This is a genomic window from Pseudomonas sp. sp1636 (assembly GCF_030376615.1).
Classification (GTDB): Bacteria; Pseudomonadota; Gammaproteobacteria; order Pseudomonadales; family Pseudomonadaceae; genus Aquipseudomonas.
This window is the reverse complement of sequence record NZ_JARRAB010000002.1, coordinates 1-57492: the sequence shown is the minus strand read 5'-3', so window position 1 is coordinate 57492 and position 57492 is coordinate 1. Positions and strand designations below refer to the sequence as shown.

Annotated in this window: 50 protein-coding genes (1 of these 50 only partly in view); 21 read left to right on the top strand and 29 right to left on the bottom strand. The window is 63.3% G+C overall.

Going from position 1 to position 57492, the window contains the following annotated elements; all coding sequences use genetic code 11:
* Positions 1–3151 carry the 5' portion of an indolepyruvate ferredoxin oxidoreductase family protein gene (locus tag P8H27_RS01940; RefSeq protein WP_289634939.1) on the bottom strand. It extends 317 nt beyond the left edge of the window, so the window shows 3151 of its 3468 coding nt (coding positions 1–3151); it begins with the start codon at positions 3149–3151; its stop codon lies beyond the left edge, outside the window.
* A 44-nt stretch (positions 3152–3195) separates the two neighbouring features.
* Positions 3196–3354, bottom strand: coding sequence for a hypothetical protein (locus tag P8H27_RS01935; RefSeq protein ID WP_289634938.1), 159 nt, complete (start codon positions 3352–3354; stop codon positions 3196–3198).
* Between P8H27_RS01935 and P8H27_RS01930 the strand changes: the two genes are divergently transcribed.
* Entirely contained in the window at positions 3353–3820 is a 468-nt protein-coding gene (locus tag P8H27_RS01930; protein WP_289634937.1) for an Lrp/AsnC family transcriptional regulator, read from the top strand. The genes P8H27_RS01935 and P8H27_RS01930 overlap by 2 nt on opposite strands.
* 129 nt (positions 3821–3949) lie before the next feature.
* On the opposite strand, the gene phnN is transcribed toward P8H27_RS01930, so the two are convergent.
* Positions 3950–4516, bottom strand: a complete 567-nt coding sequence (gene phnN / locus P8H27_RS01925) for a phosphonate metabolism protein/1,5-bisphosphokinase (PRPP-forming) PhnN (RefSeq protein WP_289634936.1) — start codon at positions 4514–4516, stop codon at positions 3950–3952.
* Between the two features lie 1059 nt (positions 4517–5575).
* Between phnN and P8H27_RS01920 the strand changes: the two genes are divergently transcribed.
* On the top strand, positions 5576–5902 hold the full coding sequence (locus P8H27_RS01920) for an Arc family DNA-binding protein (RefSeq protein ID WP_289634935.1): 327 nt from the start codon (positions 5576–5578) through the stop codon (positions 5900–5902).
* A gap of 279 nt (positions 5903–6181) precedes the next feature.
* Here the strand turns inward: P8H27_RS01920 and fpr are convergent, their stop codons facing one another.
* Positions 6182–6961, bottom strand: coding sequence for a ferredoxin-NADP reductase (gene fpr, locus P8H27_RS01915; RefSeq protein WP_289634934.1), 780 nt, complete (start codon positions 6959–6961; stop codon positions 6182–6184).
* Between the two features lie 109 nt (positions 6962–7070).
* On the opposite strand from fpr, the gene P8H27_RS01910 reads away from it, so the two are divergent.
* A complete protein-coding gene (locus tag P8H27_RS01910; RefSeq protein WP_289634933.1) occupies positions 7071–7997 on the top strand; it encodes a LysR family transcriptional regulator in 927 nt (308 codons plus the stop codon).
* Positions 7998–8054: 57 nt separating this feature from the next.
* Here P8H27_RS01910 and P8H27_RS01905 read toward each other — a convergent pair whose 3' ends face one another.
* Both P8H27_RS01905 and erdR read right to left on the bottom strand, forming a co-directional pair.
* Positions 8055–8420: a diacylglycerol kinase gene (locus tag P8H27_RS01905; RefSeq protein WP_289634932.1), complete on the bottom strand. Its 366-nt coding sequence runs from the start codon at positions 8418–8420 to the stop codon at positions 8055–8057.
* Positions 8421–8558: 138 nt separating this feature from the next.
* Positions 8559–9209 carry a response regulator transcription factor ErdR gene (gene erdR, locus P8H27_RS01900; RefSeq protein ID WP_289634931.1) on the bottom strand — a complete coding sequence of 217 codons (651 nt, stop codon included), beginning with the start codon at positions 9207–9209 and terminating at the stop codon, positions 8559–8561.
* Positions 9210–9421: 212 nt separating this feature from the next.
* Here erdR and P8H27_RS01895 point away from each other — a divergent pair, with 212 nt between their 5' ends.
* Positions 9422–10387 carry a DMT family transporter gene (locus P8H27_RS01895; RefSeq protein ID WP_289634930.1) on the top strand — a complete coding sequence of 322 codons (966 nt, stop codon included), beginning with the start codon at positions 9422–9424 and terminating at the stop codon, positions 10385–10387.
* On the opposite strand, the gene P8H27_RS01890 is transcribed toward P8H27_RS01895, so the two are convergent.
* The gene (locus P8H27_RS01890; RefSeq protein WP_289634929.1) at positions 10323–11033 is read right to left on the bottom strand and encodes a tRNA-uridine aminocarboxypropyltransferase; all 711 of its coding nucleotides are present in this window, start codon (positions 11031–11033) and stop codon (positions 10323–10325) included. The two genes, P8H27_RS01895 and P8H27_RS01890, sit on opposite strands and share 65 nt — an antisense overlap.
* Positions 11034–11218: 185 nt before the next feature.
* Between P8H27_RS01890 and P8H27_RS01885 the strand changes: the two genes are divergently transcribed.
* Positions 11219–11617, top strand: coding sequence for a quorum-sensing-regulated virulence factor family protein (locus tag P8H27_RS01885; RefSeq protein WP_289635206.1), 399 nt, complete (start codon positions 11219–11221; stop codon positions 11615–11617).
* Positions 11618–11632: 15 nt separating this feature from the next.
* Here P8H27_RS01885 and P8H27_RS01880 read toward each other — a convergent pair whose 3' ends face one another.
* Complete coding sequence (locus P8H27_RS01880) at positions 11633–14038, bottom strand: xylulose 5-phosphate 3-epimerase (RefSeq protein ID WP_289634928.1); 2406 nt, start codon at positions 14036–14038, stop codon at positions 11633–11635.
* A gap of 130 nt (positions 14039–14168) precedes the next feature.
* Between P8H27_RS01880 and P8H27_RS01875 the strand changes: the two genes are divergently transcribed.
* Both P8H27_RS01875 and P8H27_RS01870 read left to right on the top strand, forming a co-directional pair.
* Positions 14169–15572, top strand: a complete 1404-nt coding sequence (locus tag P8H27_RS01875; RefSeq protein WP_289634927.1) for an MBL fold metallo-hydrolase RNA specificity domain-containing protein — start codon at positions 14169–14171, stop codon at positions 15570–15572.
* Between the two features lie 313 nt (positions 15573–15885).
* Entirely contained in the window at positions 15886–16965 is a 1080-nt protein-coding gene (locus P8H27_RS01870) for an LOG family protein (protein ID WP_289634926.1), read from the top strand.
* A gap of 115 nt (positions 16966–17080) precedes the next feature.
* On the opposite strand, the gene recX is transcribed toward P8H27_RS01870, so the two are convergent.
* The 3 genes from recX to P8H27_RS01855 form a co-directional block, all read right to left on the bottom strand.
* Positions 17081–17545 (bottom strand): recombination regulator RecX, encoded by a 465-nt coding sequence (gene recX / locus P8H27_RS01865; protein ID WP_289634925.1) that lies wholly within the window; start codon positions 17543–17545, stop codon positions 17081–17083.
* A gap of 10 nt (positions 17546–17555) precedes the next feature.
* Positions 17556–18593 (bottom strand): recombinase RecA, encoded by a 1038-nt coding sequence (recA, locus tag P8H27_RS01860; RefSeq protein ID WP_289634924.1) that lies wholly within the window; start codon positions 18591–18593, stop codon positions 17556–17558.
* A 90-nt stretch (positions 18594–18683) separates the two neighbouring features.
* Entirely contained in the window at positions 18684–19196 is a 513-nt protein-coding gene (locus P8H27_RS01855) for a CinA family protein (protein WP_289634923.1), read from the bottom strand.
* Between the two features lie 78 nt (positions 19197–19274).
* Between P8H27_RS01855 and mutS the strand changes: the two genes are divergently transcribed.
* Together mutS and fdxA are read left to right on the top strand one after the other, a co-directional pair.
* Positions 19275–21848 (top strand): DNA mismatch repair protein MutS, encoded by a 2574-nt coding sequence (gene mutS, locus P8H27_RS01850; protein WP_289634922.1) that lies wholly within the window; start codon positions 19275–19277, stop codon positions 21846–21848.
* 144 nt (positions 21849–21992) lie between these two features.
* A complete protein-coding gene (gene fdxA / locus P8H27_RS01845; protein ID WP_090500306.1) occupies positions 21993–22316 on the top strand; it encodes a ferredoxin FdxA in 324 nt (107 codons plus the stop codon).
* 71 nt (positions 22317–22387) lie between these two features.
* Here the strand turns inward: fdxA and P8H27_RS01840 are convergent, their stop codons facing one another.
* Positions 22388–23590 (bottom strand): ISL3 family transposase, encoded by a 1203-nt coding sequence (locus P8H27_RS01840; RefSeq protein ID WP_289634921.1) that lies wholly within the window; start codon positions 23588–23590, stop codon positions 22388–22390.
* Between the two features lie 475 nt (positions 23591–24065).
* The gene (locus tag P8H27_RS01835; RefSeq protein WP_289634920.1) at positions 24066–24668 is read right to left on the bottom strand and encodes a peroxiredoxin; all 603 of its coding nucleotides are present in this window, start codon (positions 24666–24668) and stop codon (positions 24066–24068) included.
* Positions 24669–24961: 293 nt separating this feature from the next.
* Between P8H27_RS01835 and P8H27_RS01830 the strand changes: the two genes are divergently transcribed.
* Both P8H27_RS01830 and bfr read left to right on the top strand, forming a co-directional pair.
* A complete protein-coding gene (locus P8H27_RS01830) occupies positions 24962–25180 on the top strand; it encodes a bacterioferritin-associated ferredoxin (RefSeq protein ID WP_289634919.1) in 219 nt (72 codons plus the stop codon).
* 196 nt (positions 25181–25376) lie between these two features.
* Positions 25377–25847, top strand: a complete 471-nt coding sequence (gene bfr, locus P8H27_RS01825) for a bacterioferritin (RefSeq protein WP_289634918.1) — start codon at positions 25377–25379, stop codon at positions 25845–25847.
* A gap of 120 nt (positions 25848–25967) precedes the next feature.
* On the opposite strand, the gene grxD is transcribed toward bfr, so the two are convergent.
* The 3 genes from grxD to P8H27_RS01810 form a co-directional block, all read right to left on the bottom strand.
* Positions 25968–26294, bottom strand: coding sequence for a Grx4 family monothiol glutaredoxin (gene grxD, locus P8H27_RS01820; RefSeq protein ID WP_289634917.1), 327 nt, complete (start codon positions 26292–26294; stop codon positions 25968–25970).
* Positions 26295–26477: 183 nt separating this feature from the next.
* The gene (locus tag P8H27_RS01815; protein WP_289634916.1) at positions 26478–28586 is read right to left on the bottom strand and encodes a molybdopterin oxidoreductase family protein; all 2109 of its coding nucleotides are present in this window, start codon (positions 28584–28586) and stop codon (positions 26478–26480) included.
* 142 nt (positions 28587–28728) lie between these two features.
* Entirely contained in the window at positions 28729–29160 is a 432-nt protein-coding gene (locus tag P8H27_RS01810) for a hypothetical protein (protein WP_289634915.1), read from the bottom strand.
* Positions 29161–29489: 329 nt separating this feature from the next.
* Here P8H27_RS01810 and argF point away from each other — a divergent pair, with 329 nt between their 5' ends.
* The gene (gene argF / locus P8H27_RS01805; RefSeq protein WP_289634914.1) at positions 29490–30410 is read left to right on the top strand and encodes an ornithine carbamoyltransferase; all 921 of its coding nucleotides are present in this window, start codon (positions 29490–29492) and stop codon (positions 30408–30410) included.
* Positions 30407–31516: an ABC transporter ATP-binding protein gene (locus P8H27_RS01800; protein ID WP_289634913.1), complete on the top strand. Its 1110-nt coding sequence runs from the start codon at positions 30407–30409 to the stop codon at positions 31514–31516. Before argF ends, P8H27_RS01800 begins: the two co-directional genes overlap by 4 nt.
* Positions 31517–31590: 74 nt before the next feature.
* Here the strand turns inward: P8H27_RS01800 and P8H27_RS01795 are convergent, their stop codons facing one another.
* On the bottom strand, positions 31591–32397 hold the full coding sequence (locus tag P8H27_RS01795) for a PhzF family phenazine biosynthesis protein (RefSeq protein ID WP_289634912.1): 807 nt from the start codon (positions 32395–32397) through the stop codon (positions 31591–31593).
* A 338-nt stretch (positions 32398–32735) separates the two neighbouring features.
* On the opposite strand from P8H27_RS01795, the gene P8H27_RS01790 reads away from it, so the two are divergent.
* Positions 32736–33119 (top strand): hypothetical protein, encoded by a 384-nt coding sequence (locus tag P8H27_RS01790; protein WP_289634911.1) that lies wholly within the window; start codon positions 32736–32738, stop codon positions 33117–33119.
* Between the two features lie 165 nt (positions 33120–33284).
* Here P8H27_RS01790 and glpK read toward each other — a convergent pair whose 3' ends face one another.
* On the bottom strand, positions 33285–34772 hold the full coding sequence (gene glpK / locus P8H27_RS01785; protein WP_289634910.1) for a glycerol kinase GlpK: 1488 nt from the start codon (positions 34770–34772) through the stop codon (positions 33285–33287).
* A gap of 66 nt (positions 34773–34838) precedes the next feature.
* On the bottom strand, positions 34839–35309 hold the full coding sequence (gene ybaK, locus P8H27_RS01780; protein WP_289634909.1) for a Cys-tRNA(Pro) deacylase: 471 nt from the start codon (positions 35307–35309) through the stop codon (positions 34839–34841).
* 97 nt (positions 35310–35406) lie between these two features.
* Between ybaK and P8H27_RS01775 the strand changes: the two genes are divergently transcribed.
* From P8H27_RS01775 to P8H27_RS01755, 5 genes are all read left to right on the top strand, one after another.
* On the top strand, positions 35407–36165 hold the full coding sequence (locus tag P8H27_RS01775) for a DeoR/GlpR family DNA-binding transcription regulator (protein WP_289634908.1): 759 nt from the start codon (positions 35407–35409) through the stop codon (positions 36163–36165).
* A gap of 121 nt (positions 36166–36286) precedes the next feature.
* Positions 36287–37825: a glycerol-3-phosphate dehydrogenase gene (gene glpD, locus P8H27_RS01770; RefSeq protein WP_289634907.1), complete on the top strand. Its 1539-nt coding sequence runs from the start codon at positions 36287–36289 to the stop codon at positions 37823–37825.
* A 126-nt stretch (positions 37826–37951) separates the two neighbouring features.
* Complete coding sequence (locus P8H27_RS01765) at positions 37952–39358, top strand: hypothetical protein (protein ID WP_289634906.1); 1407 nt, start codon at positions 37952–37954, stop codon at positions 39356–39358.
* Positions 39359–39457: 99 nt separating this feature from the next.
* Positions 39458–40702 carry an autotransporter outer membrane beta-barrel domain-containing protein gene (locus P8H27_RS01760; RefSeq protein WP_289634905.1) on the top strand — a complete coding sequence of 415 codons (1245 nt, stop codon included), beginning with the start codon at positions 39458–39460 and terminating at the stop codon, positions 40700–40702.
* A gap of 55 nt (positions 40703–40757) precedes the next feature.
* The gene (locus tag P8H27_RS01755) at positions 40758–41594 is read left to right on the top strand and encodes an alpha/beta hydrolase (RefSeq protein WP_289634904.1); all 837 of its coding nucleotides are present in this window, start codon (positions 40758–40760) and stop codon (positions 41592–41594) included.
* On the opposite strand, the gene P8H27_RS01750 is transcribed toward P8H27_RS01755, so the two are convergent.
* The 9 genes from P8H27_RS01750 to speB all read right to left on the bottom strand — a co-directional run bounded on the left by P8H27_RS01750 (position 41524) and on the right by speB (position 52815).
* Positions 41524–42543: an alpha/beta fold hydrolase gene (locus tag P8H27_RS01750; RefSeq protein ID WP_289634903.1), complete on the bottom strand. Its 1020-nt coding sequence runs from the start codon at positions 42541–42543 to the stop codon at positions 41524–41526. The genes P8H27_RS01755 and P8H27_RS01750 overlap by 71 nt on opposite strands.
* A 179-nt stretch (positions 42544–42722) precedes the next feature.
* Positions 42723–43991 carry an MFS transporter gene (locus P8H27_RS01745; RefSeq protein ID WP_289634902.1) on the bottom strand — a complete coding sequence of 423 codons (1269 nt, stop codon included), beginning with the start codon at positions 43989–43991 and terminating at the stop codon, positions 42723–42725.
* Between the two features lie 48 nt (positions 43992–44039).
* Positions 44040–45113: a sugar phosphate isomerase/epimerase family protein gene (locus P8H27_RS01740; RefSeq protein ID WP_374761314.1), complete on the bottom strand. Its 1074-nt coding sequence runs from the start codon at positions 45111–45113 to the stop codon at positions 44040–44042.
* Between the two features lie 147 nt (positions 45114–45260).
* Positions 45261–46757 (bottom strand): PLP-dependent aminotransferase family protein, encoded by a 1497-nt coding sequence (locus tag P8H27_RS01735; protein ID WP_289634900.1) that lies wholly within the window; start codon positions 46755–46757, stop codon positions 45261–45263.
* Positions 46758–46904: 147 nt separating this feature from the next.
* On the bottom strand, positions 46905–48590 hold the full coding sequence (betA, locus tag P8H27_RS01730; RefSeq protein WP_289634899.1) for a choline dehydrogenase: 1686 nt from the start codon (positions 48588–48590) through the stop codon (positions 46905–46907).
* Complete coding sequence (locus P8H27_RS01725) at positions 48583–50061, bottom strand: cytosine permease (RefSeq protein WP_289634898.1); 1479 nt, start codon at positions 50059–50061, stop codon at positions 48583–48585. The genes betA and P8H27_RS01725 overlap by 8 nt, the downstream gene beginning before the upstream one ends.
* 3 nt (positions 50062–50064) lie before the next feature.
* Positions 50065–50238: a hypothetical protein gene (locus P8H27_RS01720; protein WP_289634897.1), complete on the bottom strand. Its 174-nt coding sequence runs from the start codon at positions 50236–50238 to the stop codon at positions 50065–50067.
* 79 nt (positions 50239–50317) lie between these two features.
* Positions 50318–51826 carry an aldehyde dehydrogenase gene (locus P8H27_RS01715; RefSeq protein WP_289634896.1) on the bottom strand — a complete coding sequence of 503 codons (1509 nt, stop codon included), beginning with the start codon at positions 51824–51826 and terminating at the stop codon, positions 50318–50320.
* A gap of 2 nt (positions 51827–51828) precedes the next feature.
* Positions 51829–52815, bottom strand: coding sequence for an agmatinase (speB, locus tag P8H27_RS01710; RefSeq protein ID WP_289634895.1), 987 nt, complete (start codon positions 52813–52815; stop codon positions 51829–51831).
* Between the two features lie 152 nt (positions 52816–52967).
* Here speB and P8H27_RS01705 point away from each other — a divergent pair, with 152 nt between their 5' ends.
* Positions 52968–53882 (top strand): LysR family transcriptional regulator, encoded by a 915-nt coding sequence (locus tag P8H27_RS01705; protein WP_289634894.1) that lies wholly within the window; start codon positions 52968–52970, stop codon positions 53880–53882.
* 89 nt (positions 53883–53971) lie between these two features.
* Here the strand turns inward: P8H27_RS01705 and metE are convergent, their stop codons facing one another.
* Positions 53972–56263, bottom strand: a complete 2292-nt coding sequence (metE, locus tag P8H27_RS01700; RefSeq protein WP_289634893.1) for a 5-methyltetrahydropteroyltriglutamate--homocysteine S-methyltransferase — start codon at positions 56261–56263, stop codon at positions 53972–53974.
* Positions 56264–56440: 177 nt separating this feature from the next.
* Here metE and metR point away from each other — a divergent pair, with 177 nt between their 5' ends.
* Complete coding sequence (gene metR, locus P8H27_RS01695; protein WP_289634892.1) at positions 56441–57358, top strand: transcriptional regulator MetR; 918 nt, start codon at positions 56441–56443, stop codon at positions 57356–57358.
* Positions 57359–57492 lie beyond the last annotated feature (134 nt).

Genomic DNA, 57492 nt, shown 5'->3' with positions numbered 1-57492 from the left:
TGAGCATCCAGGGCCCGAATTGGCGCTTGCGCGGCTGGCCGGTAGCGGGGTCGGGCTTGGCCAGCCAGGACGGCGCCAGATGGAACTCCAGGCGGTAGTCGCCCTGGAACTGTGCTTCCAACTGCTGGATAAAGCGGCCGTCGCTGTACAGCCGGGCCACCTCGTACTCGTCCTTGTAGGCCAGCAGCTTGGCGTAGTGGCGCGCGACAGCGCGGCTCAGGGCCTGGTCGGCGCCCTGGTCGGCCTGGCGCACGCGCTGCACCAGCGCACGGTAGCGCTCGGCATAGGCGGCGTTCTGATAGGCGGTAAGGAAATCGACGCGGAACTGCACGATCTCGTCCAGGCTTTCGCACCGCGGTGCCTCGACCACCTTGGGTGCAGCGAGCTTCTCCACTGCGGCGACATCGTGCGCCGCGCGGCGGCCCCAGAGGAACGCCTGCTGGTTGAGCTGCACGGCCACGCCGTTGAGTTCGATGGCCTTGGCGATGGCTTCGGCGGAGACCGGCACCAAGCCCTTCTGATAGGCGAAGCCAAGCATAAACAGGTTGCTGGCGATGCTGTCGCCGAGCAGGCGGGTGGCCAGGCGGGTGGCGTCGACGAAGTGGGTCTTGCCCGCGCCGACCGCCTCGATCAGCGCCTCGCGCATGGCCGCGCCCGGCACCTGGGCATCGGGGTTGCGGGTGAATTCGGCAGTCGCCGCCTCATGGCTGTTGATCACCGCATGGGCGATCTTGTCGTTGAGCTTGGCCAGGGCTTCTTCGCTGGCGGCCACCACCAGATCGCAACCGAGCAGCAGATCGGTCTCGCCGGCGGCGATGCGCACGGCAAAGATATCGTCCTGCTTGGCGGCAACGCGGATATGGGTGATTACCGGGCCGAACTTCTGCGCCAGACCGGCCTGGTCGAGCACGCTGCAGCCCTTGCCTTCCAGGTGCGCGGCCATGCCCAGCAGCGCGCCGACGGTGGTCACGCCGCTGCCGCCGACCCCTGGCAGGAGGATGTTCCAGGGCCGCTGCAGCGACGGCTGGCGCGGCTCCGGCAAGGCGATGAACAGCGCACTCAGGCCCACCGCTTCCGGCTTGCGCAGGCTGCCGCCGTGCACGGTGACGAAGCTCGGACAGAAGCCCTCGACGCAACTGAAATCCTTGTTGCAGGAGTTCTGGTCGATCTCGCGCTTGCGCCCCAGCTCGGTTTCCAGCGGCAGCACCGACAGGCAGTTGGACTTGACGCTGCAATCGCCACAACCCTCGCACACCGCCGGGTTGATGAAGGCGCGCTTGGCCGGGTCGACCAGCTTGCCGCGCTTGCGCCGACGGCGTTTCTCGGTGGCGCAGGTCTGGTCGTAGATCATCACCGACACGCCCTTGAACTCGCGCAGCTCACGCTGCACCGCATCCAGATCGCTGCGGTGGTGGAAAGTGACGATGGGGGCGAAGCCGTCGCGGCTCGGGTACTTGTCCGGCTCGTCGCTGACCAGGGCGATGCGCTTGACGCCCTCGGCGAACACCTGCTGGCTGAGCTGATCGACGCGCAGTTCGCCGTCGATTGGCTGGCCGCCGGTCATGGCCACCGCGTCGTTATAGAGGATCTTGTAGGTGATATTGACCCCGGCGGCCACGGCCGCGCGCAGGGCCAGCTGGCCGGAGTGGAAGTAGGTGCCGTCGCCGAGGTTCTGGAAGATGTGCGCGGTGTCGGTGAACGGCGCCTGGCCGATCCAGGTCGCGCCCTCGCCGCCCATCTGGGTGAAGGTGTCGGTGTTGCGATCCATCCACTGGGTCATGTAGTGGCAGCCGATGCCGCCCTGGGCGCGGCTGCCTTCCGGCAGCTTGGTCGAGGTGTTGTGCGGGCAGCCGGAACAGAAATGCGGGGTGCGTACTGTGCTGTGCTTGGGCGCCGCCAGGGAGGCTTCCTTGGCGGCGAGGAAGGCCAGACGCTCCTCGATAGTCGCGCTGCTGTAGATCGGCGCCAGGCGCTTGGCGATGGCGCGGGCGATCATCGCCGGGGTCAGCTCGGAGAGGTTCGGCAGCAGCGAGTGGCCGCCCTCGTCGAACTCGCCGACCACCCGCGGGCGCTTGCCCACCGGCCAGTTGTACAGCTGGCCGGTCAGTTGATCCTCGATGATGCTGCGTTTCTCCTCGACCACCAGGATCTCGTCCAGGCCCTCGGCGAACTCGTGCACCGAGACCGGCTCCAGCGGCCAGCTCATGCCGACCTTGAGCACGCGCAGGCCGACCTGGGCGCACAGCGCCTCATCCAGGCCGAGGTCTTCCAGGGCCTGGCGCACGTCCAGGTAGGACTTGCCGGTGGTGATGATGCCCAGGCGCGGATTCGGCGAATCGAGCAGCACCTGGTTGAGGTTGTTGGCGCGGGCGAAGGCGCGGGCGGCGTAGATCTTGTAGGTGTTGAGGCGTTTTTCCTGAACCAGGGGCGGATCCGGCCAGCGGATGTACACGCCGTCCTCGGGCAGCTCGAAGTCCTCGGGAATTTTCACCTCGATGCGCAGCGGGTCGACTTCCACCACCGCCGAGGAGTCGACGTTCTCGGCGATGGTCTTCAGCGCCACCCAGCAACCGCTGTAACGCGACAGCTCCCAGCCGAGAATGCCGTAGTCGATGATTTCCTGGACGTTGGCCGGATTGAGCACCGGGATCGAGGCGGCGATAAACGCATGCTCGCTCTGGTTGGCGATGCTCGAGGACTTGCAGCCATGGTCGTCGCCGGCCAGCAGCAGCACGCCGCCATGCTCGGAGACGCCGGCCGAGTTGCCGTGCTTGAACACGTCGCCGCAGCGGTCGACGCCCGGACCCTTGCCGTACCACATGGCGAACACGCCGTCGTAGCGCGCACCGGGGAACAGGTTGGTCTGCTGGCTGCCCCACACCGCGGTGGCGGCCAACTCTTCGTTGACCCCGGGCTGGAAGTGGATGGCGTTCTCTTGCAGGAAGCCCTTGGCCTCCCACAGGCTCTTGTCCAGGTTGCCCAGCGGCGAGCCGCGGTAGCCGGAGATAAAGCAGGCGGTATTCAGGCCATGGGCGGTGTCGCGCTGCTTTTGCAGCATCGGCAGGCGGGTCAGCGCCTGGGTGCCGGTGAGGTAGAGGTGACCAGTGGCAAGGCGATACTTGTCATCCAGGCGGATCTCGGCCAGAGACATGCGGGCGCTCCTTTTATTGTTATGGCGAGCTGCGCGGGCACCGGTTAATGCCTGCGCGGTTCTGTCGCAAGCAGGATCACTGCGTGCAACGACTGGACAAGAATATGACTGAGCGGTATCGCTTTTTTCTTTCTTTTTTCGACCTTAAGCGCCAATATTTCGCATGACTTATCCAATAAAAACAAAATACCGGGATCATTCATGCAAAATCCGCTAAGCCCCATCGATCGCAAGATTTTGCGCCTGCTGCAACACAACGCCGAGCTGTCCGCGGCCGAAGTGGCGGAGAAGGTCGAATTGTCACAATCGCCCTGCTGGCGGCGGATTCACCGCATGCAGGAAGACGGCCTGATCGAGCGCAAGGTCGCCCTGCTCAACCACAAGCTGCTTGGCTTCAGCATCACCGTGTTCGTCGACATCAAACTGTCGGCCCACGGCCGCAGCAACCTGGAGGAATTCGAACAGGCGGTGGTCGGCTACCCGGAAGTGCTGGAGTGCTACACCATGGCCGGCGGCTCGGACTACCTGCTCAAGGTGGTGGCCAAGGACATCGCCGGCTACGAGCGCTTCCTGCGCGACCACCTGCTGCAACGCCCGCACGTGCAGGAAGCGCACTCCAACATCGCCATGAGCGAAGTCAAACGCACCACCGAATTGCCGCTGGATTGAGCCACCGAACGGCCGACTGAAATCGAGCATGTCCGCATGCCTGTACCGCCCTGGTGGGGTCGGCGTGGTCGCAGACCTGCAGGATGCCTGCTCAACGCATGCGGAGGGGGTCGCCCGTGCTCCGCAGGCTCAGGCGCATGCGCGGCGGGTTCCGATCAGGGCCAGCAGACGATCCACCGTGCGTTCGACGTGGCTGGAGTTATCCAGTAGGTGCACGCCATCGGCGGCTGCCGCAGCGCCGCTGTCGAACAACCGATTGCGGGCCAGACGCTGCCCGACCTGCTCCGGCGTTTCACGACCGCGCCTGAGCAAGCGCTCGCGCAGCACCGCAGCGTCCACCACCAACAGCACCCCGATCAGCTCGGGATAACGCTGCCGCGCCTGCGGCAGATAAGCCCGCGAGCCATTGACCAGCACATCCTGCCCCGCTGCCAGCCAGTCGTCGATCTGCCTGGGGATACCGTAGGCCAGGCCGTTGGCACGCCAGCTCAAGGCAAAGGCACCGGCCTGCTCCCGAGCGGCGAACTCGGCCGGAGACACACCAATGGCGTCCTCCCCCACCGCCTCCGCCGAGCGGGTAATCACCCGCCGGACGATCCGGCAATCGCGCTCGGCCAGACGCTCGCGTGCGGCATGCAACAGGCTGTCCTTGCCCGAGCCGGAAGGCCCCATCAAATAGATCAACCTGCCACTCATCAAAACCCCCTGCTCGCTTGTTACCAGAACTGCCGGATCAGCGCCTGGCCATCCTCCACCCGCGGCCTGCAGCAGGCCGGCACGCTGGCGACGCGGCTTGCACCACGACCGTCGGCCCCCACCGCCTTCGCCGGCCTCGGCTGAGCGTGGCGACAGTGCGCGGCAGACCCAGCGGTGCCGCTCGCAACAGGCGCTCTGGAGAGTAGTCGCTGAAAAGAATGCCCAGCACGCCATGCCGCGTCAGTTCGGCGGCGATATTACCTGGACGGGCACGGCCGCGAATGCTGTTTGCCGCGCCCATCAGCACGCTCATAACGAAAGCCACTGCGAGCGGACAAGTTCAGAGGCAACCAAGCATAGGTTTTTGCACTACGCTTAAACAACCAGCCAGATTGAACTGCCGGGAGCTGCGCTCTATGCCTGCGCGCACTCGCGCATGCCGCCACTCAAGCGCCCTTGCGTCGGCACATGGCGCCGTCAGCCGTACGGCCCGCCGAATGGCGCAGCAAGGTTGATTGAGCGGAGCCAGACCAACCAGTTCACCGCACGGCACGAACAAAGCCGGCGCATGGAAAACCGGTTTACCGCTGAATATTTTATTCAGGCTCTCAACCCGGATCGCAGCGCTCATGGAACAGCCCTTCGTTAGCAGGCCGTTTTTAACGCTGCATCGGCAACGCAGGTAGTCTTCAACCACCTGTTAACGGCTTGGCAACTCAGGATCGCCGACCGGGGTAGGACAAGGCAGGCAAGTTCTGCATCAGCCCCGCTCATGAGCCATAACGCTGAAGGGGCTGCTGGTTTAATTTTTACGCCGGCAATTAATGCCTGTCTTTTGCTTAATGACACGCATTTCTGGCAACCAGTGCTGGCGAAAAGCCTTTACAGGCGACACAATGCGACGCGCAATTGGCGTCAAAAAAATGCTTTGACGACCGGATACTCACATCGACACAAATGGCGATTCTGACTGAACAGCTAGTGCTAAAGATGGTCAAACCGGTGACAATCTCGCGGCTCACTGCCAGCATCGCTTCCCTGAACTAACCGGTTAAATGTATGCGCCCTATGAAACAGGCTATTTACTCCAGCCGCACGGCTGACAAGTTCGTCGTTCGCTTGCCCGATGGCATGCGCGAGCGCATCGCTGATGTCGCGCGCAATCATCACCGCAGCATGAACTCGGAAATCATCGCCCGCCTTGAGCAGAGCATGCTTCAGGAAAGCAGTCTGGGTGACGAACTCGATCTGCGCCTGGACAGCCCCGAACTGTCCTTGCACGAGCGCGAGTTACTGCAGCGCTTCCGCCAGTTGTCACGGCGCCAGCAAAATGCCCTGGTGGCATTAATCGCCCATGATGCCGAGATGGCCGCCGAACAAGCGTAAGCTGTATCGATAGAAAACCGGCGCCCAGGCTAACACCTATCAACTACGCCTTAACAAGCTGACGCCGCTGGCGTGAAATCGAAATCCGATGCCCCCGGCATCGGATTTTCTGTTTCTGCGGCTTGCACGCGCACTCGCGCTGCCCCGGCATCACCTCTGCCACCCGCTCTTTCGAGGCGTTCGGAACCTTGCTTTCACGCCGCCTAGAAAAATGCCGCTCACTTGACTTAAGTGAACGGCATTGCGTTTTCGGCCAACGGCCTGCTAACCCCGCGGCGCTTACTTTTCGACGAAGGCGCGCTCGATCAGGTAATCGCCCGGCTCGCCCATGCGCGGGGAAACTCTCAGACCAAAACTCTCCAGCACCGCGCTGGTTTCATCGAGCATGCTCGGGCTGCCACAGATCATGGCGCGGTCGTCCCGCGCATTGATCGGCGGCAAGCCAATATCGCGGAACAGCTTGCCGCTGCGCATCAGGTCGGTCAAACGGCCCTGGTTCTCGAACTCTTCGCGGGTCACGGTCGGGTAGTAGATCAGCTGGTTCTTCAACGATTCGCCGAAGTATTCGTTCTGCGGCAGGTGCTCGGTGATGAATTCGCGATAGGCCACTTCGTTGACGTAACGCACGCCATGCACCAGCACGATTTTTTCGTAACGCTGGTAGGTTTCCGGATCTTGGATCACGCTCATGAAAGGTGCCAGGCCGGTACCGGTGCTGAGCAGGTATAGATGCTTACCCGGTAACAGATCATCGAGCACCAGGGTGCCAGTCGGTTTGCGACTGACCATCAGTTCGTCACCCGGTTGGAGATGCTGCAACTGCGAGGTCAGCGGGCCGTCCTGTACCTTGATGCTGAAGAATTCCAGATGCTCTTCGTAGTTAGGGCTGGCAATCGAGTAGGCACGCATCAACGGACGACCATTGCCCTGCTGTAAACCAATCATCACGAACTGGCCGTTGTCGAAACGCAGACCAGGGTTGCGGGTGGTCTTGAAGCTGAACAGGGTGTCGTTCCAATGGTGGACGCTGAGTACGCGCTCGATGTTCAGATTGCTCATGCTGGTTCCTCAAGAAGCGCTGGCACAGTTAGGATTGCGAGGGATTCTAGGCGGGCGCAGAATATCTGTTAAGCAAATTATCAAGATATAGGTTATCGGTTATATAGATATGCGATTCACTCTTAGGCAACTTCAGGTCTTCGTCGCCGTGGCCCAACAGGAAAGTGTCTCGCGCGCCGCCGAGTCACTGGCACTGTCGCAATCGGCTACCAGTACCTCACTGAGCGAACTGGAACGCCAGTCCGACTGCCAGCTGTTCGACCGCGCCGGCAAACGCCTGAGCCTCAACGCCCTGGGTTCGCAGTTGCTGCCGCAAGCAGTGGCCTTGCTCGACCAGGCCAAGGAGATCGAGCGCCTGCTGGGCGGCAAGAGTGGTTTTGGCTCGCTGAATGTCGGCGCCACCCTGACTGTCGGCAATTACCTGGCGACCCTGCTGATTGGCAGCTTCATGCAGCGCCATCCGGAATGCCGGGTGACATTGCAGGTGCACAACACCGCTTATGTGGTGCAGCAGATCGCCCATTACGAGCTGGATATGGGCTTGATCGAAGGCGACTGCCAGCACCCGGATATCGAGGTGCAACCCTGGGTCAAGGACGAGCTGGTGGTGTTCTGCGCACCGCAGCATGCTCTGGCCCAACGCGGCGAAGCCAGTCTGGAGGAACTGACCCGCGAGGCCTGGATTTTACGCGAACAAGGCTCGGGCACGCGCCTGACCTTCGACCAAGCCATGCGCCATCACCCCGACGCGCTGAATATCCGTCTGGAACTGGAACACACCGAGGCGATCAAGCGCGCGGTGGAGTCGGGCCTGGGCATCGGCTGCATCTCGCGCCTGGCCCTGCGCGATGCCTTCCGCCGCGGCAGCTTGGTGGCCGTGGAAACGCCCGAACTGGATCTGCGTCGACAGTTCTACTTTATCTGGCATAAACAGAAGTACCAGACCGCCGCCATGCGCGAATTCATCGAGCTATGCCGGGCACTGACTGCCGGGGCCAGACGCAGCGATGAGATCGTGCTGCCGAGCATCGCCTGAGCAATCCTGCCGCCAAGGCATTGCGCACGCCACCGCCAGCCCTCCTTGCCCGGCCGCTCAGCCCAGCAGGATCACCGTCCAGACACTGGCGATCAGCGTCAGGGACATGAACTGCGCGGCACTGCCCATGTCCTTGGCGTTTTTTGACAAGGGATGCAGCTCCAGAGAGATACGATCGACCGCCGCCTCCAGCGCCGAGTTGAGCAGTTCGACGATCAACGCCAACAGGCAGACGCCAACCATCAGTGCGCGTTCGCCCCGACTGACGTCGCTGTAGAACGCCAGCGGGATCAACAGCAGATTGAGCAACAGCAGCTGACGGAATGCGGCTTCGCCGGCGATGGCCACGCGCAAGCCGGCCAGCGAATAGCCCGCCGCATTAACGATACGCTTGAGGCCCGTCTGGCCCTTGAATGGCGACATAAGAAAGCTGCCCACGCGATAAAAGACTGGCCGGCTATATCCCTGCACAAACGCACCGGCGCAAATCTGCTGGTTTGGCTGTCAGTGTAGGTGCCTGATGATGCGAGAGGCGAACAACGCGCCTCAATAGTAGTGCGCTCAACTGCTCGGGATTGATTCCATCTGCTGCAACAGCAGCGCCGCCTGGGTGCGGGTACGCACTCCGAGCTTGCGGAAAATCGCGGTGACATGCGCCTTGACCGTGGCCTCTGACACGCTCAATTCGTAGGCGATCTGCTTGTTCAGCAGGCCGTCGCAGACCATGGTCAACACCCGAAACTGCTGCGGAGTCAGGCTGGCCAGGCCTGCGCTGGCAGCTTTGGCCTCAGCCGAGACCTGAGCCGCCTCCTCGGTTTGCTGCGGCCACCAGGTATCGCCATCGAGCACCACTTGTACGGCTTGCTGGATGCTCTCCAGGGAGCTGGATTTGGGAATGAAACCACTCGCGCCGAACTCGCGGGCCCGCACCACCACGGCCGCCTCTTCCTGGGCCGAGACCATCACCACCGGCACCTGCGGGTACTGCCCGCGCAGCAACGCCAAACCGGAAAAACCATAGGCTCCGGGCATGTTGAGGTCGAGCAGCACCAGATCCCAATCGGCCTTGTCCGCCAGGCAGGTTTCCAGCTCGGCGATGCTAGCAGCCTCTACCAATCGTACTTGTGGGCCAAGCCCCAGGGTCAACGCCTGCTGAAGCGCGCTGCGAAATAGCGGATGATCGTCGGCAATCAGGATTTCATAAGCGGCCATGGCAGATCCTGTTCTTGTTATGTGAGTAGCGCATCGCGTTACATGAGCGCGCACTGCGGCGGCCGGTGAAGTGCCGCTCGATTCAGCCCGGCATAGTACACGGCCAAGCACAAATGCGCCTAAGGCGGCGTTCAGCATGCCGAGCGATCACGAAGTGGTCAAGCGCGTTACTTTGCGGCACAGTTTACACCTTTGCCCAACGAGACTCTTTTATGCGAAGCCAAGCCCTGCGCGCCGACCTTTTGATGCTGCTCACGGCCATGATCTGGGGGTCGGCCTTCGTCGCCCAGCGCCTGGGCATGGACTCGATCGGGCCACTGCTCTACAGCGGCCTGCGGTTTACCCTGGCGACATTGATTCTGCTGCCATTGCTCCCGCTACTCGAGCAGCGCTCGCGCAGCACGCCTACCCCACCGCTGAACCGCCAGCTGTTGCTCGGTGGCGGCCTGATGGGCTTGGCGCTGGCACTGGGAATCAACCTGCAGCAAGTCGGCTTGCTCTTCACCAGCGTGACCAACGCCGGGTTCATCACCGGGCTGTACGTGATCATCGTGCCCCTGTTCGGCCTGTTGGTCGGCCAAAAGACCGGCTTGGGCATCTGGCTGGGCGCCTCGTTGGCGGTGCTCGGCATGTTCCTGCTCAGCGTCGGCGAAGGCTTTCAGGTCGCCTCCGGCGACTGGCTGCAATTGGCAGGGGCCGCAGTCTGGGCCGTGCATGTACTGCTGGTGGGGGTATTCGCCAGGCGCCATGACCCTTTGCGGCTGGCCGTGGTGCAATTCGCCACCTGCGCATTGATCAGTCTGCTGCTGGCGCTGCTCTTCGAGGATATCCACCTCGACTCGATCATTGCCGCCGGCCCGGCGATTCTGTATGGCGGCCTGTTCGGCGTGGCCATCGGCTTTACCCTGCAGGTGGTGGCGCAAAAGCATGCGATTGCGGCGCATGCCGCGATCATCCTCTCACTGGAAGCCGTATTTGCCGCCATTGCGGGCGCCTGGCTACTGGGCGAAGCGCTGCAGTTGCGCGGTTATGCCGGCTGTGCGCTGATGCTCGCCGGCATGTTGCTGGCTCAACTGTGGCCGAAGAACCCTGTCGAGTTAGTCCGTCCACGACTCACAGAAACAACTGCAAGCGCTGATGCACCGCGTCATTCAGGTCGACCGCGCGAGGAGCTTTAGCCGCCAGGTAATGCTGGCTGAAAACATCCAGGTAGGCATTCAGCGCCGCGGCGGCACGCTGATCGCCGGCCAGTTCCAGACAGAGCGCCGCCACCTCGGCGGTACACAGATGGTCGTCGCGCGTGGATCGACGCAGACGGTAGCGCGACAACTGCTCCGGCTCCAGGCTGAGCACCGGCAAGCTGTCGAGGTAGGGGCTTTTGCGAAACATCTTGCGCGCCTCGGTCCAGGTCGCATCGAGCAGAATGAACAATGGCCGCTTGCCAGGCGCGGTCTGCACCTGACTAACCACCCGTTCAGGCTCGGCGTATTCACCGGGAAACACCAGATAGGGCTGCCACTGCGAATCGCCCAGCAGCGCCGGCAAAGCAGGCTCGACCGCGGTACGCAACCAGCCGAAGGCCGACGTATCGGCCACCACATCGGCAATCAGCCAACCGGTATTGCTCGGTTTGAGCGCCTCGACATCATGCATCAGCAAGCACATGCCCGACCTGGCCTCCACTTGCGGGCGCCAGGCGCACAGGCAATGGCTCAGGGCGAGCCGGCAGCGCTGGCAACGCATGGCCCTGGAGCCACGGGCCAGAAAAGGTTTTTCACTACGGGCAATGCGCGCGGCACGCAAACGAGCAACGGCGTGGCTCATGGGCAAAGCGCTGCGCGACGAGAAATGGACGGCATGTCGGATCCTGGAACGGCAAGCCGGGCAGTCTAACAAAGCCGGCACGATTGCAGGTGGGGTAAACCGCAGCAGCCACGTAAGATGATGGCCGGCTGAACCTCTGCAGGCCGATGCCTGTCGAAGGGTTCGAACTGACTCCGGAGAACGCCATGCTGCGCCTGATCGCTCTAACCCTCGCCCTTAGCTTACCCGTGCTGGCTCAGGCCGCATCGCTGAACAATTTCGAGCTGGACAAGACCCTCGAACGCGTCGCCCGGGAAAGCAGCGTGGGCACGCCACGGGCGATCAACGCCGACATTCTCGATCGCGGTTATAGCGTCGACGGCAATGAATTGGTCAACCACCTGAGCGTGCGCCCCGAGCATGCCGCGCAGATGCGCGGCAACCCGGATAGCGTACGCGTGCAGTTGGCCAACAGCGTGTGCGGCAACCCTGGCTATCGCCAGTTATTGGCGCGCGGTGCGGTTCTGCGTTACGAGTTCAGCGAGTACAAGACCAATCGCCCGATCGTCAGCGAGCGCTTCAGCAACAGCGACTGCGGCCAATAGGGCACGCCTCGCTCGTCAGCGCAGGCATGCGATATCCCCCTTGCCAGCCAGAGCAGCTCGCTCCTCATTACTCAACAGCTGCTGTGCGCTGATGCCCAATACCTCAGAGACGGCTTGCAGCACATGCGCCCAAGTCGCCTGATTGGCGAACAGCATGCCCGCGGTGTCCAGGGTGCCACCGCGATTGCGGTAGCCCAACACCCGGTTGTAGCGGGCATCCCCGAGGATCGGCCAGAGATGCCCGCGTGCCACTTCCGGGCGCATATGGGTCAGCAGTACACGGCGTGGATACTGCGCAGGGAACAATTCGTTGCACAGTGCGGCAGGCGCCAGCGCCTGTGCTTCCCAGCCATCCCGTGGCTCACGAAAACGCCCTGGCTCCTGCAAGTAGAGCAGACGCCAGGCGCATTTCTTCGCGCTCAGGCGCACAGCCGCGCGGCGCATCTCGCTCAACTGATACGCGCCGGTGGCGATCAGCAGCACCGGATCCGGCCCTTCGTAGCGATCCAGCAGGATGGCGCCATCGCGGGCCAGTTGCTCGGCCTGCGGTTGATCGAACTGGAGCGGACATTCGCGCTTGGGGCTGACAATGCACGCCAGTTGCCCGCGGGCTTGGTAGACCGCCGGCAGCAGCGCCAACAGTGAGTTATGGTCGGCCGGAAACAACACCCGAACCATATCGTTCATCTCGCCGAGCAGCGCCTCGCAAAAGCTGGTGTCCTGGTGCGACTGCTGGTTCTTGCCGTTCTCCCAGGTATGCGAAGTCGCCACCAACGGCCAACCGAGCCAGCCGGCAGGGCGCCCCACCTCTTTCTGCTGCCGGGCGAAGATCAGGCTCTGGCGCACCGCGCCGAGCATCTTCACGCAGAAGGCCTCGTAACTGGCCAGCAGGTTCAGGCCGCCTTGATTGGCCAGGCAGGCGGACACCACCGCCTCCTCATTGAGCACGGTAATAATCGCGCCATCCACGGCTTCCAACTCGCTTTCAGGCGCACAGACCCGGTGCTTGAGGGCGCGCAGAACGCCTTCCAGGCGATTACTGGCCAATTCATCCGGGTTGCCCACCCGCGGGCGCAGCTGCGGGTTGGCCTGCACCAAGTCGACGAAGAAACGATCCAGCGCAGACATCGGCGAGCAGCCTTGCGTCTGGTAGTGCAACTCCGGCAGTTGCAGCGCGGCTGGCTGACGCCGCGCGATCGGATGATCACGCTCCAACGGCCGCTCAGCCCGCCCGCAACGGAACTGCGCACAGGCCTGGAGCAACTCATCGGGCGCCACCCAAAGACCGGCAGCATGCTGGTTGAACAGTGCGCGCGCCGCCTCATCGCGATGCGGATTGGCCGGCAGCGGCAGATTGTGCGCGGCGTTGCTGCCCGCGCCATAGAAGCCGAAGCCTTTTTCGGTTTCGGCGATGGCGTAGGGCATGGGCAACGGGTAATCCAGGATGCCGCTGTGCAATTCGGCAACCCGGTGCTCCAGGCGCTGCTCCATCTGCCACAGGGCGCAGACGAAAGCCGCCGGATCGCGCCCATCGAAGCTGATCGGATCGAAACCGCAGCGGCGCAGGTGCTGACGAAAACCCGCCAGCCCCTCTAAGGTGCCCAACTCTGTACGCTGCTCGATACGTCGGCCGTTGGCGATCATCACCGGCAACGCCACCCCGCAGTCTTGCGCCCGCCACCAGCGCGGCATCCAATCGCTACCACGCTGCTCTTCGGCCGCGCCGTCGGACAAAAAGGCCACCAGCTTCTCGCCCGGCAAAGGCAAGTGGCAGTACTGCAGCTCGGCAAAGCCGAGGTAACCGCCCTCGGCGATGCCGCCAGCGGTATGCGGATTGACGTGGCTGCCCAGCGGAACCCCCGGCGCACCGTCGGGAGTCTGGGCGTAGCTGTAGAAATCGGCCACCAACCGGCTCATTCCGCCTTCATCGCAACGGTAACGCACGCTCTGCTCGGGATGCTGGTTGGCGGTCAGCAGGTTCAGCGCCTCAACCGCCGCCACACAGTGCCCCTGCCCCATCAGCCAGCCACGGGTTTCCCCCGTCAGGGCATTCAATGCCAGGTAGGCGGCGTAGCCGGGCACCATGTTCAAGGCGCCACCAGTGTGCCCCTCGGGCACGGGTTTGAAGTCGTCTCGCTCCAGGGCCATGCCATCCAGACGCACACGCCTGGCGTAGGTCATATGCACCACCAGCCATAAGCCGGCGGCGTTCAGCCGATCCAATGCGCGCAGCAGAGCATAGACGCTGGCCAAGTCAGGCTGCTGACCCGCCTGCACCAGTTGATGGGCCATCCGGAAGACCGCCGCACAGGTCTCGGGACTATGCTGTACAGGGCCGTAGCCTTGCTGCCAAGCGGCGAATCCAGGTTCGATCAAGGCATGTGCGGCCAGCTCGCTGGCACTCGGCAATAGTTGCGGCATGGGCGCTCTCCTGGAAGTTGTGCCCAGTCTAGGACAAACCAAGCAGCCCACACCCTGACCTGCATCAAAGCCGCTGCCCCTCATTCGCGGCACCCTAGGGGTCATTCGCCTTTAAACAAGGATTTCCAACATGGCACTGCTCAGCTTCCTTGGCGCCATCCAGCAAGTCACTGGTTCCTGCTACCTGATCGAAAGCCGCGATGGCGCCAAGGTGCTGCTTGAGTGCGGCATGCGCCAAGGGCGCCGCGAAGAGGACGAAGGCAATCGCGCCCCCTTCGCCTTCGACCCACTGAGCCTGGACGCCGTGGTGATCTCCCATGCCCATATCGACCATAGCGGCCTGCTGCCCAAACTGGTCGGGGCCGGTTATCGCGGGCCGATTTTCGCCACCGATGCCAGTTGCGAACTGATGGAACTGATGCTGCTGGATGCGGCGCAGATCCAGGAGAAGGATACCGAGTGGGAGAACAAGTGGCGTGCACGCCAGGGCAAGCCACCACTCAGCCCGCTGTATACCACTGCGGATGCCGAGCAAGCGCTCAAGCAACGGCGCCCGCTGGCCTATGGCGCAGCAGTCGAAGTGGCCAGGGGGGTGCAGCTGACCTTTCACGATGCCGGCCATATCCTGGGCTCGGCGATCGTCGAACTGCAGGTGCAGGATCACCACCTGACCCGTCACCTGGTATTTTCCGGCGACCTCGGCAACACTTGCTCGCCCCTGATGCACGCCCCGACCACGCTCGAGCGCGCCGACCTGGTGCTGCTCGAGTCCACCTATGGCGATCGCGATCACCGTGACAGCGACGACACCCTGGAGGAGCTGGCCGAGATTCTCCAGCAGGCTCATCGCGACGGCGGCAACGTGCTGATCCCGGCCTTCGCCGTCGGCCGCACCCAGGATCTGATCTATTACCTCGGTCGCTTCTACCAGGAAGGCCGGCTGCCGCAACAGGCGGTATTCCTCGACAGCCCGATGGCCATTCGCGCCAATGCCATCTACTCGCGCTTTCAGCATCTGTTCGACCCGGACGACCATGCGGCCATTGCAGGCAAGCCCGCCAAGCGCATCGAAGACTGGCTGCCGGTCTTGCGCTGCACGCCGACCCCGGAAGAGTCCATGGCGATCAACCGGGTTAAAAGCGGCGCCATCATTATCGCCGGCAGTGGCATGTGTACCGGCGGGCGCATCGCCCATCATTTCAAGCACAACCTCTGGCGCGAAGATTGCCATGTGGTGTTTCCCGGCTTCCAGGCCAGAGGCACCCCGGGACGGGCCATCGTCGATGGCGCCAGCACGGTGAAAATGCTTCACCAACGCATCGCGGTGAAAGCGCAGATCCACACCCTCGGCGGCTTCTCCGCCCACGCCGGGCAGTCGCAACTGCTCGACTGGGTCAGCCATTTCGACCAGCACCCCGAACTGTACTTGGTGCATGGCGAACTGGAAAAAATGCAGGTGCTGCAGCAAACCCTGCGCGAGCGCCTGAACTGGATTGCCAGCATCCCCGAGCCAGGCGAGCAGATCGCCATCTGAGCCCAGAGTGCACAACGGCAGCAGAGCAACCCCGCGCCGCCAGGCATCCTCCATGATTGCGCGCGCGGGCGGCAATGGTTACGCGACCATCTTCGCCAGCAGACTCGTGCCCGCACTGGCCCGAACCCCGCCGCCAACCGGCCCTTAGCGCCGACCAGCCGTAGCTGTCGATGAGGCCAATAAAACTGCAGATTTTCTGCAATCTGATCAGCTATTTAGCCTGCTAAAACGCAAGCTCCAGCCATACTCTGAATATGACCGGACTCTCACAACAGCGCTAGAATCCGGCCGGCATCCAGCAAGGAGAAGTCGAATGCCTTACGAACCGGACGATTATTTATCCCGCCACTTCCAGACCAGCGGTATCGACCTTGCGGAAAAAATCGACGAACTGGTTACCTTGGTCGCCCCTGGCGACAGCCCGAACCTGCCACTGTATCGCGACATGCTGACCACGGTGATTCGCATGGCCCAGGCCGACCGCAATCGCTGGGACGCCAAGATCATGCTGCAAACCTTGCGTGAAATGGAGCACGCCTTCAGCTCATTGGAACAGTTCAAACGGCGGCGCAAAGTCACTGTATTCGGCTCGGCACGCACGCCGCCCGATCACCCGCTGTATGCCTTGGCACGCGAGCTTGGCGCGACCCTGGCGCGCCACGACTTGATGGTGATTACCGGCGCCGGCGGCGGCATCATGGCAGCCGCCCATGAAGGCGCCGGCCTGGGAAACAGCCTGGGTTTCAATATCACCCTGCCCTTCGAACAAGGGGCCAATGCCACCGTGCACGGCACCAGCAACCTGCTGTCGTTCCACTTCTTCTTCCTGCGCAAACTGTTCTTCGTCAAGGAAGCAGACGGTCTGGTGCTTTGCCCTGGCGGCTTCGGCACACTGGATGAAGCATTGGAGGTGCTAACCCTGATTCAAACCGGCAAGAGCCCACTGGTGCCCGTGGTGCTGCTCGATCAACCGGGAGGCAGTTTCTGGAAAGATGCCTTGGCCTTTATCGACAAACAGCTGGTGGGTAACCGCTATATCCTGCCCAGCGACCGGCATCTGGTACGCCTGGCGCACAGCGCGGCGGAGGCAGCCGATGAAATCGCACAGTTCTATCGCAATTACCACTCCAGCCGCTGGCTCAAGGATCGCTATGTAATCCGCCTCAACCACGCACTCAATGAAGCGGCCATGCAGCAGTTGAACCGCGATTTCACCGACCTGTGCAAGAGCGGTGGTTTCCAGCAGCAGGCTTATTGCGAGTCCGAACAGGACGAGCCGGAACTCTGCCATCTGACTCGCCTGGCATTCGCTTTCAATAGCCGCGACCACGGCCGCTTGCGCGAATTGCTGGATCTGATCAACCAGCCGCAACTGTGGGAGCAGCCAAGCTGATTGCCGAGGGCAAGCGAGTTCAGCTATTTATAACCCGCACCATCGGCAAATCAGCGGGGCGCCGCCACTCGGTAACAGAAAAGCCGGTGCGCAGGGGACGGGTTCAAAGGGTGTTTCAGTCCAGATCTAGGCCGCGCAACAAGCGGCCGATCAACTCCGGTGGGTAACCACGGTAACTGAGGAAGCGCCCCTGCTGGGCACGCTCACGCATGTCGCCTGGCAGTTGACCGGCAAACTTGCGCTGCCAGGTTTGTTCCAGCTGTTCGCGCCAATCGATACCACTGTCACGCAATGCCTGCTCGACATCGGCCCGCGACAAGCCGCGCTGAACCAGCTCCTCACGAATGCGCAACGGCCCATAACCGGCGCGCGCACGATAGCCGACAAAGCTTTCCAGATAACGCGCTTCGGATAACAAGCCCTCTTGCGCCAAACAATCGAGGGCAATGTCGATCAGTTCAACCGAGGCGCCACGCTTGGCCAGTTTACGGGTCAACTCGACGCGCCCATGCTCGCGGCGTGCCAGCAGATCCATGGCTGCTCGGCGCACCGCGACGGGGTTATCCAGTTCGCCAGGCATGCTCTACGAATCAGGCCTCGGCCGTGGCCAGATCGTCTGCGCCAGCCTTGACCGGAGCGCTGGCAACCAGCAATTTCTCGCGAATCAGCCCCTCTATGGTGCGTGCCACTTCCGGGTTGTCTTCCAGGTACTTGGCCGAGTTGGCCTTGCCCTGACCGATCTTGCTGCCCTGATAGCTGTACCAGGCACCGGATTTCTCCAGCAGGCCGTGTTGCACGCCGAGGTCGATAACCTCGCCGTTACGGTAGATGCCCTTGCCGTAGAGGATCTGGAACTCGGCCTGACGGAACGGCGGCGCCACCTTGTTCTTCACCACCTTGACCCGGGTTTCGCTACCGACCACTTCGTCACCCTCTTTCACCGCACCGGTACGACGAATGTCCAGACGCACCGAGGCGTAGAACTTCAGGGCGTTACCGCCGGTGGTGGTTTCCGGGCTGCCGAACATCACGCCGATCTTCATGCGGATCTGGTTGATGAAGATCACCAGGCAGTTGGCGTTCTTGATGTTGCCGGTGATCTTGCGCAGCGCCTGGGACATCAGGCGCGCCTGCAGGCCCACGTGCATGTCGCCCATCTCGCCTTCGATTTCCGCCTTCGGCACCAGGGCCGCCACCGAGTCGATGACGATCACGTCGATGGCATTGGAGCGCACCAGCATGTCGGTGATTTCCAGGGCCTGTTCGCCGGTATCCGGCTGCGACACCAGCAGGTCGTCGACATTCACGCCCAGCTTGCCGGCGTATTCGGGATCCAGGGCGTGCTCGGCGTCGACGAAGGCGCAGGTCGCGCCGAGTTTCTGCGCTTCGGCGATCACCGACAGGGTCAGGGTGGTTTTACCGGAGGACTCTGGGCCGTAAATCTCGACGATCCGGCCTTTCGGCAGGCCGCCGATGCCCAGGGCGATGTCCAGACCGAGCGAGCCGGTGGAGATGGCCGGAATCGCCTGGCGCTCATGGTCGCCCATGCGCATCACCGCACCCTTGCCGAATTGCTTTTCGATCTGGCCCAGGGCTGCCGCCAGGGCGCGCTTCTTATTCTCGTCCATTGAAGTCCTCACGTAATAAAGAAGGGCCTGCGAGCGGCCACTAACAACTGTATAAGTAGACAGTATTATTCCACAGGGCAAGTCGCCCGCCTACCCTGCATCTGGATTTTCTTGCCTAATCACGTCCAGCAGCCCTTCCAGCGCGGCCTCGACCGTTTGTCGGCGCACTTCGGCGCGGTCGCCGATAAACTGCCGACGCACGCTGAACAGCCGCTCGCCGTCACCCCAGGCCAACCACACGGTGCCCACCGGTTTCTCCGGCGAACCGCCATCCGGACCGGCCACGCCACTCACCGCCACCGCATAACGCGCCCCGCTCTGCACTTGGGCGCCCCGCACCATGGCCTCGACCACCTCGCGGCTGACCGCACCCACCTGGCCGAACAGCTGCTCCGGCACCGCCAACTGCTTGGTCTTCTGCGTGTTGGAATAGGTAACGTAACCGGCCTCGAACCAGGCCGAGCTGCCGGGAATCCGGGTAATCGCTTCGGCGATGCCGCCGCCGGTGCAGGATTCGGCGGTACTCGCCTGGGCGCCTCGCGCCTGCAACCGCCGCCCCACTTCGGCCGCCAAACGGGTCAGGTTCTGCTCATTCACGCTCATCTGCACTCCGGGGTTAAAGCCTGCCAGGGGGATACCGTACACTAGGCGCTTTTGCGATTCAGCCGGACAGTTAAAACGATGAGCCACAGCGACCTCAGCGCCCACACCCCGATGATGCAACAGTACTGGCGGCTGAAGAATCAGCACCCGGATCAGCTGATGTTCTACCGCATGGGCGATTTCTACGAGATCTTCTACGAGGATGCGAAAAAGGCCGCCAAACTGCTGGATATCACCCTCACCGCCCGCGGCCAATCGGCCGGCCAGGCGATCCCCATGTGCGGGATTCCCTACCACGCGGCCGAAGGCTACCTCGGCAAACTGGTCAAACTCGGCGAGTCGGTGGTCATCTGCGAACAGATCGGCGACCCGGCGACCAGCAAGGGCCCGGTGGAGCGCCAGGTGGTGCGCATCATCACTCCCGGCACGGTCAGCGACGAAGCCTTGCTCGACGAGCGGCGCGACAACCTGCTGGCCGCCGTCCTCGGCGACGAACGGCTGTTCGGCCTGGCGGTGCTCGACATCACCAGCGGCCGTTTCAGCGTGCTGGAGATCAACGGCTGGGAGAGCCTGCTGGCCGAATTGGAACGCCTCAACCCGGTCGAACTGTTGATCCCGGATGACTGGCCACAGGGCCTGCCGGCGGAAAAACGCCGCGGCGCTCGCCGTCGTGCGCCCTGGGATTTCGAGCGTGACACGGCACACAAGAGCCTCTGCCAACAGTTCGCCACCCAGGATCTGAAAGGCTTCGGCTGCGAGAACCTGAGCCTGGCCATAGGCGCCGCCGGCTGCCTGCTGGCCTATGCCAAGGAAACCCAGCGCACCGCCCTGCCGCACCTGCGCAGCCTGCGTCACGAGCGCCTCAACGACACTGTGATTCTCGACGGCGCCAGCCGACGCAACCTGGAGCTGGATATCAACCTCGCCGGCGGCCGCGACAACACCCTGCAATCGGTGGTCGACCGCTGCCAGACCGCCATGGGCAGCCGCCTGCTCAGCCGCTGGCTGAACCGCCCGCTGCGCGACCGCACCATACTGGAGGCGCGCCAGGAATCGATTGCCTGCCTGCTGGAGCGTTATCGCTTCGAGACCCTGCAACCGCAACTCAAGGAAATCGGCGATCTGGAACGGATCCTCGCCCGCATCGGCCTGCGCAATGCGCGGCCGCGCGATCTGGCGCGCCTGCGCGATGCCCTGGCGGCCCTGCCGACGCTGCAAATGGCCATGGCCAACCTCGAGTCGCCGCACCTGGCCGACCTGGCGGGGATAGTCAGCACCTACCCGGAACTGGCCGAGCTGCTGGCGCGCGCCATTATCGACAACCCGCCGGCGGTGATCCGCGACGGTGGCGTGCTCAAGACCGGCTACGACGCCGAGCTGGACGAACTGCAGTCGCTCAGCGAAAACGCCGGCCAGTACCTGATGGATCTGGAGGTGCGCGAGAAAGCCCGCACCGGCCTGGCCAACCTCAAGGTCGGCTACAACCGCGTGCACGGCTACTTTATCGAACTGCCGAGCAAGCAGGCCGAGTCGGCGCCGGCCGACTATATCCGCCGGCAGACCCTCAAAGGCGCGGAACGCTTCATCACCCCCGAACTCAAGGAGTTCGAGGACAAGGCCCTGTCCGCCAAGAGCCGGGCCCTGGCCCGGGAGAAAATCCTCTATGAAGAACTGCTGGAACGCCTGATCGGCCACCTCGGCCCGCTGCAGGACAGCGCCGCCGCCCTGGCCGAGCTGGACGTACTGGGCAACCTGGGCGAGCGCGCCCTGAACCTCGACCTCAACCGCCCACGCTTCGTCGACGAACCCTGCATGCGCATCGAGCAGGGCCGCCATCCGGTGGTCGAGCAGGTGCTGACCACGCCGTTCGTGGCCAACGACCTGAGCCTGGACGATGAGACGCGCATGCTGATCATCACCGGGCCGAACATGGGCGGTAAATCCACCTACATGCGCCAGACCGCACTGATCGTGCTGCTGGCGCATATCGGCAGCTTCGTGCCTGCGGCCAGTTGCGAGCTGTCGCCGGTCGATCGCATCTTCACCCGCATCGGCTCGAGCGACGACCTGGCCGGCGGTCGCTCGACCTTTATGGTGGAGATGAGCGAAACCGCCAATATCCTGCACAACGCCACAGAGCGCAGCCTGGTGTTGATGGACGAAGTCGGCCGCGGCACCAGCACCTTCGACGGCCTGTCGCTGGCCTGGGCAGCCGCCGAACAACTGGCCAAGCTGCGCGCCTACACGCTGTTCGCCACCCACTACTTCGAACTCACGGTACTGCCGGAAAGCGCGCCGCTGGTGGCCAACGTGCACCTCAACGCCACCGAACACAATGAACGCATCGTGTTTTTGCACCACGTACTGCCCGGCCCGGCCAGTCAGAGCTATGGTTTAGCGGTAGCGCAACTGGCCGGCGTACCCGGCGAAGTGATTCTGCGCGCCCGCGAACATCTGGCACGCCTGGAAACCACCAGTCTGCCCCATGATTTGCCACGCAACGAGCCCGGCCAGCAGGCGGCCCCGCTGCAAAGCGATATGTTTGCCAGCCTGCCGCACCCGGTGCTGGAGGAATTGATCAAGATCAACCCGGATGATCTGACCCCGCGCAAAGCGCTGGAGCTGTTATATACATGGAAAGCGCGAGTCTAACGCCCGCGCGCGCAAGCTGTTAGAATCGCGCGCGCTTTGGGGTGTTGCGGCCTACTAGCCTGGCGTCGCAACCATAGTTTCCCGAGCCGAGGGGCTGTTTATGGAAAACAGTCCCCGTGCCGTAGCCTGAGGAGAGAATTAGAAATGACCTTCGTCGTCACCGACAACTGCATCAAGTGCAAGTACACCGACTGCGTGGAAGTCTGTCCGGTGGACTGCTTCTACGAAGGCCCGAACTTCCTGGTGATCCACCCGGACGAGTGCATCGACTGCGCACTCTGCGAGCCGGAGTGCCCGGCCCAAGCGATCTTCTCCGAAGACGAAGTGCCGGAAGATCAACAGGAATATATCGAGCTCAATGCCGACCTGGCCGAAGTCTGGCCAAACATCACCGAGAAGAAAGAAGCGCTGCCCGATGCTGAAGAGTGGGATGGCGTAAAAGACAAGCTGCAGCACCTGGAACGCTAAGCCTTACTCTGCGTTCACTGAAAGACTCGCCTTGCGCGGGTCTTTTGCTTTCTTGCAGGCAAAAAAAGGGTTCATCGCGCTTTCCCGGGGAAGGCGGCCTTGATTTTCAGGAAGAAGTAGTCCGAGTCCCTGAAGCCATAGGCCATGCGTTTGATTACCTTGATACGGTTGTTCACCCCTTCCAGCAGACTGGTATGCATGTGGAAGCGGGCGCTGGCGAGAATGCCTCGGGCGTAGCGCCTGAGGTTCCGGGCAAAGCGCTGTAGCGGTGCCAGATCACTGTCCCGCGCATGGCGTAACCAGGCCCTCCAGCGTTGCCAGCCTTCACGCACGCTGGGGGCATACCAGATCTCTTTCAGGGCATCCTTGAGCACATAAACGGTGGCCAGTGGTTGATTGGCAGTCAGTAATTCCTGCAACTGCACCGCGTGCTCATCCTTGAGGTTCTCCCGGTTACGCAGGAGCAGCCAGCGACTCTGTTTGACCACTTTGCGCGCCGGCTTGTCATGGCTCAGCGCATTGGCTTGGTCGACTCGAATACGGTCAATCACGTCGCGGCCATAACGGGCCACGACATGGAACAGGTCGTACACCACCTCCGCCTGTGGGCAGTGCTGTTTCACTTCCAGGTCGAAGGCGGTGTTCATGTCCATCGCTACCGCTTCGATTTGCCGGCAACGCTCGCCCAGCAGTACGAAGAATGGGCGTATGGCCTCGCGGCTGTTGCCCTTGCCGACCCAAAGCACGCGCGTGCGTTCGGCATCCATGATGACCGTGGCGTAGCGGTGACCCTTGTGCAGAGCGAACTCGTCCATCACCAAACGCCTGACATTGCCTGGGTCGAAGTCCCCCACGCTAGCCTGCAGGCGGCGCTTGTCGATGTCCTTAATCGTGTGCCAGTGCAGTCCAGTGAGTTGGCTGATATGGCTGATCGGCAGCAGCTGCAGCAACGTTTCGACCCACGCACGCAGCCTCTGCGTCAGCCGTGACGCAGGCTCCAGCCAGTCGATTTGCTCAGGAACACGACCGCAGCGAAGGCAGTCCACGCGGCGAACAGGAACCTGCAACTGGACACGTTGATCGAGCAGATCGCGGTCACGAATACGGCGGATACGCCGATCGTGGATCAGGGGACTTGGGCCAAGGCAGCGGCCACAGTGAGGCACTTTAGAAGTGAGCGGTTCCAGGGTAAGCGTCAGGGTGTTTTCGGCACAATGGCGGCTGGCTACGACGGCATAGCCTGGCCAGAAAGCGGCAAGATCAATAGGATGCATGATGACAGCAGGGCTCAGGGGTTGGTGTGTTTGGCGACTGCCAATTTACCTGTGTCCCTGACTGTCAATCCTCTCTTTCCCGCGATAATGCGAAGAACCAAAAAAAGGGGCGGTATTACCCGCCCACTCTTTTGTCCCTACTCCCTGTATTCCCTCTCATCATCCCGATGAAATCGCGTCCCGCGATTGTCCTGACCACTCTCCGTTGCAGCCTGCGCCAGTCCCTCGACACAGGCGTAATACTAGTGTTTTCCCGATCTATCACAAGCCCGCCAAACGCCTTGAAAAGTTAAACGCCCGTCAGTACAGAAATAAATATCGATACAAATCAGCAACTTAAATAAGATAGCCCGATCCAAACAGCGACTTACCTGCTCTTCTTTCCCTTAATCACTTACACGCCGCGTAAGCGATGGCTTACATGGCGCCCAAAAAAACCGGCGCGGAGCCGGTTTCTTTGGGCCACAAACCAGCCTTACAGGCTGTCGGCATTCTCAGCCAAATACTTGGCCACGCCTTCCGGCGAGGCGGTCATGCCTTTGTCGCCTTTCTTCCAGTTGGCCGGGCAAACTTCGCCATGTTCTTCGGTGAACTGCAGGGCATCGACCAGACGCAACAACTCGTCCATGTTACGGCCCAGCGGCAGGTCGTTGACGATCTGCGAGCGCACAACGCCGTTCAGGTCGATCAGGAACGCGCCGCGGAAGGCTACGCCGCCTTCCGACTCAACGTCATAGGCCTTGCAGATTTCGTGATTGAGGTCGGCCGCCAGGGTGTACTTGACCGGGCCGATGCCGCCCTTGTCCACCGGCGTATTGCGCCAGGCGTTGTGGGTGAAGTGGGAGTCGATGGAGACACCGATCACTTCGACGTTGCGCGCCTGGAACTCAGGAATGCGGTGATCCAGAGCGATCAGCTCGGATGGGCAAACGAAGGTGAAGTCCAGCGGATAGAAAAACACCAGACCGTATTTACCCTTGATCGCCGAGGACAGGCTGAAACTGTCGACGATTTCACCGTTGCCCAGTACCGCAGCAACATCAAAATCTGGGGCTTTCTTACCTACGAGTACGCTCATTCGATATCTCCTTGAGTGATGAGTGCAGTGCGAGTGGTCTTGACTATAGGGCTGTCGAACGACAGCACAGCGCCACGGCTCGCTCTACCACGGCCGATAATGATACACCTTGATTTTGAGCAAAGCCCGTCGCTTTTAACCGCCAGTTAACCCGTTAGTGCACCGACCCGCCTCGACCGCTGATCGGCTGCACACGATTTTGGGCGCCAGCCTGGAATGGTGTTTTGACAAGCATTCTCATTAGCATTAATATCGAGCGCAACCAGCCACTGCCATGCGACGAGCCTTATTCCATGTACGTCTGCCTCTGCCAAGGTGTCACCGACAACCAGATCCGCGATGCAATCTTTGAAGGCTGCTGCAGCTACCGTGATGTCCGCACGAGCCTCGGCGTCGCCAGCCAATGCGGCAAATGCGCCTGCCTGGCCAAGCAAGTGGTGCGCGAAACGCTCAGCGAAGTGCAGTGCAGTCAGGCCGCCCTGGCCTATCCCGCGAGCTTTGTTGCCGCCTGAAACGCTAGAGGCGCAAAAACCGGATCTCGAGTCCGGTTTTTTTATGCCAGCAGTTCAAGCACTTAGGGGGCGGATACGGAGGCGAATCACTCTCATTAATATTTATTTCTAATTGAATTTCAAATGCTTAGGTTTGACAGATGGCATTCCCCGGCCCAAAATTTGCCATCAACTCCCCAGCAAGGCAGCTCAGACCATGAAAGGCGACAAGAAAGCCATCCAGCATCTGAACAAGATCCTCGGTAACGAGCTGGTCGCAATCAATCAATACTTCCTGCACGCGCGCATGTACGAAGACTGGGGCCTGAAAAAGCTCGGCGAGCACGAATACCACGAGTCCATCGACGAGATGAAGCATGCGGACAAGCTGATCAAGCGCATCCTCTTCCTCGAAGGCCTGCCGAACGTGCAAGACCTGGGCAAACTCCTGATCGGTGAAAACACCCAGGAAATGCTCGAGTGCGATCTGAAGATCGAGCACAAAGCCCATATCGACCTGAAAGCGGCAATTGCCTACTGCGAAAGCAGCGGCGACTACGCCAGCCGTGAATTGCTGGAAGAAATCCTCTGCTCGGAAGAAGAACATATCGACTGGCTGGAAACCCAGCTGAGCCTGATCGAAAAAGTCGGCCTGCAGAATTTCCTGCAATCGCAGATGGACGATTGAGCATCAATTGCGCTAATCCAGCGGGAGCCGAGCGGCTCCCGTTTTTGTTGGCGCCCGCCAGCGGCCATAGCCATGACACAAAAAACCCCGCCGCAGCGGGGTTTTTAACAAAAAGCCGACTCAGGCGTCGGTTTTCTGCATGGCATTCTTGATCAGGGTCTGCAGCTCGCCCTTCTCGAACATTTCGGCCACGATGTCGCTGCCGCCGACCAGCTCACCGCCGACCCAGAGCTGCGGGAAGGTCGGCCAGTTGGCGTACTTCGGCAGGTTGGCGCGGATTTCCGGATTTTGTAGGATGTCGACATAGGCGAATTTTTCACCACAGGCCATCACGGCCTGCGCGGCTTTGGAGGAAAAGCCGCACTGCGGGGCATTCGGCGAGCCTTTCATGTACAACAGAACGGTATTGTTGGCGATCTGTTCTTTGATGGTTTCGATGATATCCATAGGGCACCTCAGGACTTAACTTCCCGACTCACGGGTCGGCACGGTGGCGGCATTGTAACGAAAAGCCGAGCACAATGCTCGGCCTTAGGTCGACGCTTTATCGCCTGCGCAACAGCCCGCAGAGCCGCCTGAACAGATCGCGCACACCCCTGCCGGAAGCCGCTCGCATAGTTTGTGCCTCACTCAGGCGGCGCAGACTTCGACCGGTACGCCATTGAGCACGGCGTTGCCGGACAAGGCATCGAGTTCGCGCTCGTCGGTCAGGTCGTTGGCACTGGCGCCTGGCTGCGCGCTGGCAATGGCGATCCGCACGCCGGGCCGCGCATGGCCCCAGCCATGGGGCAGGCTGACCACGCCGGCCATCACCTCATCACTGCCGGCAACTTCCACTTCGAGCGCCCCCACCCGCGAGCGTACCCGCACCCGCTGGCCGTCAACCAGGCCACGTCGAGCTAGATCCTCCGGGTTCATCAGCAACTGATGACGCGGCTTGCCTTTGACCAGGCGCTGGTAGTTGTGCATCCAGGAGTTGTTACTGCGGACATGGCGGCGGCCGATCAGCAACAGTTCGTCGGCATCAGGCAGCGGCTGCGCAACAAAACGCGGCAGATCACTCAAGAGCAAGGCGGGGGCGGCCTGAACCTGCTGCCCCGGGGTTAGCAGGCGCTCGGCCAGATTGGGCTTGAGCGCACCCAGGTCGATGCCATGGGGATGTTCCAGCAGCGTGCTCAGGGACAGCTGCTGTTCGGACTTGTCGCCATAACGGCCCCTGCGCAGGCCCGCATCGATTAGCTGCGCTGGCGGCAGGGTCGGCTTCAGCGCCACCCCGATCTTGCCGGCGAAGGCCTTGGCCAGACCGACGAAGATTTCCCAGTCGTGCAGCGCGCCGGCCGATTTCTCCAGTACCGGCTGATTGAAACGGGAGACATTGCGCACGGCGAAGCTGTTGAAGGTCATGTCGTAGTGGTCATGCTCCAGCGGCGCGGTGGGCGGCAGGATCAGGTCGGCATAGCGGGTGGTTTCATTGATATAGAAGTCGATGCTGAGCATGAACTGCAAACCGTCCAGCGCCTGTTCCAACTGGCGACCGTTGGGCGTCGACAGCACCGGGTTGCCGGCCACCGTGACCAGCGCACGGATCTGCCCCTCGCCCTCGCTGAGCATTTCTTCGGCCAGCGCCGCCACCGGCAGCTCGCCGGCGTATTCCGGCAACCCGGAAACGCGACTCTGCCAACGGTTGAAGTGGGTGCCGGAGTTGGACGCCATCAGGTCAATGGCGGCCTCGGTGCACAACGCGCCGCCCTCGCGGTCGAGGTTACCGGTGACCAGATTGATCAACTGGATCAGCCAATGGCAGAGCGTGCCGAAGGCTTGGGTGGATACGCCCATGCGGCCATAGCACACGGCCTTGTCGGCGGCGGCGAAGGCGCGGGCCAACTGGCGGATCTGCTCAGCCGGCACAGCGCAACGCACACTCATGGCCTCGGCGGTGAAGCCGGCGATGGCCTGCCGCGCCTCGTCCAGGCCGACCACCGACAGATGGCTGGCGCGCCCCAGATCTTCCTCGAACAGGGTATTGAGCAGGCCGAACAGCAGCGCCGCATCCTGCCCCGGACGCACGAACACATGCTGATCGGCGATCACCGCCGTCTCGCTGCGCCGTGGATCGACCACGACTACCTTGCCGCCGCGCGCCTGGATCGCCTTGAGGCGTTTCTCCACATCCGGCACGGTCATGATGCTGCCGTTGGAGGCCAGCGGGTTGCCACCGAGAATCAACATGAAGTCGGTGTGATCGATATCGCAGATCGGCAGCAGCATGCCGTGGCCGTACATCTGCAGGCTGACCAGGTGATGGGGCAGCTGATCCACCGAGGTGGCGGAAAAGCGGCTGCGGGTCTTGAGCAGGCCGAAGAAGTAATTGCTATGGGTCATCAAGCCGTAGTTATGCACGCTGGGGTTGCCCTGGTAAGTGGCCACGGCATTGTGTCCATGCCGCGCCTGGATAGCGCTCAGGCGCTCGGCAACCAGGGCAAAGGCTTCCTCCCACTCGATCGCCTGCCACTCGCTACCCACCCGCCGCATCGGTTGGCGCAAGCGGTCGGGGTCATTCTGGATATCTTGCAAGGCCACGGCCTTGGGGCAGATATGGCCGCGACTGAAGCTGTCCTGGGGATCGCCCTTGATAGAGCGGATCTGGGTCGAGCCGTCCAGCTGCATCTCGGTTTCGATGGTCAGGCCACAGATGGCTTCGCAGAGATGGCACGCACGGTGATGGAGGGTCTTGGTCATGGCCTAGCCTCATATTTTTGTTGTGACGAGAGCAACAGCTCGTGGCAACAAGACTATGACGACTGGAAGGAAGGTCTCTAGCAGGGTTCGTCTTATGAATCGACAGGCATCATGCCTGCCGATTCAACACCGCGCTCAATTCTTAGCGAATGGAGGTCACGGTGCCTTTATTACCGGTCACTTTCACGCTCACGGTTTTGTACACGAAGTAGTCCTGCACATTCACTTCGTAACGCGGGGCGACGATCACGTCGGCACCCGAGGCCTTGACGGCTTTGTAAGCAGCTGCGGACTTGGCGGAAGCGACCGGGTCCAGACCCAGGGCAAAACCACCCTCGCCGCCACCATAGGTCACGCCATCGGCGAACTGGGTATCACCGCCCAGCTTGAACACATTGAACAGAATGTTCACCGACGACTCACCGGAGATGGTTTCACCCACTTTCACATCGGCCTTCAGGTTAGTGCCTACGGTACCGTTGAGCGGCACAGCAGGTTGGCTGATGTTCTGGCTGGCACAGCCAGTCAACAGAGCGAAGGCAGAAATAGCGGCGATAGATGCAAGGTGCTTCATATAAAACTCCGTTTCACAACATTCCATGGATACCCCGTTGCGGGGCAATGCATTGCCTCGAAAAGGCGCGGGCATCCTAAGTGCCTACCCTGGGGGGTTCAACAACAGATGTGATTTTTATGACACTCCTCACAAATCAATAAGCGAAGGCGTACAACTCGTTCCGCTAGCGCGACCGACCGGCCGATTTGCGCCTGCTCGGCATTTCCTTATAAGATCGCGCCTTCCCCGTTTCGTCGCACTGTGCGGCTCCCAGCCGCAGGTTCTGCCATTTTCACTGTTAAATCCGGCCGTTGAACCTGCGCCCTGCTGTCAAAAGGTAGTTAACGATGAGCGCAAGACACTTTCTCTCGCTGAAGGACTGCACACCGCAAGAACTGGTGAGCCTGATCCGCCGCGGCATGGAGCTGAAGGACTTGCGCAACCGCGGCGTGCTGTTCGAGCCGTTGAAGAACCGTGTGCTGGGGATGATTTTCGAGAAGGCCTCGACCCGTACCCGCCTGTCGTTCGAGGCCGGCATGATCCAACTGGGTGGCCAGGCGATCTTCCTCTCGCCACGCGACACCCAGCTCGGTCGCGGCGAACCTATCGGCGATGCCGCCATCGTCATGTCGCGCATGCTCGATGCGGTGATGATCCGCACCTTTGCCCACAGCACCCTGACCGAGTTCGCGGCGAATTCGCGGGTGCCGGTGATCAATGGCCTGTCCGACGACCTGCACCCCTGCCAATTGCTGGCCGACATGCAGACCTTCCACGAGCAGCGCGGCAGCATCAAGGGCAAGAGCGTGGCCTGGATCGGCGATGGCAATAACATGTGCAACTCCTATATAGAAGCGGCGCAGCAATTCGACTTCCAACTGCGCGTAGCCTGCCCCGCGGGCTATGAGCCGGATGCCGAACTCCTGGCTCAGGCCGACGATCGAGTGACGATCTTCCGCGACCCGCGCGAGGCGGTGGCGGGTGCGCACCTGGTGAGCACCGATGTATGGGCCTCGATGGGCCAGGAAGAAGAAATCGCCGAGCGCCTCAAGTTGTTCACCCCCTATCAGGTCAACCGCGCCCTGCTCGATGCCGCCGCCGAGGACGTGCTGTTCCTGCACTGCCTACCGGCGCACCGCGGCGAAGAGATCAGCGCGGATCTGCTCGACGACCCGCGCTCGGCAGCCTGGGATCAAGCGGAAAACCGCCTGCACGTGCAAAAAGCCTTGCTCGAGTTTCTGGTCGAGCCGGCGTACCACCACGCATGAGCCACCCCCTGCTACTGAACCTGCGCGACCTGGGCTGCGGGTACAACGAGCACAAGGTGGTGCAGGATCTCAATCTGCACCTCAACGCTGGCGACATCGGCTGCCTGCTTGGTCCGTCCGGCTGTGGCAAGACCACCACCCTGCGCGCCATCGCCGGTTTCGAACCGGTGGCCGAAGGCGAGATCCAGTTGGCCAACGAGGTGATCTCGCGCGCCGGGTTTACCCTGGCGCCGGAGAAGCGCCGAATTGGCATGGTGTTCCAGGATTACGCGCTCTTCCCGCACCTGAGCGTGGCGGAAAACATTGCCTTCGGCATCCGCCAGCAGAGCAACTGCGAACGCATAACCAACGAGTTGCTGGAGCTGGTCAAACTCAGCCACCTGGGCAAGCGCTACCCGCATGAGCTGTCCGGCGGTCAGCAACAACGTGTCGCGCTGGCCCGCGCATTGGCTCCGGAACCACGCCTGCTGCTGCTCGACGAACCCTTTTCCAACCTCGATGGCGAGTTGCGCCGGCGCTTGAGCCATGAGGTTCGCGACATCCTCAAAGCCCGCGGCACCAGTGCGATTCTGGTGACCCACGACCAGGAAGAAGCCTTCGCCGTCAGCGATCATGTCGGCGTCTTTCATGAGGGTCGGCTGCAGCAGTGGGACACGCCCTACAACCTCTACCACGAACCCCTGACCCCCTTCGTCGCCAGCTTCATCGGCCAAGGCTACTTCATTCGCGGCCAGTTGCTCAGCCCGGACACGGTGCAGACCGAGCTGGGCCTGATTCGCGGCAATCGCGCCTATACCTGGGCGAGCGGCAGTGCCGTGGACGTGCTGCTGCGCCCGGACGACATCGTCTATGACCCCGCTAGCGAGCTGAAGGCGCTGATCGTCGGCAAGACCTTCCTCGGCGCCGCCACCCTGTATCGTCTGCAACTCGCTACTGGAAGTCAGCTGGAATCACTCTTTCCCAGCCATGCCGACCACCGCCCCGGCGAAGCCGTCGGCATTCGCGTGGCGGCCGATCACCTGGTGGTCTTCCCTGCTCCCGGCAGCATCGCGGCCCAGGTCAAGCTCGGCGATTCCGGCGTGCGCCGTTGCAGCAGCGCCAACTGAACCCAGCGCGATCATATGCACGGTGCGCCGTGCGCGCCAAGACGCAGGGGGCGAAGCTGCATCCCCCCAGCCTCTCAATCCTCGCTCAAGTACAAACGGCCGCTGGCCAACAGCACCGCCTGACCGGCAATCTTGACGCGCTCACCGTCAAGCCGACAGTGCAGCTCGCCGCCACGGGCCGAACACTGGTAAGCGCTCAGCTCGGTCTTGCCTAAGCGCTCGGCCCAGTAGGGCGTGAGCATGCAATGGGTCGAGCCGGTGACCGGATCTTCATTGATGCCGATCGCCGGGGCGAAGTAGCGCGAAACGAAGTCATACCGCTCGCCCGGCGCACTGATCAGCACGCCCAAACCCGGCAACTCGGCCAGGGCCGGCAAATTCGGCTGAAACGCGCGCACGGCGGCTTCCGACGGCAATATCACCAGCAGCTCCTGGATACCTTGCGCGCCCTGGAGCGCCAATAGCGCCTGCACCGGCATGCCCAAAGCCTGCTCGACCTCAGCGGTCAACCCACAGGGTTCGCCCCTGCGCAGCGGGAAATCCAGCACCAGCCTGCCCGCCTCGCGACTCACCCGCAGGGCGCCGGACTGGCAGATGAAGTCGATCGCCTCGCCCGGCTCGGCGTACCGCTCGAGCAGCACATGGGCACTGGCCAGGGTGGCATGCCCGCACAGCGGCACCTCGGCGAGCGGAGTAAACCAACGGATATGCCAGGCGGCGCCCTCCTTCACCAGGAACGCGGTTTCCGCCAGGTTGTGTTCGGCGGCGATCTGCTGCATCAGCGCATCGCTGAGCCAGCTGTCCAGGCGATAAACCATGGCCGGGTTGCCGGCGAAGGGGCGATCGGTGAAGGCGTCGACCTGGTGGAATTCGAGGTGCATGGGTGAAACTCCTAGCCTGTGATAGGGGCTAGCATGCCGTGGCCGGCAGCATTGCGCCCGCTACAGTCGCCTCGGATAAAGGCATTACAGCTGCACCGTATCAATGCGCAACGAACGACGACGGTGTGCGGCCTAATCACAAACCGTTATTAAAAACGACTAAACCTATGAGAATCATTGACTTGCAAAGCCTGGCACGCCACCTTCCATGTCCAGCCTCGGCCAGCACAACGGCGTGCCTGCCACACATCCGACAACGACGTCACGGCCCCCGCTGATCCTTGAGCCGTGGGCACTGTGACGTTTCTTGCGATTTTGGCCCATATAGGAAGCATGCCATGCGCCCGATAACCCTCTCCTTCCTGTCCCAGGCCAGCGGCACCTGCAGCCACGCCGCTTTCGCTAGCCAACCACTGAGCACGCTGATCACCGAAGGCAAGCCGATCCTCGACCCGCGCCACCGCTACGCACACGTCGACCGGGACAACGCCCTGAACCACGCCAACGCCCAGCCCCTGGGCACCCGCGTCGGCTTCCAGTCCGGCAAGTGGTACGGCCTCTCCGCCCTGATCGAGGCGGACAACCTCAGCCGCATCGGTTTCAATCTGTCCGCCGACTCGCCCTTCGTACCGACCCTGATCGCCACCACCAGGGAAACCCTGCTCTGGCCAATGAATGAGCTGACCAGCCAGTACGAAGGGGTGATGCTGGCGGGATCCTGAGGCGGCCGGCGGCATGGCCTGAGGGAAACCCGCGGGACTCTCGAATGCCAGATACCAATTAGCGATTGCCAGCCGTGCCGGCGCGAGGCGCTTCTCGCAGGAGCGGCTTCGGCCGCGCAATCCGCGGATAAATCCGCGCCCACACAAGCCAGGCGCCAGCCCCGATCAACCCTCGCTGCGCACCCGCTGCACGGCATCCAGCCAGCCATGGTAAAGCTTGCTGCGGTGCTCCTGGCACATGCGCGGCTCGAAACGTTGCTGGCGCTGCCAATGCCCGGCGATCTCGTCGAGGTCGCGGTAGACGCCCGCCTTGAGGCCGGCCAGATAGGCCACGCCCAGGGCCGTGGTTTCGGTCACTTCGGGACGCTCGACCGGCACCCCGAGAATGTCGGCGAGAAACTGCATCACCCAGTTGTTCTCCACCATGCCGCCATCCACCCGCAGCGCGCTCGGCTCGGCGGCGCCGTCCTGGCGCATGGCTTCGAGCAGGTCGCGGGTCTGGTAGCAGACCGATTGCAGGCCGGCGGTGACGATCTCCTTGATTCCGGTATCGCGGGTCAAGCCGAAGATCGCGCCGCGTGCCTTCGGATCCCAATAAGGCGCACCCAGGCCGGTGAACGCCGGCACCAGGTATACCCCGCAGGCATCGCCGGTCTGTTCGGCCAGGGCCTCGCTGTCACGCGCATGGCTGATCAGTTTGATGCCGTCGCGCAGCCACTGCACCGCCGCGCCCGCGACGAAGATACTGCCTTCCACCGCATAGGTGACCTTGCCATCCAGACGATAACCGACGGTGGTGAGCAGGCGATTCTTCGAGGCCACCGGGGCGGCGCCGGTGTTCTGGATCATGAAACAACCGGTGCCGTAGGTGCTCTTGACCATGCCCGGCTGGAAGCAGGCCTGGCCGATCAGCGCGGCCTGCTGATCGCCGGCCATGCCCAGCACCGGAATAGACGCGCCGAGCAGTTCGGCCTCGACGGTGCCGAAGTCGGCGGCGCAATCGAGCACCTCGGGCAGCAGGCTGGGCGGAATCTCCAACAGCTCGAGCAACTCGGCATCCCACTGCTGGGTGTGGATATTGAACAGCAGGGTGCGCGAGGCATTGGTTGCATCGGTCTTGTGCGACTTGCCGCCGGTCAGGCGCCACAACAGGAAGCTGTCCACCGTACCGAAGCGCAGCTCGCCGCGCTCGGCCCGCGCGCGCGCGCCGGCCACGTTATTGAGGATCCAGCGCAACTTGGTACCGGAGAAATACGGATCGATCAGCAGGCCGGTCTTGGCCGCCACCGCGGCCTCATGGCCGGCGGCTTTCAGCTCGGCGCAATAATCGGCGGTGCGCCGGTCTTGCCAGACGATGGCCGGATGGATAGGCGCACCGCTGACGGCGTCCCACACCAGAGTGGTCTCACGCTGATTGGTGATGCCGATGGCGGTGATCTGACTGGCCTCAAGATCGCCCTGAAGCAACGCCGCGCGGCAAACCTGCAAGGTGCTCTGCCAGATCTCCTCCGCGTCGTGCTCGACCCAACCGTCCTGCGGAAAGTACTGCCGGAACTCCTGCTGCGCCCGCGCCACCGGCAAGCCCTGGGCATTGAAGACAATGGCACGGCTGCTGGTGGTGCCTTGGTCGATTGCGAGCAGGTAGTCGGACATGTGGCTTTCCTTGTTGTTATGCGTATGGGTCAGATGACGGAATACCGGGTTGCGTACCGGCGCCGCTCATGGCCGCCCGAGGGCTGCGAATTGCGCCTGGGTCAGTTGCGCCAACACCGCAGCCGCCAGCTCCACCTCCAGCCCGCGCCGCCCGGCGCTGACGAAGATGCTTGGATACTGCTGCGCCGACTCGTCGATAAAGGTGCGCAAACGCTTTTTCTGCCCCAACGGGCTGATGCCACCGAGCAGATAGCCGGTGGCACGCTGCGCGGCATTGGGTTCGGCCATGTCGACCTTCTTCACTCCGGCGGCCTGCGCCAGGGCTTTCAGATCGAGGCTACCGGCAACCGGCACCACGGCGACCAGCAGTTCGGCTTTCTCACTGGCCACCAGCAGCGTCTTGAACACGCGCGCCGGTTGCAAGTTAAGCTTCTCTGCCGCCTCCAAACCATAGGAAGCGGCTTTCGGATCGTGGCTGTAGCTGTGCACCTGATGCGCAGCCTTATGCTTTTTCAAGAGATCGATAGCGGGCGTCATGTTCGTTTGTGAAAATAGTTTGGCCAAGTCCGCGTACCTTAGCCGAAAATTTGCCCAACGACAGCCTATAATGCTGCACAAAACAAGGATCCCGCCCATGACCCTGGCGCCGCGCCAACATGACATCCTCACCCTCGCCCGCGAGCGTGGCTACGTCAGTATCGACGAACTGGCCCAGGCGTTTGCCGTCACCCCCCAAACCATTCGCCGCGACATCAACCAGTTGGCCGAGCAGGGTCTGCTGCGGCGCACCCATGGCGGCGCGGCAAGCGAAGCCTCAAGCACCCAGAACACCGCCTATACCATGCGCGCCGGGCAGATGCGCGAGGAGAAGCAGCGTATCGCCGAGGCCATAGCCGCACACATCCCCGACCACGCCTCGCTGTTCATCAACATCGGCACCACCACCGAGGCGATTGCCCGTGCGCTGCTCAAACGCAAGGGTTTGAAGATCATCACCAACAACCTGCATGTCGCCGCCCAGCTCAGCGCCAAGGCCGATTTCGAGGTTTTGCTGGCAGGCGGCACGGTGCGCAGCGACGGCGGCATCGTCGGCCAGTCGACGGTGGACTTCATCCAGCAGTTCAAGGTCGACTTCGCCCTGGTCGGCATCAGCGGCATCGATGAGGACGGCAGCCTGCTCGACTTCGACTACCAGGAAGTGCGGGTTTCCCAGGCGATCATCCACAACGCCCGGCAAGTCTTTCTCGCCGCCGACTCGAGCAAATTCGGCCGCAACGCCGTGGTGCGCCTGGGCTCGATCACCCTGGTCGACCGGGTGTTCACCGACGCCGCGCCTTCGCCAGCGATCGGCCACCTGCTCGCCACGAACAAGGTGCACCTGGATCTGGCCTGAGACCACTCAACAACCACTCGGCACGAAAGTGCGCTTGGGGCTGGCGTGGCTGGGCATATTCGACTAGCATATTTTCGAAACTGAACATCAACAAGTTCACTTTCGACTTTACGGTGCCGCCATGCCTACTCGCCCAAACTCTGCCGCCCCCCTCGCCGAAGTCTACGACCTGGCGGTCGTGGGTGGCGGCATCAATGGCGTCGGCATCGCTGCCGATGCGGCCGGTCGCGGCCTGTCGGTGTTCCTTTGCGAAAAGGACGACCTGGCCGCGCACACCTCCTCGGCCAGCAGCAAGCTGATCCACGGCGGCCTGCGCTACCTCGAACATTACGAATTCCGCCTGGTGCGCGAAGCCCTGGCCGAGCGCGAAGTGCTGCTGGCCAAGGCCCCGCATATCGTCAAACCCATGCGTTTCATCCTGCCGCACCGGCCGCACCTGCGCCCGGCCTGGATGATTCGCGCCGGCCTGTTCCTCTACGACCACCTGGGCAAGCGCGAGAAGCTGCCGGGCTCGCGCAGCCTGAGCTTCGGCGCGGACAGCCCGCTGAAGGCCGAGATCACCCGCGGTTTCGAATACTCCGACTGCTGGGTCGATGACGCCCGCCTGGTCGTGCTCAACGCCATGGCTGCGCGCGAACAAGGCGCCCATGTGCATACCCGCACCCGCTGCGTCCGCGCCCGGCGCAGCAAAGGCTTGTGGCATATCCACCTGGAGCGCGCCGATGGCAGCCGCTACTCGATCCGCGCCCGCGCCCTGGTCAATGCCGCCGGCCCCTGGGTGGCGCGCTTTATCCGCGAAGACCTGAAGCAGGATGCGCCCTATGGCATTCGCCTGATCCAGGGCAGCCATATCATCGTGCCGAAGCTGTTCGACGGCGAACAGGCCTATATCCTGCAGAACGAGGATCGCCGCATCGTCTTCGCCATCCCCTACCTCGACCGCTTCACCCTGATCGGCACCACCGACCGCGAATACACCGGCGACCCGGACAAGGTGGCGATCAGCGATGAGGAAACCGCCTACCTGCTGCAGGTGGTCAACGCCCACTTCAAACGGCAACTGAGCCGTGCCGACATCCTGCACAGCTTCGCCGGGGTGCGGCCGCTGTGCGACGACGAATCCGACCAACCCTCCGCCGTGACCCGCGACTACACCCTGGCGCTGTCTGGCCAGCCGGGCGAGGCGCCGTTGCTCTCGGTGTTCGGCGGCAAGCTGACCACCTACCGCAAACTGGCGGAGTCGGCGCTGGCGCAATTGGCACCCAACTTCCCGAAGATGAAGCCGAGCTGGACGGCCAGCGCCCCGCTTCCCGGCGCGGAAAACCTGGAAAGCCAAAGCGCCCTGGTCGCAGCCTTGTGCGCCCGCTGCGGCTGGTTGCCGACCGCCCTCGCCCGCCGCTGGGCCAGTTGCTACGGCAGCCGCAGCTGGCTGCTGCTCGAGGGCGTGCAACAGCAGAGCGACCTCGGCGAACACCTCGGTGGCGGACTCTATACCCGTGAAGTGGATTACCTGTGCCGAGAGGAATGGGCCATCGAGGCCGCCGATATCCTCTGGCGGCGGAGCAAGCTGGGCTTGTTCACGACGCCGGCGCAGCAGGCGCGGCTGGAGGCCTATTTGGCCGCCGAGCATCCGCGCAAGCTGGCGGAACATATGGCCTGAGGGGTTGACGCTTGTGTGATGCCCATTAGCCATTAATATACGCGCCAGGCAGGGAAGCCGGGCACCCATTTCTCGGGATCCCCCACAAGCTCCTTGTGCCCCTAAGGCCAACCAAAGGAGTAGACCGTGGCCCATCCGTATTTGCGCAAGACCCTGCTCGCACTGGCGATAGCCACTTCCCAACCGCTGTTCGCCGACGCTGTGAATTTGACTGGATCGCAGACCAGGCTCTATTCAAACGACTACTCGGCCCCCCTGACTATCACCGGCCATGCGTCTGGCGAGGATTATGCGGTTGATCTGAACTCAAGCGGTTACAGCATCTTTCCGAGCACCACCAATCTAGCCACTTTAAATGCCTCCGGCGAACAGGCGAAAACCCTGGCCTTGAGTGGTTCCAGTATTCCTCATCCGCTCTTCGGAATGGAGGTAATGATGGGCGATCTAACTAACGGAGGACAGATCAGCGCGAGCGGTGGAAACTCCAGCGGGATTTTTCTTGGCAACGCAGCCATCCTCTTCTCCGGCGATCTGAATAACTCAGGGGACATCGCCAGCAACGGTACTAACGCCGCCGGTATCCGGCTCAGTAATCTAGCCAGCATTTATTCTGGAGGGATGAACAATACCGGCAACATCCGCGCCAGCGGGATCGGAGCAACCGGAGTCAGTCTTTCCTCAACAGCTCATGTTTCACAAGATTTGACCAATAACGGAAATATTCGAGCCGAGGGTTTGAGTGCCAAGGGTATTGAACTGTCCGCAGCAATAGTCTCCGGATATTTGCAGAACAGCGGTCACATCGAAGCCATTGGCGCATCCAGCACTGCTATCTCACTGGAGAGTGGCAGCTCGGCCCAGGCAGTCGGCAACCTGGAAGGTGGCCTGATCAGCGCCAGGGGTGAAAACAGCCGTGGTCTATCAATCGACATTGGCGGTCTACTCGACGCCCCCACTTCGCTCACTAACCACGGGATCATCGAGAGCGAAGGCCGCGGAAGCGTCGGCGTCCATATCGACCACCCACAGAACCTGTCTATTGTGGCCAACTTCGGCAAAATATCAGCCGCAGGCGAGGACAGTCGCGCCATTAGGCTTGGTAGTGGCTACCCAGATGATCCTGCTGTCTTTTATGGGCTACAGCTGATCAACATCGGCACCCTCCAGGCCGACGGTATTGCAATCGAGGCGCTCACTTCTCCAGCGAACCACGACCCCGCTTTTTCCTGGCTGCAAGTCGATATGTGGACAGGCCTGATTGCAGGTGAAGAGGCCGCCATCAAGGGGGATGGAAATGTCCTGCTGAACTTCGAGGGGGGTGAGATTCGCGGCGATCTGCTAGGGCTTAGCGAAATACATGCCTCAGGCGATGCGCTGTTCAATGGCCGGCTGATCCAAAGCCCTACCCTCTGGGTATCATCGCTTGAGCTAGGACAACCCCATACACGTCTTGAAGGCAATCTGAGCCTGAGTAATAGCAGCCTCGACCTCAACCTTCACAGCCAGACCGACCCACGCCGCGCCATTCTCTAAGTCAGCGGTGACGCACTGTTTGGCTACTTTGGCCCTAACCAAATACGCCTGAAGCCCGCCGCGGAAGACTTCCGCGGCCTGCCGCTACGCGAGTATGTGTTGATCTCTGCCGCCCGGATCGAAGACCAAGGCAGCTCTTACGGCACAAGCCTCCAGGTCACCAGCCCGTCCGACCTGCTACAGATCGAACGCTACGAAGTGACCGACACCCAAGTCACCGCCGTAGTCAAAAGCCTGAGCAACCAGCAGGTCGGCGCCTACCTGAGCGAACACGGCGCCCAGCCTCATCTGCTACCCGCCTTCAGCGCCTTCTACGGCGCCACCCTGGGCAGCTTGAGCAACGACGATCCGCTGTTCGAGGCCACCGTCGGCAGCAACGACGAAGCGCTGGTACGCCTGGCCGAGCAGCTCGCCCCCGAGGTCAACGGCGCTGCCGGCCAGACCGCCGCCAGCAACCAGAACCTGCTCGGCAACGTGCTGCAAGGGCGCAGCGCCAGCCTGCGTCGGGGCCTGTCCTCCGGCGCCGGCCTGAGCCAGACCGGCGCCTGGGTGCAGGCACTGAACAGCGATGCCGACCAGGGCGAACGTAGCGGAATCCCCGGCTATGACGCCGACAGCCGGGGCATCGCCGTCGGTGTGGACGGCAAGCTGAATGGGCAAACCACCCTCGGCCTGGCTTACAGCTACCTGACCAGCGACGTGCACAGCCAGAGCGGCAACAAGACCGCTATCGACGGCCATGCCCTGACCCTCTACGGCGGTTTCGAACAAGGCGCCTGGTTCGCCGACGCCGGCCTGACCTATGGCCGCAGCGACAACGAAAGCAGACGCTATATCGCCGGCACCCGCGCCGAGGGCGACTACGACAGCCAGCTGTTGGGCCTCAACCTGCTCGGCGGCTATGGCTTCGACCTGGGCCAGGGTCTGCTGCTGGAGCCGCGCATGGCGGCGCGCTACAGCAACGTGCAGATCGACGGCTTCCGCGAGCAGGGCTCGGCCGCCGCGCTGGCGGTCGGCGACCAGCGTTACGAGGTGGGCGAGATCGGCGCCGGCGTGCGCCTGGCCGGTAACTTCGCCGCCGGCCAGGGCCGCCTGGAACCGGAAGCCAAGCTGATGGCCTACCACGACCTGATCGCCGATCAGGTCAGCAGCACCAGCGCCTTCGTGGTCGGCGGCACGCCTTTCGTCACCAGCGGCGCCAAGCCCGCCCGCGACAGTTACCAGGCCAGCCTGGGATTGGGCTACCACCTCGGTGCGGTCAGTCTCGGAGTCGGCTACGACTACCTGAGCAAGGCGGATTACTCCGCCGACACCGTGCAGGCCAGGGTTCGCTACGATTTTTAAGCTGTCCGCCCTGTACCCCGGCCCGCGCACGCGGGCCGGGCTTAGCCTTGTTGGCTTGCTCGCAACCCTGAACGGCTGTGCCTCCCCCGCGGCTCGCCTGGAAGAGCTGGCCCGACAACAGGATCATCGACTGGCCAGCCTGCCGACCAGCCAGTTCGATTTGCAAGTTGCCTTGCCCAACGCGCCGCAGCCGGACAGCCGGTTGCGGGTCTATCTGGAGGGCGACGGCCGAGCCTGGATCACCGCCACCCAACCGAGCCTGGATCCGACCCCGGACGATCTACTGCTGGCCCGTCTGGCACTGAGCGACCCACGCCCCAGCGTCTACCTGGCGCGTCCCTGCCAGTTCGTCCGCTCTCCCGGCTGCGCGCCGCAGTATTGGACGCAGCGGCGTTTCTCCCAGGAGATCGTCGCCAGCCTGAGCGAGGCGCTCGATCAACTGCAGCGGCGCCACGGCAATCGCGACTTCGAGCTGATCGGCTACTCCGGCGGTGGCGCCCTGGCCTTGCTGCTCGCGGCCGCACGCGACGATATCGCCCAGGTGCAGACGCTGGCCGGCAATCTCAGCCCGCGACGCTGGGCGCAACGACTCGAACTGGAGCCGTTGCACGGTTCACTGGAGCCACTGGATTTCGCCGAGCGCCTGCGCGCCTTGCCGCAACGCCACCTGGCCGGCAGCGATGACCAGGTGATGCCGGCCAGCGTGCTGGAGGAATACGCCGCGCACCTAGGTTCCGCCGACTGCCTGGAGCTGCAGCGACTGGCCGGGGTTGACCACCACGCAGGCTGGCTCGAACGCTGGCGACACTGGCGCAACCGGCCTATCGAATGTAAGACAACTCGGCGGCAGGCGAACGGGCGAGCCGAGCGTCACCGCGCAGGTTCGCCTTGAGATGCGGCAACACCGCCGCCAGCAGTGGCTCCTTGAACGCGTCCTGAAAACGATGGGCCAGGCCCGGGATCAGTTTGAGCTCCGCCCCCTGGATATGCGCGGCGACATGCACCCCGTGCATCGCCGGCAGCAGCGGGTCGGCGGTGCCGTGCACCACCAGGGTCGGTACGCGCAGGCGATCGAGCAACTCGAGCCGGCTCGGTTCGGCAAGTATCGCCAGCAACTGACGCTGCACGCCCTCGGGATTGAAGGCGCGGTCGTAGGCGATCTCGGCCTGCTGCAACAGCGCCGCCCGCTCGTCGCTGATCGCCGGGCTGCCGAGGGCGGCGAGCAGGTCGGCCTGCTGCTCCAACGCCACCGCACGACTCGGCGCCTCGCGCTTGCTCAGCAAAGCCAGCAGCGCCGGGCTGGGTGCCGGCAAACCCTGGGCACCGGAGCTGGTCATGATCAGGGTCAGGCTCCGTATCCGTTCGGGTGCCAGGTCGGCCAGGTGCTGGGCGATCATCCCGCCCATGCTGGCGCCGAGCACATGGAAGCGGCGTACGCCCAGGGCGTCCATCAGCCCCAGGGCATCGCCGGCCATGTCGCGCAGCCGGTAAGGTGCCGACACCGACAGGCCGAGCCGGTAGCGCAACGCTTCGTAGGCGAGACCGGCCGGTGGCGGCGTTTGCTTCCAGGTGCTCAGGCCGACATCGCGATTATCGAAACGAATCACCCGAAATCCCTGTAGGCACAGGCGCGCGACCACCTCGTCCGGCCAGTGGATCAGCTGGCCGCCGAGGCCCATGACCAGTAGCAAGGCCGGATCGCTGGCGCGACCGATGCTTTGGTAGGCCAGTTGCACCTCGCCCAGCGCAACCTTGGCGGTCGGCACCCGGACGTCGCAACGTTCGGCGGCCGTTGCCGGCAGAGCGCAAAACAGCACAAGGACAACAATTAACGCACGCACGCAAACACCGAAACGCAGAAGCCCATTGAGACGTGAGTTTGCTGATATCCCGACGAGCGCGCTGCCACACAACAGTGACAATTTGATGAATCCTGCCAGGCGGTGCTTATCCGGTCACTAACACCGGTAGGCCGAAATCCACTTTCAGCCTACCGGTCAATGTGCCCGAGGCGCAGTCTTCAAGTCTGCGGCAGGGCATCGGCGCAAGGAAGCTGTGCCTGCTTCTGCACGGAGCGATACAACAGACTGGAAACCATGAAGCCGATCACCGCCAGGATGCTCATCAAGGAGAACACGTAGTCGTAGCCCTGCTGCCCCGGGAAGTGATCGAGGATCGAGCCGTAGATGACATAGGCGAACATGCCGGGGGCATAGCCGATCAGGCAGCCGATACCGAAGGCCGAGCCGGTGATATGCGGGGCAATCCCCACCTCGCTCATGGGTGCCCAGAACACGCCGCGCATGGTGAAGACAATCAAGGCGAAGGAAAGCGTGGCGGCCATGCCGGCATAGATGAAGCTGTTGCCCTTGGGAACCAGCATGATCAGCGCCATGGTCGGCAGCAGCGCCAGGAACGCCCACTTCAGGTAGCGACTCGAACTCTTCAGGCGCTTGTCCGCCATGTAGCCGCCCGCCGGCCCGCCCAACACCTTGAGGAAGTACTGATTGATGATCCCGTAGGCGCCGACCAGCGCCACCGGCAACTCGTACATGTCCTTCAGGTAGGGGATGAAATAGGTCAGGCCGCAGTAGACGATGTAGACCATGAACACGTTGAAGCTGACCAGCCAGATGCCCGGCACCCGCACCGCCTCGAACAGACCGGAAAGGCCGGCTTTCTGCGCCACCGCCGGCTGCGTCTTGCCGCCGCTGCGGAGGAGGAACCAGGTGAGCACGCCGGCGAGAATATCGATCAGCGAGTAGAACACGATGGCCGACTTCAGCCCCGTTTCACCGGAGCCCATGACGACGAATACGCCCAGGGCGGAGAACGCGACCAGGGTGTCGACCACCCCACGACCGCCTTCGAGGAAGCCGAACATACGCCCCTGCTCGTTGTCATCGCCGAGGTTGCGGATGGCCTTGAGCAAGGACGGCCAGTAGATGCAGTCGGCGCAGATGGCAAACAGGCTGAACACGATCAGGAGCATGTTGAAGCCGGGGAAGGTAGCCAGGTAGAGCCCCAGACCGCCGGTGCCGATCAACCCCAGGGGGATCAGCTTGCGGGTGTCGAAACGGTCGGCGAGCATGCCACCGACCACGAACAGGGCGGTGGCGATGATCGCGTTGGCACTCAGCAGGGTGCCGATCTCGGTATGGCTCAGGCCCATGAACTCCTGCATGGGCACATAGAAGGCGTCCTTCAGGTTCGCCAGTTTGTAGATGGTTCCCCCACCGATGATGAGGATCAGAAAACGGAGCCATTTGGCTTTGGCCTGTGCTGTCATTGTTGTTCTCCACAGTAAGAATGGGTAGTTGCCACGCGCGGTCTGGCTTCAGGCCTGAACGGGCGACGCTGCGGCCAGGGCCAGTTCGGCCAGGATCGTCAGTTCGCCGAGCAGACCGCGCACGTAACGGATCTGATTGTTCGCCCAACGCCGTTCGTCGGCGGCCATCCGCTGCGCCGTGTAGCCGGGCGGCAGGGCCGTCTCGCTCATCTCGCGGAACGGAATGAAGGGGTCTGGCGCCTCGTCCGCCTGGCGGAAAGCCGGAGCGATGTAGTGATTTTCCTGCTCGAGGATGAAGGCGACCACCTGCGGCGCCCGCTCCCCCAGCATCAGCAGTTCGTAGATCATCCGCGGGCTGGGCAGGTCGTCGTCGGCGCTGCCCTGCAGCACGCCGTAGTGGCCGCAGCCATTCTGCTCGGCAACGATGCGCACCCCCTTCAGGTGCACCTGGCGGATATGCGCGGCCAGGCCCTGCAGGGCCGCGAGGGGCTGTTCGCCGGCGTTGATCATATTGCCGAAGTCGAACAGCGCATGCAGGCGCGGGTGAGCCAGGCGCTCGAGCAACTGGGCGATCTCGCCGCTCTTGAGTTCCTCGTGCTGCTCGAAGTCGAAGAACAGATCATGCTGATCGGCCTGGCCGGCGAGGTAGTGCAGGTCGGTTTCGATCAGATCCAGCACCCGCGAGAGATGACCCTCGTAGCGCGAATAGACGCGGATATTGCGCACGCCCAGGGTCTTGGCGATGGCCACGACCTGATCCACGTCCTCCTTGCGCGTGCTGCTGATCTCCAGATGCAGATCGAGGCCCAGCGTCTCGGCCTTGGCGGCAAAGGCCAGGAGCTGATCCTGGCTCATCCGGCCCAGGCTGTTTTCCTCGCCGTCGAGCAGGTGCAGGCTCACGCCTTGGAGCTCATGGGCGTAGGCAAAATCAAGCAGGTCGGCGGGTTTGAGGCAACCTTGGGTGAGGTTGCTCAGCAGCGGGTAGGCATGGGCGAACAGACGCAGCTGGCCCAGTCGTTCGAGCAGCTTGTCGGCCACTGCCGGGGTGAGTAACGGGGGTGGATTGTCATCGCCGGCCTTGTGGCTCAGCAGCGCATGGAAACGCGCTTGGATAGCGTTCATTCGATTCATTCCTCGGGTAGGCACCGGGCTGACCGGCGATGCCTTTATCGCGCGGGAATGGAACTATCCATATAGCCATTATCAGCTAATTGTTAAGACCACTTTCTGCCACCCGCGACAGCTGCACGGCGGCCATTCGGCCTGACGTCAAACCCTGTGCCCCATGTTCTGCAGAGCCCGAGCCAGGGCCTCAACCTTGTCTTCGGCCTGTTCCTCGGGCGTACCGGCAAATCCGATCAGCAGCCCGGGCGGCAGGTAACGCTGGATGCAATAGTCGCTCAGGGCATAGGTATAGATCTGCTGGCTGGCCAGCCCGCCGGCGACGGCCGCGTCATCCAGCTCGGGCGCCAGCCAGCCGATCAGGTGCATCCCGGCATCCACCGGTTTGACCTCGAGAAAGCCGCCCAGGCGCCTCTGCAGCGCCGCCAGCAGGCAGTCCTGGCGAGCCTGGTAGAGGGCGCGCATCCGCCGGATGTGGCCGAGGAAATAGCCCTCACGCATAAAGTCGGCGGTGACCGCCTGCAACAGCGTCGCCGGACTGCGATCCATCACCGCACGCATGGCGCAGAAGGGCTCGACCAGTGCTTCCGGCAGAATCACATAGCCCAGCCGCAGCGACGGGAACAGCACCTTGCTGAAGGTGCCGACGTGAATCACCCGCGCCCGCCGATCCATGGCATAGAGCGCCGGCTGCGGGCGCCCCTGGTAGCGGAACTCGCTGTCGCAATCGTCCTCGATGATCCAGCCCGACTCGCGCCCGGCCCACTCGATCAGCTCGAGCCGCCGCGCATAGCTCATGGTGGTGCCGAGCGGGTGCTGGCGTGCGGGCGTGGTGAAGGCCAGGCGAGCCTTGGGGCACTCGCGCAGCCCCTGCTGCACGTCCATGCCCTCGCCATCGATGCGCAGCGGCACCATCCGGCAGCCCTGGGCCTGGAAGGCGATACGCGCGGCGATATGCCCCGGATCCTCCATCCACACGCCGTCCTGCGGGTCGAGCAAGAGCATGCCCAGCAGGTTGAAGGCCTGCTGGGCGCCCGACACTATCACCACCTGTTGCGCACTGCAGTCGATGCCGCGCGCGTCATACAAGTAGGCGGCAATCGCCTCGCGTAGCGCCTGCTGCCCCTTCAATTCACCGTAATTGAGCAGGGCCTTGGTCGGCTGGCGCAGGTGGCGACTCAGCAGACGCTTCCACACCGGCAACGGGAAGGCGTCGTAGGCCGCATGACTGGGCAGGAACGAGGTCGGACAACCCGGTTCCCAGGCCGTGTAGCTGATCCCGCTGAAATGGTCGCTGCGCATGGACAACAGCGACTGACTGAGGCTGGACAGGCGCGGCGCCTGACGTGGCTCGTCGCCAGGTGCGGCCCGGCCTCCCCACTCGGCGCCGACGTAGGTACCGGCACCGGTGCGCGACTCCAGGAAGCCTTCCGCGGTCAGCTGGTCGAAGGCATTGAGAATGGTGATCCGCGACAAACCCAGCTCCGTGCACAGGGTGCGCGTCGACGGCAGGCGCATACCGCCCTGCAGGCGACCGCTGAGAATCTGCTGGCGGATCTGCAGATACAACTGGCGATACAGGGGCACCGCGCCGCTACGGTTCAGCTCGATACTGGCAAGCAGCATGCCGCCGGGAACTTTCATGGAGTGTGCGCCTCACGCGGGCTGATGACCGGTGCTCGCCGCCACGTCTAGCCTGGCGGCGGGCGCGAGCGCACATAGGTTAGCAAAGCGCAGAGCCCCCACCAATGGCGGGGGCTCTGCGCAAATCGGCAAGACAACCCGAGGCTGCTAGCCCCTGACATTCCGCAGCGGTGCTTTGCTGCGTTGCGCGGTTTCCCAGTTGGGTGCCAGGCCGACCTCCACCTCCGCCGCCGGCAGCATCCCGCGCCCACGCAACAGATCGGACGCGCGCTCGGCGAGCATGATGGTCGGCGCATTGAGGTTGCCGTTCGGCTCGGTCGGGAACACCGAAGAGTCGATCACCCGCAGCCCCTCCAGGCCGCGCACGCGCAGCTCGGAGTCGACCACCGCCAGCTCGTCCTCGCCCATGCGGCAGGTGCCGCAGGGGTGATAGGTGCTCTCCAGATTGGCGCGGACGAAGGCGTCGATCTCGGCATCGCTGCTGACCTGCGGGCCGGGGGCGATCTCGCCGTCGCGGAAGGCGTCCATCGCCGGCTGGCCGATGATCTCGCGGGTCAGGCGCACGCAACGGCGAAAGCCCGCGCGATCCTCCTCGCGCTCCAGGTAGTTGAAGACAATCCGCGGATGCTCGTAGGGATCGGCCGAACGGGCGCGCACGTGACCGCGGCTCTTGGGCTTGTTCGGCCCGGTCAGCACCATGAAGCCGTGACCCTTGATCGGCTTCTTGCCGTCGTAGCGCATCGCCGCGGGGAGGAAGTGGAATTGGATATCGGGCCAGCGCAGGCCCTGCTCGGAGCGGATGAAGCCGCCGGCCTCGAAGTGGTTGGTCGCCCCCAGGCCGTCCTTGAACAACAGCCAGCGCAGGCCGATCAGCAGCTTGCTCAGCGGATCCATCTTGTTGTTCAGGGTCAGCGGTTGCTTGCAGCCGAACTGGATGTAGACCTCCGCGTGATCCTGCAGGTTCTCCCCCACGCCCGGCAGTTCGTGGCGCAGCTCGATACCGGCCTGCCCGAGCACCTCGCGCGGGCCGATGCCGGAGCGCTGCAGCAGGTGCGGCGAACCGATCGGCCCGGATGCAACCAGCACTTCGCGGTTGCAATGGACGCTATGGGTCGCGCCGCCCCGGTCATACTCCACCCCCACCGCGCGCTTGCCGTCGAGGAGGATGCGCCGGGTCATGGCCTCGGTCAGCACGGTCAGGTTCGGCCGCGTCATAGCCGGGCGCAGGTAGGCATTGGCGGTGGAGCAACGCACGCCGTCCTTGACCGTCATGTGCATGGCGCCGAAGCCTTCCTGCATGTAGCCGTTGGTGTCCTCGGTCTTGATATAACCGGCCTCGGCCCCAGCCTCGACCCAGGCTCGGTACAGCGGGTTACTCATATGGTTGCCATTGGTGGTGCTGAGCGGGCCGCTAGCGCCGCGATAGGCGTCGCCGCCGGCCTCGTAGCTCTCGGCCCGCTTGAAGTACGGCAGGCAGTGGCGATAGCCCCAGCCGCGCGCGCCGAGTTCTTCCCATTCATCGAAGTCGTAGGCGTGGCCACGGATATACACCAGGCCGTTGATCGACGAGGAACCGCCGAGCACCTTGCCTCGCGGGCAGTGCACGCGGCGCCCGTCGAGACCGGGTTCCGGCTCGGTTTCATAGCGCCAGTTGTACTTCTTGGTGTTCATCGGGATCGAGAAGGCGCTGGGCATCTGGATCACCACGCTGCGGTCGCTGCCGCCGAACTCCAGAACCAGCACCGAGGTAGCGGGATCCTCGCTGAGGCGGTTGGCCAAGACGCAGCCGGCGGAGCCGGCACCGACGATGATGTAGTCATAACGCTTAGTCATTGCTGTAACTCCGCGAATCCAGGTCGAGAATCCGGGTCGTGCCGGCGTGGCGGTTCGGGTAGGCGCCCCAACCCAGGCGTTCGGCCAACAGCCGGGTCAGCCCGTAGTGGACGATCCCGGCGAGCAGACAGGACGGCAGCGAGGCGCTGATGAAGCTGAACAGCGTGGTATTGGCCAGAGTCTGCGGATTGAACACCACCACGTAGGCGACGAAGCCGATGACCAGCGCCGTCAGGGCGATGGGGTTGAAACCCTTCCAGTAGCGGTACGGCGACTGCGCTTCGGCGGCGTACAGGTGGCGCAGGTTCAGGCGCTGGCGGCGCAGGAAGAAATAATCGGCGATGCCGATCCCGGCCAAGGCACTGTTCAACGCCGAGGTCCACACCAGGAAGATGAAGAAGCCGTCGTAGATACCCGGGGCGAAGCAGACGATCAGCGCCGGCACCACACAGAACAGCGCCACCAGCAGCGTCCAACTCATTTCCCGCAGCTTTTTCCCGGCCAACTGACGCAGGCCGACGATCGAGGTATAGAGGATGTTGATCATGCTGGTGACATTGGCGAAGGCCACGAAGCCCAGGGCAATCACGCCGAAGACGATGCCGCCGATATGGGTCATCCACACGGTCGGATCGCTGTTGCCGAGCGCGGCCGCCGCCAGCAGGCCGACCACCTCGCCCAGTGCGGCGGCGCCGAAGATGCCGATGACATTCGGCCAGAACGCCGTGCGCTGGTTCTTCGACAGCCGCGCCAGGTTGCCGATGTAGGGCCACCAGGAGAAACCGGCGGCCATGTTCACTTCCACCGCGATCATGAAGTTGACGCGCTTGTCGTCGAACGGCGCATCCAGGGCCGGCAAGGCCAGCAGTTCGGCGAACGAGTGCTCGCTGAGGATCAGGTAGAGCATCACGCCCATGATGACCACCAACGCCGGCGCGACTATGGTGTTGAACACCTTGATCGAGGTCGGCCCCTTGGCCACCACGACCGCCGCCAGGACGATGGCGAAGGTACCGGAAGCCAGCGCCAGCCAGCCGTTCGGGTCGGTCTGGTGTTCCGAGACCAGCCCGCTCAGGCCGTCGATCGAGCGGCCGAACATCAACCCCAGCACCGCCAGCCAGCCCATGGTCAGGAACACCACCGCCAGCACATAGACCAGCCGGCTGCCGTTGCTGCCGAACATGCTGCGCAGGAAGGTGAACTGCTCGGTGCCGTACTTGCCGCACGGCACGCAGGTCGAGAAAGTCGCCAGCAACACCCCGAGGATGTTGCCGATGACGATGGCGGCGATGCCTTCGCGCGGGCCGACGAACAGCGCGGTGGCGCCGCCGATCAGAAAGGCCCAGGTGGCGATGGCCAGGGCCGAGTTGGCGTAAGTGAACTCCCAGAAGCCCCACATGCGTTCCGCGGGCAGCAGGGGGGTATCGCCGCGTTCGGCCTCGAGGCCGTGGTCGACATCATGCTTGGCCATGACTCAGTACCCCCACAGGTAGAAGCCGACGACCAGTACCAGCGTCATCAGGCCGATAGCGATGTAGTCCATGGCGCTCAGCGCACCCGGCCATTGCTCGTCTTTCTCCATCTCCTCGTAGACGCCAATGCGCCTTTCCAGATCCTGCGCTCTTACATGTTCGGCTTGACTGTTCATCTGGGCATAACCTCGTCTGATTTGTTGTTATGAGCGACGCGATGCATCCGGCATACCGACGTTTGTAGCTACTTACTGCTCAGGGCAGGGTGATCCACACCGCCTTGGTCTCCAGCAGGTAATCGAGTTGTTCGGCGCCCAGATCCTTGCCATAGCCGGACTGTTTGTAGCCGCCGAAGGGCATGCACGGGTCGATGGTGCTGTGCGCGTTGACGTACACCGAGCCGGCGCGCAGCCGCGGAATCAGGTTGTGCACCCGGCCGAGGTCGTTGCAGTAGAGCGCGGCGGCCAGGCCGAACGGCGAGTCGTTGGCCAGCGCCAGCGCCTCCTCCTCGTCATCGAAGGGTGCGGTCACCAGCACCGGGCCGAAGACCTCCTCCTGGACGATGCGCATGTCGTTGCGGCAGTTGGCGAAGATGGTCGGCTGGACGAAGTAGCCAGGCCCCTCGACGGCCGCGCCGCCGTAATAGAGCTCGGCGCCCTCGGCCTTGCCGGCGGCGATGTAGCCGAGCACCCGCTCCTGCTGCTGGCGCGACACCAGCGGGCTGATGAAGCAATCCTCATCCAGGCCCGGCGCCATTTTCAGGCTGGCGGTGTAAGCGGCCAGTTCGCCCAGGAACTCGGCGTAGATGCTGCGGTGGATGTAGGCCCGGGTGCCGGCGTCGCAAACCTGTCCGGAGTTGAAAAACACGCCGTTGGCCACCGCCTGCGCGGCCGCCTTGAGGTCGGCATCGGCGAAGACGATCACCGGCGACTTGCCGCCCAGCTCCAGGGTCAGGCGCTTCATCTGATCCAGGGCCGCCTTGCCCACGCTGCAACCGACCGGGGTCGAGCCGGTGAAGCTCAGCTTGTCGATGCCCGGATGGCTGGCCATGGCCGCACCGACCACGCTGCCGCGCCCGCTGACGATATTGACCACGCCGTCGGGGATGCCGGCCTGCTGCACCAGTTCGGCGAAACGCAGGGCCGACAGCGAGGTCAGCTCGGCCGGTTTGACCACCACGGTGCAACCGACCGCCAGGGCGGCGCCGAGTTTCCAGGCCATGGTCTGCAGCGGGAAGTTCCACGGCACTATGACCCCGACCACGCCCACCGGCTCCTTGCGCGTATAGGCCAGGTAGTTGCCGGGCAGCGACGGCTCGACGGTACGCCCGTGGATCTTGCTGGCCCAGCCGGCGAAGTAGCGGAAGGTGTCGATGCTGCCCTGGATGTCCACGGCGCGGGCCTGGGCCACCGACTTGCCCATGTCGATCGATTCGATCTCGGCCAGCTCGTCGGCATTGGCTTCGATCAGATCGGCCAGACGGTGCAGCAGGCGCTCGCGCTCCAGCGGCTTGAGCAGGCGCCAGGCGCCGCCATCGAACTGCGCGCGGGCAGCCTGCACGGCGCGGTCGAGATCATCTGCCGTACCCATCGGGATGCGTCCGAGCACACCCTCGGTGGAGGGCTCTATCACCTCGGCGCTGCCGCCATCGGAGGCTTCCACCCAGGCGCCGCCGATGAACATCTTCTGCGTCTTGGCCAGAAACCCCTGGGTGGCTTCGGAGATACCGAACTGCTGCAGGTACTGCTTAACGATGCTGTCCACTGTCATGCCTCCTGAGCGGCGCGCGCGCGGGCACGAGCGTGAAAGATAAAACCGATGCTGTTGAGCAACAGTTGCGCGGCCAGAATCGAGGTGACCCCGGCCGGATCGTAGGCCGGTGCGACCTCGACCAGGTCCATGCCGACGATCCTGCCCTGGCTGCGCTTGGCCAGCGCCTGGATGATTTCCAGCACCTCGTAGTAGAGGAAGCCGCCATGGCTGGGGGTGCCGGTGCCGGGCGCGATGGACGGGTCGAAGCCATCGATGTCGACGGTGATGTAGTAGTTGACGCCTTGCGGGATCAGCTCCAGTACGCCCTCGCTGCCGAGGCGCCGCACATCGCGAACCGAAAGAATCTTCGAGCCGGCGGCATGGGCGGCTTCATAGTCGTCGCGATTGGACGACGACACGTTGCGGATGCCCATCTGGGTCATGCCGACGATGTGCTCCATTTCCGAGGCGCGGCGCAGCGGGTTGCCGTGGCCGTAGCGCACGCCGTGGCGCTCGTCGACGAAGTCCAGGTGCGCGTCGAAGTGGATGATATGGATCGGCCCGCGCCCCTCGAACGCCTTGATCACCGGGGCGTGGATCGAGTGGTCGCCGCCCAGCACCACCGGCATGGCGCCGGCATCCAGAATCTTGCGCACGGCGTACTCGGTGTTGGCGTTGCTGGCGGCCATGTCGGTATGCACGATATCGGCGTCACCGACGTCGACCATGCGCACATCCGACGCGGTCAGGTACATGACGTCATCTTCGTGGTCGTAGGCGCCGGCGTGGCCGAAGGAGAACAGCGTGGAGGCCTCGCGAATGCCGCGCGGCCCGAAGCGCGCGCCGGAACGCCACTGGGTGCCCATGTCGTTGGGCGCGCCGAGGATGGCCACATCCGCATCGAGCGCATCCCAATCGGTGCACACCGGCGCCTTGGCGAAGGTGCAATGGCCCACGAACGGCAGGTTCAGGCGACCGGACTCGTAACTGTTGTTCGGCATGTTCAGGCGTCTCCAACTCTTGTTATTAGCGAGTGGCGAAGGGCTAGGCATTCGCCGTTGGAGTGACTATGGGCGCAGTTTTTTCTGGAAAAAATGCCAAACATCAGATACTCATATCGGTGTTTCCGATGTGTCGCGAACGGGAGGTTTGGGTGATCCAGCTGCACGATGTCGACCTGAAACTGCTCAGGGTCTTTGCCACCATCGTCAAATGCGGCGGCTTTTCCGCGGCCCAGGCGGCGCTCAATGCCGGCCAGTCGACCATCAGCGAACAGATGACTCATCTGGAAACCCGGCTCGGGGTCAAACTCTGCCAACGCGGGCGCAGCGGCTTTCACCTGACCGAGCAAGGCGTAGCGGTGCACGAGGCGACCCTGCGTCTGCTCGCGGCGGTGGAACACTTCTGCGTGGACGCCGACGTGCTCAAGCAGCACATCAGCGGCCAGCTCAACCTGGGCATTATCGACAGCACCATCAGCGACCCGGACTCGCCCATACCGCGCACCACCCAGCGCTTCGTCTCCCGTGGGCATGACGTCCATCTCAACGTCTATATCGGTTCGCCGGCGGAACTGGAAGAGCGCGTGCTCGACGGCCGCCTGCACCTGGCGGTGGGACACTTCCCCATCCATGTGCCCGGCCTGTCCTACTCGGCGCTCTACCAGGAGGTGCTGGGGCTGTATTGCGGGCGTCGCCACCCGCTGTACGGCAGCCGAGCCGAGGGCGCCAAGCTGCTCGAGGAAATCAGCGCGAGCCGCACCGTCGCCCGCGGCTACATGCAGCACTACGACCTGGAGCAACTGGGCGTGAGCAAGGCGGCGGCGACGGTGGACAACATCGAAGCCCTGGCCATCCTGATCATCTCCGGCGCTTACATCGGTTTCCTGCCCATGCACTTCGCCGCGCAATGGGTCAAGACCGCTGACATGCGCCAACTGGCGGCGAAGCAGCTGCAGCCGCTATCGCCATTCGACGTGATCACCCGGCGCGGCATGGCCCCGCCACCGATTCTCCATGCCTTCCTCGAGGATCTCGCGGTCTGTTCGCGTGCCGGCACTCGCGCCTGAAGCCATGAACCGGACGGTGCTCAACGGCTTGGATCCTATAAGCCAAAGGCGACCCTAGGGCCGCCTTTGACTGATTGGCCTGGGCCCACTCAAGCCAGTTCGCCGCGCAACTGCCGCGCCGCGGCGACCATATTGACCAGCGCCGCTTCGGTCTCCGCCCAGGCGCGGGTTTTCAGGCCGCAGTCCGGGTTGACCCACAGCCGTGCGGCAGGGATGCGTTGTGCCGCCTTGCGCAGCAATTTGACCATCTCGGCGCTGTCCGGCACCCGTGGCGAATGGATGTCGTAGACCCCGGGGCCGATATCGTTGGGGTAGTTGAAGGCCTCGAAGGCCTCGAGCAGCTGCATGTCCGAGCGCGAGGTCTCGATGGTGATCACGTCCGCGTCCATGGCGGCGATGGCTTCGATCACGTCGTTGAACTCGCTGTAGCACATGTGCGTATGGATCTGGGTGTCGTCGCGCACGCCGCAGGCAGCCAGGCGGAAGGCCTCGGCGGCCCAGTCCAGGTAGTCCTGCCACCCGGCCTGGCGCAGCGGCAAGCCCTCGCGGAAGGCCGCTTCGTCGATCTGCACGATCTTGATCCCGGCCGCTTCCAGATCCTGCACCTCGTCGCGAATCGCCAGGGCCAGCTGCCGCGCCTGCTGCTCGCGGCTGAGATCTTCGCGCGGGAACGACCACAGCAGCATGGTCACAGGCCCCGTCAGCATGCCTTTCATCACCTTGCCGGTGAGGGTCTGCGCGTAGCGGATCCACTCCACCGTCATCGGCTGCGGCCGGCTCAGGTCGCCATAGATCAGCGCCGGTTTGACGCAGCGCGAGCCGTAGCTCTGCACCCAGCCGAAGCGGCTGAAGGCATAGCCGTCGAGCTGTTCGGCGAAGTACTCGACCATGTCGTTGCGTTCGGCCTCGCCGTGCACCAGCACGTCCAGGCCCAGGTTTTCCTGCACCTCGACCGCGTGGCGGATCTCGCCGTGCATGGCCTCGCGGTATTCGGCCGGCGACAGCTTGCCCTGCTTGAATGCCTGGCGCGCCTGGCGAATCGCCGGAGTCTGCGGGAAGGAGCCGATGGTGGTGGTCGGCAGCGCCGGCAGTTGCAGGCGCGCGCGCTGCCGCTCGATGCGCTGCACGAACGGCGACTGACGCCGGCTGTCGGCCGCGCTAATCGCCGCCAACCGGGCCTGCACCGCCGGCTTGTGGATACGCGGCGACTGTGCGCGGCTGGCCTGCACGGCGCGGCTTGCAGCCAACGCGGCCTGCGCCTTGGCGTTCTGCGGGTCATTCAGGGTAGTGGTCAGTGCGGCGACTTCCTCGCACTTCTGTACGGCGAAGGCCAGCCAGCTCTTCAGCTCGCTGTCGAGCTGGTCTTCAAGGTTCAGATCGACCGGGCTGTGCAGCAACGAGCAGCTCGGCGCCACCCACAGACGCTCGCCCAGGCGCTCCTGCGCCTGCTGCAGGATGGCCAGGGCCTTGTCCAGGTCGGTGCGCCAGACGTTGCGCCCGTTGACCACCCCGAGCGACAGCACCTTGTAGGTCGGCAAGCGGTCGAGAATGCTCGGGAACTGCTCGGGAGCGCGAACCAGGTCGATATGCAGACCGTCTACCGGCAGGTTGGCAGCCAGGCCGAGGTTATCTTCCAGGCCACCGAAGTAGGTGGCAATCAGCTTCTTGCCGGGCTCGCGCTGGAGAATGTTGTAGCCGCGTTCGAAGGCATTCTTCCAGGCTTGCGGCAGGTCGAGCGCCAGGATCGGCTCGTCGATCTGCACCCATTCGACGCCCTGGGCGGCCAGACGCTGGAGGATTTCGCCGTAGACCGGCAGCAGGCGCTCAAGCAGATCCAGGCGCTCGAATTCGCCTCCCTTGGTCTTGCCCAGCCACAGGTAAGTCAGCGGGCCGATCAGCACCGGCTTGACCTTGTGGCCGAGGGAATGGGCCTCCTCGACTTCCTCGAACAACTGCTCCCAGCTCAGCTGGAACTGCTGATCGACGCTGAACTCCGGAACCAGATAGTGATAGTTGGTATCGAACCACTTGGTCAGCTCCTGGGCATGGGCAGCGCCACAACAACTGCTGTGGCTGACGCCACGGGCCATGGCGAACAGGGTATCCAGACTCGGCTTGCCGCTCTGCGGGCGGAAACGCTCGGGGATCACGCCGAAGGCCAGCGAATGGCTCAGCACCTGGTCGTACCAGGCGAAATCGCCGACCGGCAGCAACTCGATACCGGCGTCCTTCTGTAGCTGCCAGTGGGCGGCCCGCAACTGACGGCCGACCGCCCGCAGGCCGGCGTCGTCCAGCTCGCCCTTCCAGTGGGCCTCCAGGGCTTTCTTCAATTCACGGTCGGCGCCGATGCGCGGAAAACCCAGGGAATGGGACAGGGCCATGTCGAAACTCTCCATACAAGTGATGGCGGGTATTGTCGACAGCCGCGCATCATGAGGCAAACTCAGCATTTTTGTATTGAACTATCATTTCATTCATAATCACCCGATCACCATTGCCTGCAACCGCGGCCTGCTCGCGCCTACGCCAAGCACCGCCATGAAACACCGAGGTTTGCCATGCTCGAACTGCGCCACCTGAAAACCCTGCACGCCCTGCGCGAAAGCGAGAGCCTGGTGGACGCCGCCGAGCGCCTGCACCTGACCCAGTCGGCGCTGTCGCACCAGTTCAAGGAGCTGGAGGAGCGCCTGGGCATGCCGTTATTCGTGCGCAAGACCAAGCCGGTGCGCTTCACCAGCGCCGGGCTGCGTTTGCTGCAATTGACCGATGCGGTGCTGCCGCTGCTGCGCGGCGCCGAGCGCGACCTGGCGCGGCTGGCCGGCGGCACCGCCGGCCGCCTGCATATGGCCATCGAGTGCCACAGCTGTTTCCAGTGGCTGATGCCGACCATCGACCAGTTCCGCGACGCCTGGCCGGAGGTGGAGCTGGATCTGGCCTCGGGCTTCTCCTTCGCCCCGCTGCCGGCGCTGGCCCGAGGCGACCTGGATCTGGTGGTGACCAGCGACCCGCTGGAACTGGCCGGCATCACCTATGTGCCGCTGTTCACCTACGAGGCCATGCTCGCCGTGGCCAACCAGCACCCGCTGGCCAGCAAGCCATTCATCCAGCCCGAGGATCTGGCCAACGAGACGCTGATCACCTACCCGGTGGAGCGCGACCGCCTGGACATCTTCACCCGCTTCCTGGAACCGGCCGACGTCGAGCCGGCGCAAGTACGCACCTCGGAGCTGACGGTGATGATGATGCAGCTGGTGGCCAGCGGCCGTGGCGTTTGCGGCCTGCCCAACTGGGCGCTGCACGAGTACAGCTCGCGCGGCTACGTGACGGCCAAGCGCCTGGGCGACAAGGGCCTGTTCGCCACCCTGTATGCCGGCATCCGCAGCGACATGCTCGACTCGCCCTATATGCGCGACTTCCTGCTGACCGCCAAGGACACCTCCTTCGCCAACCTGGAGGGGGTCAGCGTGGCGCGTTGAGCCCACAGCTGGCGGCCAATACCACGCGCAATCCGTAACCCGAATAAGCCTTGGCGCAATCCGGGATCGCGGCGCCCCGGATTGCGCCTCGTTCCGTGGCTTATCCGGGCTACAGCTTGCGCCTGCGCATCAAG

Excerpts from the sequence above, each read along its gene's own strand:
- grxD (WP_289634917.1), bottom strand. The coding sequence starts at position 26,294 with ATGGATATCATCGAAACCATCAAAGAACAGATCGCCAACAATACCGTT.
- P8H27_RS01810 (WP_289634915.1), bottom strand. The coding sequence starts at position 29,160 with ATGAAGCACCTTGCATCTATCGCCGCTATTTCTGCCTTCGCTCTGTTG.
- bfr (WP_289634918.1), top strand. The coding sequence starts at position 25,377 with ATGAAAGGCGACAAGAAAGCCATCCAGCATCTGAACAAGATCCTCGGT.
- metE (WP_289634893.1), bottom strand. The coding sequence starts at position 56,263 with ATGGCCCTGTCCCATTCCCTGGGTTTTCCGCGCATCGGCGCCGACCGT.
- P8H27_RS01740 (WP_374761314.1), bottom strand. The coding sequence starts at position 45,113 with ATGAACGCTATCCAAGCGCGTTTCCATGCGCTGCTGAGCCACAAGGCC.
- P8H27_RS01885 (WP_289635206.1), top strand. The coding sequence starts at position 11,219 with ATGCTGCGCCTGATCGCTCTAACCCTCGCCCTTAGCTTACCCGTGCTG.
- P8H27_RS01830 (WP_289634919.1), top strand. The coding sequence starts at position 24,962 with ATGTACGTCTGCCTCTGCCAAGGTGTCACCGACAACCAGATCCGCGAT.
- P8H27_RS01745 (WP_289634902.1), bottom strand. The coding sequence starts at position 43,991 with ATGACAGCACAGGCCAAAGCCAAATGGCTCCGTTTTCTGATCCTCATC.
- recX (WP_289634925.1), bottom strand. The coding sequence starts at position 17,545 with ATGCCTGGCGAACTGGATAACCCCGTCGCGGTGCGCCGAGCAGCCATG.
- P8H27_RS01725 (WP_289634898.1), bottom strand. The coding sequence starts at position 50,061 with ATGGCCAAGCATGATGTCGACCACGGCCTCGAGGCCGAACGCGGCGAT.
- betA (WP_289634899.1), bottom strand. The coding sequence starts at position 48,590 with ATGACTAAGCGTTATGACTACATCATCGTCGGTGCCGGCTCCGCCGGC.
- P8H27_RS01790 (WP_289634911.1), top strand. The coding sequence starts at position 32,736 with ATGCGCCCGATAACCCTCTCCTTCCTGTCCCAGGCCAGCGGCACCTGC.
- phnN (WP_289634936.1), bottom strand. The coding sequence starts at position 4,516 with ATGAGTGGCAGGTTGATCTATTTGATGGGGCCTTCCGGCTCGGGCAAG.
- P8H27_RS01870 (WP_289634926.1), top strand. The coding sequence starts at position 15,886 with ATGCCTTACGAACCGGACGATTATTTATCCCGCCACTTCCAGACCAGC.
- metR (WP_289634892.1), top strand. The coding sequence starts at position 56,441 with ATGCTCGAACTGCGCCACCTGAAAACCCTGCACGCCCTGCGCGAAAGC.
- glpK (WP_289634910.1), bottom strand. The coding sequence starts at position 34,772 with ATGTCCGACTACCTGCTCGCAATCGACCAAGGCACCACCAGCAGCCGT.
- P8H27_RS01930 (WP_289634937.1), top strand. The coding sequence starts at position 3,353 with ATGCAAAATCCGCTAAGCCCCATCGATCGCAAGATTTTGCGCCTGCTG.
- argF (WP_289634914.1), top strand. The coding sequence starts at position 29,490 with ATGAGCGCAAGACACTTTCTCTCGCTGAAGGACTGCACACCGCAAGAA.
- P8H27_RS01890 (WP_289634929.1), bottom strand. The coding sequence starts at position 11,033 with ATGAGCCACGCCGTTGCTCGTTTGCGTGCCGCGCGCATTGCCCGTAGT.
- ybaK (WP_289634909.1), bottom strand. The coding sequence starts at position 35,309 with ATGACGCCCGCTATCGATCTCTTGAAAAAGCATAAGGCTGCGCATCAG.
- P8H27_RS01835 (WP_289634920.1), bottom strand. The coding sequence starts at position 24,668 with ATGAGCGTACTCGTAGGTAAGAAAGCCCCAGATTTTGATGTTGCTGCG.
- P8H27_RS01800 (WP_289634913.1), top strand. The coding sequence starts at position 30,407 with ATGAGCCACCCCCTGCTACTGAACCTGCGCGACCTGGGCTGCGGGTAC.
- P8H27_RS01775 (WP_289634908.1), top strand. The coding sequence starts at position 35,407 with ATGACCCTGGCGCCGCGCCAACATGACATCCTCACCCTCGCCCGCGAG.
- P8H27_RS01895 (WP_289634930.1), top strand. The coding sequence starts at position 9,422 with ATGCGAAGCCAAGCCCTGCGCGCCGACCTTTTGATGCTGCTCACGGCC.
- glpD (WP_289634907.1), top strand. The coding sequence starts at position 36,287 with ATGCCTACTCGCCCAAACTCTGCCGCCCCCCTCGCCGAAGTCTACGAC.
- P8H27_RS01815 (WP_289634916.1), bottom strand. The coding sequence starts at position 28,586 with ATGACCAAGACCCTCCATCACCGTGCGTGCCATCTCTGCGAAGCCATC.
- P8H27_RS01795 (WP_289634912.1), bottom strand. The coding sequence starts at position 32,397 with ATGCACCTCGAATTCCACCAGGTCGACGCCTTCACCGATCGCCCCTTC.
- P8H27_RS01905 (WP_289634932.1), bottom strand. The coding sequence starts at position 8,420 with ATGTCGCCATTCAAGGGCCAGACGGGCCTCAAGCGTATCGTTAATGCG.
- P8H27_RS01880 (WP_289634928.1), bottom strand. The coding sequence starts at position 14,038 with ATGCCGCAACTATTGCCGAGTGCCAGCGAGCTGGCCGCACATGCCTTG.
- mutS (WP_289634922.1), top strand. The coding sequence starts at position 19,275 with ATGAGCCACAGCGACCTCAGCGCCCACACCCCGATGATGCAACAGTAC.
- P8H27_RS01935 (WP_289634938.1), bottom strand. The coding sequence starts at position 3,354 with ATGAATGATCCCGGTATTTTGTTTTTATTGGATAAGTCATGCGAAATA.
- P8H27_RS01720 (WP_289634897.1), bottom strand. The coding sequence starts at position 50,238 with ATGAACAGTCAAGCCGAACATGTAAGAGCGCAGGATCTGGAAAGGCGC.
- P8H27_RS01735 (WP_289634900.1), bottom strand. The coding sequence starts at position 46,757 with ATGAAAGTTCCCGGCGGCATGCTGCTTGCCAGTATCGAGCTGAACCGT.
- P8H27_RS01910 (WP_289634933.1), top strand. The coding sequence starts at position 7,071 with ATGCGATTCACTCTTAGGCAACTTCAGGTCTTCGTCGCCGTGGCCCAA.
- P8H27_RS01855 (WP_289634923.1), bottom strand. The coding sequence starts at position 19,196 with ATGAGCGTGAATGAGCAGAACCTGACCCGTTTGGCGGCCGAAGTGGGG.
- P8H27_RS01840 (WP_289634921.1), bottom strand. The coding sequence starts at position 23,590 with ATGCATCCTATTGATCTTGCCGCTTTCTGGCCAGGCTATGCCGTCGTA.
- recA (WP_289634924.1), bottom strand. The coding sequence starts at position 18,593 with ATGGACGAGAATAAGAAGCGCGCCCTGGCGGCAGCCCTGGGCCAGATC.
- fdxA (WP_090500306.1), top strand. The coding sequence starts at position 21,993 with ATGACCTTCGTCGTCACCGACAACTGCATCAAGTGCAAGTACACCGAC.
- fpr (WP_289634934.1), bottom strand. The coding sequence starts at position 6,961 with ATGAGCAATCTGAACATCGAGCGCGTACTCAGCGTCCACCATTGGAAC.
- P8H27_RS01920 (WP_289634935.1), top strand. The coding sequence starts at position 5,576 with ATGCGCCCTATGAAACAGGCTATTTACTCCAGCCGCACGGCTGACAAG.
- P8H27_RS01875 (WP_289634927.1), top strand. The coding sequence starts at position 14,169 with ATGGCACTGCTCAGCTTCCTTGGCGCCATCCAGCAAGTCACTGGTTCC.
- speB (WP_289634895.1), bottom strand. The coding sequence starts at position 52,815 with ATGCCGAACAACAGTTACGAGTCCGGTCGCCTGAACCTGCCGTTCGTG.
- erdR (WP_289634931.1), bottom strand. The coding sequence starts at position 9,209 with ATGGCCGCTTATGAAATCCTGATTGCCGACGATCATCCGCTATTTCGC.